The sequence below is a fragment of the Nocardia sp. MH4 genome (assembly GCF_019266065.1).
Lineage (GTDB): Bacteria > Actinomycetota > Actinomycetes > Mycobacteriales > Mycobacteriaceae > Nocardia > Nocardia canadensis.
Genome location: NZ_LPNR01000127.1, coordinates 1 through 45,125 on the forward strand (window position 1 = coordinate 1; position 45,125 = coordinate 45,125).

Annotated in this window: 47 protein-coding genes and 2 pseudogenes; 34 read left to right on the forward strand and 15 right to left on the reverse strand. The window is 70.7% G+C overall.

Features of this window, described 5'->3' with window-relative positions:
* A partial coding sequence (locus ATM97_RS30170) for an A24 family peptidase (RefSeq protein WP_218721634.1) occupies nt 1-410 on the reverse strand: 410 nt, incomplete at its 3' end.
* Nucleotides 411-585: 175 nt separating this feature from the next.
* Between ATM97_RS30170 and ATM97_RS30175 the strand changes: the two genes are divergently transcribed.
* The 5 genes from ATM97_RS30175 (at nt 586) to ATM97_RS30195 (ending at nt 4,176) form a co-directional block, all read left to right on the forward strand.
* The gene (locus tag ATM97_RS30175; protein ID WP_218721636.1) at nt 586-1,707 is read left to right on the forward strand and encodes a Xaa-Pro peptidase family protein; all 1,122 of its coding nucleotides are present in this window, start codon (nt 586-588) and stop codon (nt 1,705-1,707) included.
* Nucleotides 1,708-1,754: 47 nt separating this feature from the next.
* A complete protein-coding gene (gene efp, locus ATM97_RS30180; protein ID WP_218721637.1) occupies nt 1,755-2,318 on the forward strand; it encodes an elongation factor P in 564 nt (187 codons plus the stop codon).
* Between the two features lie 2 nt (nt 2,319-2,320).
* Nucleotides 2,321-2,836, forward strand: a complete 516-nt coding sequence (gene nusB / locus ATM97_RS30185) for a transcription antitermination factor NusB (protein WP_218721639.1) — start codon at nt 2,321-2,323, stop codon at nt 2,834-2,836.
* Nucleotides 2,833-3,099, forward strand: a complete 267-nt coding sequence (locus ATM97_RS30190) for a YciI family protein (RefSeq protein WP_308248675.1) — start codon at nt 2,833-2,835, stop codon at nt 3,097-3,099. Before nusB ends, ATM97_RS30190 begins: the two co-directional genes overlap by 4 nt.
* A gap of 81 nt (nt 3,100-3,180) precedes the next feature.
* Entirely contained in the window at nt 3,181-4,176 is a 996-nt protein-coding gene (locus ATM97_RS30195; protein ID WP_218721641.1) for a hypothetical protein, read from the forward strand.
* A gap of 139 nt (nt 4,177-4,315) precedes the next feature.
* Here ATM97_RS30195 and ATM97_RS30200 read toward each other — a convergent pair whose 3' ends face one another.
* The 3 genes from ATM97_RS30200 to ATM97_RS30210 form a co-directional block, all read right to left on the reverse strand.
* Nucleotides 4,316-6,832, reverse strand: a complete 2,517-nt coding sequence (locus ATM97_RS30200; RefSeq protein ID WP_218721643.1) for an NERD domain-containing protein — start codon at nt 6,830-6,832, stop codon at nt 4,316-4,318.
* 114 nt (nt 6,833-6,946) lie between these two features.
* Nucleotides 6,947-8,098 carry a serpin family protein gene (locus tag ATM97_RS30205; protein ID WP_374104920.1) on the reverse strand — a complete coding sequence of 384 codons (1,152 nt, stop codon included), beginning with the start codon at nt 8,096-8,098 and terminating at the stop codon, nt 6,947-6,949.
* A gap of 152 nt (nt 8,099-8,250) precedes the next feature.
* Nucleotides 8,251-9,216, reverse strand: a complete 966-nt coding sequence (locus tag ATM97_RS30210; RefSeq protein WP_255588657.1) for a zinc-binding dehydrogenase — start codon at nt 9,214-9,216, stop codon at nt 8,251-8,253.
* Nucleotides 9,217-9,313: 97 nt separating this feature from the next.
* On the opposite strand from ATM97_RS30210, the gene ATM97_RS30215 reads away from it, so the two are divergent.
* On the forward strand, nt 9,314-9,889 hold the full coding sequence (locus tag ATM97_RS30215; protein ID WP_218721647.1) for a TetR/AcrR family transcriptional regulator: 576 nt from the start codon (nt 9,314-9,316) through the stop codon (nt 9,887-9,889).
* A 37-nt stretch (nt 9,890-9,926) separates the two neighbouring features.
* Here ATM97_RS30215 and ATM97_RS30220 read toward each other — a convergent pair whose 3' ends face one another.
* Together ATM97_RS30220 and ATM97_RS30225 are read right to left on the reverse strand one after the other, a co-directional pair.
* Nucleotides 9,927-10,550 carry an alpha-ketoglutarate-dependent dioxygenase AlkB gene (locus tag ATM97_RS30220; RefSeq protein WP_218721649.1) on the reverse strand — a complete coding sequence of 208 codons (624 nt, stop codon included), beginning with the start codon at nt 10,548-10,550 and terminating at the stop codon, nt 9,927-9,929.
* Between the two features lie 36 nt (nt 10,551-10,586).
* Nucleotides 10,587-11,810, reverse strand: a complete 1,224-nt coding sequence (locus tag ATM97_RS30225) for an erythromycin esterase family protein (protein WP_218721651.1) — start codon at nt 11,808-11,810, stop codon at nt 10,587-10,589.
* 112 nt (nt 11,811-11,922) lie between these two features.
* On the opposite strand from ATM97_RS30225, the gene ATM97_RS30230 reads away from it, so the two are divergent.
* Together ATM97_RS30230 and ATM97_RS30235 are read left to right on the forward strand one after the other, a co-directional pair.
* A complete protein-coding gene (locus ATM97_RS30230) occupies nt 11,923-12,621 on the forward strand; it encodes a MerR family transcriptional regulator (RefSeq protein WP_218721653.1) in 699 nt (232 codons plus the stop codon).
* 162 nt (nt 12,622-12,783) lie between these two features.
* Entirely contained in the window at nt 12,784-14,310 is a 1,527-nt protein-coding gene (locus ATM97_RS30235; RefSeq protein WP_218721702.1) for an FAD-dependent monooxygenase, read from the forward strand.
* 15 nt (nt 14,311-14,325) lie between these two features.
* Here ATM97_RS30235 and ATM97_RS30240 read toward each other — a convergent pair whose 3' ends face one another.
* Nucleotides 14,326-15,216 carry an RNA polymerase sigma-70 factor gene (locus tag ATM97_RS30240; protein ID WP_218721655.1) on the reverse strand — a complete coding sequence of 297 codons (891 nt, stop codon included), beginning with the start codon at nt 15,214-15,216 and terminating at the stop codon, nt 14,326-14,328.
* Nucleotides 15,217-15,343: 127 nt separating this feature from the next.
* Here ATM97_RS30240 and ATM97_RS30245 point away from each other — a divergent pair, with 127 nt between their 5' ends.
* A complete protein-coding gene (locus ATM97_RS30245) occupies nt 15,344-16,255 on the forward strand; it encodes a DMT family transporter (RefSeq protein WP_218721657.1) in 912 nt (303 codons plus the stop codon).
* Nucleotides 16,256-16,262: 7 nt separating this feature from the next.
* Here the strand turns inward: ATM97_RS30245 and ATM97_RS30250 are convergent, their stop codons facing one another.
* Nucleotides 16,263-16,616 (reverse strand): hypothetical protein, encoded by a 354-nt coding sequence (locus ATM97_RS30250; protein ID WP_218721658.1) that lies wholly within the window; start codon nt 16,614-16,616, stop codon nt 16,263-16,265.
* A 108-nt stretch (nt 16,617-16,724) separates the two neighbouring features.
* Here ATM97_RS30250 and ATM97_RS30255 point away from each other — a divergent pair, with 108 nt between their 5' ends.
* Entirely contained in the window at nt 16,725-17,231 is a 507-nt protein-coding gene (locus tag ATM97_RS30255; protein ID WP_218721660.1) for a VOC family protein, read from the forward strand.
* Nucleotides 17,232-17,260: 29 nt separating this feature from the next.
* On the forward strand, nt 17,261-18,049 hold the full coding sequence (locus ATM97_RS30260; protein ID WP_308248676.1) for a MerR family transcriptional regulator: 789 nt from the start codon (nt 17,261-17,263) through the stop codon (nt 18,047-18,049).
* A gap of 80 nt (nt 18,050-18,129) precedes the next feature.
* Here ATM97_RS30260 and ATM97_RS30265 read toward each other — a convergent pair whose 3' ends face one another.
* Nucleotides 18,130-18,513 carry a hypothetical protein gene (locus tag ATM97_RS30265; RefSeq protein WP_218721664.1) on the reverse strand — a complete coding sequence of 128 codons (384 nt, stop codon included), beginning with the start codon at nt 18,511-18,513 and terminating at the stop codon, nt 18,130-18,132.
* A gap of 44 nt (nt 18,514-18,557) precedes the next feature.
* Between ATM97_RS30265 and ATM97_RS30270 the strand changes: the two genes are divergently transcribed.
* Nucleotides 18,558-19,352 (forward strand): AraC family transcriptional regulator, encoded by a 795-nt coding sequence (locus ATM97_RS30270; protein WP_255588658.1) that lies wholly within the window; start codon nt 18,558-18,560, stop codon nt 19,350-19,352.
* 34 nt (nt 19,353-19,386) lie between these two features.
* Nucleotides 19,387-20,256, forward strand: a complete 870-nt coding sequence (locus ATM97_RS30275; RefSeq protein WP_308248681.1) for a MerR family transcriptional regulator — start codon at nt 19,387-19,389, stop codon at nt 20,254-20,256.
* A gap of 46 nt (nt 20,257-20,302) precedes the next feature.
* Here ATM97_RS30275 and ATM97_RS30280 read toward each other — a convergent pair whose 3' ends face one another.
* On the reverse strand, nt 20,303-20,590 hold the full coding sequence (locus ATM97_RS30280; RefSeq protein WP_218721666.1) for a hypothetical protein: 288 nt from the start codon (nt 20,588-20,590) through the stop codon (nt 20,303-20,305).
* Nucleotides 20,591-20,837: 247 nt separating this feature from the next.
* Between ATM97_RS30280 and ATM97_RS30285 the strand changes: the two genes are divergently transcribed.
* From ATM97_RS30285 to pyrF, 8 genes are all read left to right on the forward strand, one after another.
* Nucleotides 20,838-20,999, forward strand: coding sequence for a hypothetical protein (locus ATM97_RS30285; RefSeq protein ID WP_218721667.1), 162 nt, complete (start codon nt 20,838-20,840; stop codon nt 20,997-20,999).
* Nucleotides 21,000-21,235: 236 nt separating this feature from the next.
* Complete coding sequence (gene pyrR, locus ATM97_RS30290; RefSeq protein ID WP_255588659.1) at nt 21,236-21,868, forward strand: bifunctional pyr operon transcriptional regulator/uracil phosphoribosyltransferase PyrR; 633 nt, start codon at nt 21,236-21,238, stop codon at nt 21,866-21,868.
* Complete coding sequence (locus ATM97_RS30295) at nt 21,865-22,821, forward strand: aspartate carbamoyltransferase catalytic subunit (RefSeq protein WP_218721669.1); 957 nt, start codon at nt 21,865-21,867, stop codon at nt 22,819-22,821. Before pyrR ends, ATM97_RS30295 begins: the two co-directional genes overlap by 4 nt.
* Complete coding sequence (locus ATM97_RS30300) at nt 22,818-24,116, forward strand: dihydroorotase (RefSeq protein WP_218721670.1); 1,299 nt, start codon at nt 22,818-22,820, stop codon at nt 24,114-24,116. The genes ATM97_RS30295 and ATM97_RS30300 overlap by 4 nt, the downstream gene beginning before the upstream one ends.
* A gap of 13 nt (nt 24,117-24,129) precedes the next feature.
* Nucleotides 24,130-24,636, forward strand: a complete 507-nt coding sequence (locus ATM97_RS30305) for a transporter (protein WP_218721672.1) — start codon at nt 24,130-24,132, stop codon at nt 24,634-24,636.
* Complete coding sequence (carA, locus tag ATM97_RS30310; RefSeq protein WP_218721673.1) at nt 24,633-25,748, forward strand: glutamine-hydrolyzing carbamoyl-phosphate synthase small subunit; 1,116 nt, start codon at nt 24,633-24,635, stop codon at nt 25,746-25,748. Before ATM97_RS30305 ends, carA begins: the two co-directional genes overlap by 4 nt.
* On the forward strand, nt 25,748-29,110 hold the full coding sequence (gene carB / locus ATM97_RS30315) for a carbamoyl-phosphate synthase large subunit (RefSeq protein ID WP_218721675.1): 3,363 nt from the start codon (nt 25,748-25,750) through the stop codon (nt 29,108-29,110). Before carA ends, carB begins: the two co-directional genes overlap by 1 nt.
* Nucleotide 29,111: 1 nt before the next feature.
* Entirely contained in the window at nt 29,112-29,936 is an 825-nt protein-coding gene (gene pyrF / locus ATM97_RS30320) for an orotidine-5'-phosphate decarboxylase (RefSeq protein ID WP_218721677.1), read from the forward strand.
* Between the two features lie 65 nt (nt 29,937-30,001).
* On the opposite strand, the gene ATM97_RS30325 is transcribed toward pyrF, so the two are convergent.
* Nucleotides 30,002-31,096: a serine hydrolase gene (locus tag ATM97_RS30325; RefSeq protein WP_218721679.1), complete on the reverse strand. Its 1,095-nt coding sequence runs from the start codon at nt 31,094-31,096 to the stop codon at nt 30,002-30,004.
* A 155-nt stretch (nt 31,097-31,251) separates the two neighbouring features.
* Between ATM97_RS30325 and ATM97_RS30330 the strand changes: the two genes are divergently transcribed.
* The 3 genes from ATM97_RS30330 (at nt 31,252) to ATM97_RS30340 (ending at nt 33,798) form a co-directional block, all read left to right on the forward strand.
* Nucleotides 31,252-31,899, forward strand: coding sequence for a DedA family protein (locus tag ATM97_RS30330; protein WP_218721680.1), 648 nt, complete (start codon nt 31,252-31,254; stop codon nt 31,897-31,899).
* Nucleotides 31,900-32,026: 127 nt separating this feature from the next.
* Nucleotides 32,027-33,151, forward strand: a complete 1,125-nt coding sequence (locus tag ATM97_RS34820; RefSeq protein WP_218721682.1) for a sensor histidine kinase — start codon at nt 32,027-32,029, stop codon at nt 33,149-33,151.
* Nucleotides 33,142-33,798, forward strand: a complete 657-nt coding sequence (locus ATM97_RS30340) for a response regulator transcription factor (protein ID WP_218721683.1) — start codon at nt 33,142-33,144, stop codon at nt 33,796-33,798. Before ATM97_RS34820 ends, ATM97_RS30340 begins: the two co-directional genes overlap by 10 nt.
* Before the next feature lie 16 nt (nt 33,799-33,814).
* On the opposite strand, the gene ATM97_RS30345 is transcribed toward ATM97_RS30340, so the two are convergent.
* A complete protein-coding gene (locus ATM97_RS30345; RefSeq protein ID WP_255588660.1) occupies nt 33,815-34,162 on the reverse strand; it encodes a DUF6463 family protein in 348 nt (115 codons plus the stop codon).
* Between the two features lie 30 nt (nt 34,163-34,192).
* Between ATM97_RS30345 and ATM97_RS30350 the strand changes: the two genes are divergently transcribed.
* The 9 genes from ATM97_RS30350 to ATM97_RS30390 all read left to right on the forward strand — a co-directional run bounded on the left by ATM97_RS30350 (nt 34,193) and on the right by ATM97_RS30390 (nt 42,875).
* A complete protein-coding gene (locus ATM97_RS30350; protein WP_308248677.1) occupies nt 34,193-34,783 on the forward strand; it encodes a TetR family transcriptional regulator in 591 nt (196 codons plus the stop codon).
* Between the two features lie 347 nt (nt 34,784-35,130).
* Nucleotides 35,131-35,451, forward strand: a complete 321-nt coding sequence (gene mihF / locus ATM97_RS30355; protein ID WP_043653536.1) for an integration host factor, actinobacterial type — start codon at nt 35,131-35,133, stop codon at nt 35,449-35,451.
* A gap of 5 nt (nt 35,452-35,456) precedes the next feature.
* Nucleotides 35,457-36,041, forward strand: coding sequence for a guanylate kinase (gmk, locus tag ATM97_RS30360; RefSeq protein ID WP_218721686.1), 585 nt, complete (start codon nt 35,457-35,459; stop codon nt 36,039-36,041).
* The gene (rpoZ, locus tag ATM97_RS30365) at nt 35,989-36,348 is read left to right on the forward strand and encodes a DNA-directed RNA polymerase subunit omega (protein ID WP_374104921.1); all 360 of its coding nucleotides are present in this window, start codon (nt 35,989-35,991) and stop codon (nt 36,346-36,348) included. Before gmk ends, rpoZ begins: the two co-directional genes overlap by 53 nt.
* A 28-nt stretch (nt 36,349-36,376) precedes the next feature.
* On the forward strand, nt 36,377-37,594 hold the full coding sequence (gene coaBC, locus ATM97_RS30370; protein WP_218721690.1) for a bifunctional phosphopantothenoylcysteine decarboxylase/phosphopantothenate--cysteine ligase CoaBC: 1,218 nt from the start codon (nt 36,377-36,379) through the stop codon (nt 37,592-37,594).
* Nucleotides 37,595-37,840: 246 nt separating this feature from the next.
* Complete coding sequence (gene metK, locus ATM97_RS30375) at nt 37,841-39,052, forward strand: methionine adenosyltransferase (RefSeq protein ID WP_218721692.1); 1,212 nt, start codon at nt 37,841-37,843, stop codon at nt 39,050-39,052.
* A 14-nt stretch (nt 39,053-39,066) separates the two neighbouring features.
* Nucleotides 39,067-41,205, forward strand: coding sequence for a primosomal protein N' (locus tag ATM97_RS30380; RefSeq protein ID WP_308248678.1), 2,139 nt, complete (start codon nt 39,067-39,069; stop codon nt 41,203-41,205).
* Nucleotides 41,206-41,352: 147 nt separating this feature from the next.
* A complete protein-coding gene (locus ATM97_RS30385) occupies nt 41,353-42,135 on the forward strand; it encodes an acyl-CoA thioesterase domain-containing protein (RefSeq protein WP_308248679.1) in 783 nt (260 codons plus the stop codon).
* Between the two features lie 89 nt (nt 42,136-42,224).
* Nucleotides 42,225-42,875 carry a maleylpyruvate isomerase family mycothiol-dependent enzyme gene (locus ATM97_RS30390; RefSeq protein WP_308248680.1) on the forward strand — a complete coding sequence of 217 codons (651 nt, stop codon included), beginning with the start codon at nt 42,225-42,227 and terminating at the stop codon, nt 42,873-42,875.
* 17 nt (nt 42,876-42,892) lie between these two features.
* On the opposite strand, the gene ATM97_RS30395 is transcribed toward ATM97_RS30390, so the two are convergent.
* Complete coding sequence (locus ATM97_RS30395; protein ID WP_218721695.1) at nt 42,893-43,738, reverse strand: SDR family oxidoreductase; 846 nt, start codon at nt 43,736-43,738, stop codon at nt 42,893-42,895.
* A gap of 73 nt (nt 43,739-43,811) precedes the next feature.
* Here ATM97_RS30395 and ATM97_RS30400 point away from each other — a divergent pair, with 73 nt between their 5' ends.
* Nucleotides 43,812-44,402, forward strand: coding sequence for a TetR/AcrR family transcriptional regulator (locus ATM97_RS30400; protein ID WP_218721697.1), 591 nt, complete (start codon nt 43,812-43,814; stop codon nt 44,400-44,402).
* A gap of 2 nt (nt 44,403-44,404) precedes the next feature.
* On the opposite strand, the pseudogene ATM97_RS30405 reads toward ATM97_RS30400, so the two are convergent.
* Nucleotides 44,405-44,746, reverse strand: a pseudogene (locus ATM97_RS30405) (nuclear transport factor 2 family protein); the annotation flags it as partial.
* Nucleotides 44,747-44,849: 103 nt separating this feature from the next.
* Nucleotides 44,850-45,125: pseudogene (locus tag ATM97_RS30410) on the reverse strand (LuxR family transcriptional regulator); the annotation flags it as partial.

A 45,125-nucleotide genomic window follows, 5' to 3' on the forward strand; every position in this document is an offset into this window, starting at 1 on the left:
CACGACGGTATCGACGGCACGCTGTCGCCCCCGCGACCCAGAGCCGCCCGCAGCCGCTGCCCACCGAGCACGCCCACCGCGATCGCCGCCGTGAGCGCGGGCGCGGCGATGGCCGCCCACACCCACGCCGGCGGTCCCGCGAGCGCGGCGGCGGCCCCGAGACCTACCGCCAGTTTCACGTCACCGGCGCCGAGCGCGGTGGGCGAGAGCAGGTGGGTCACCAGGTACGGCATCGTCAGCAACGCGGCCCCGATGACCGCGGTCGTCAGATTGCCCGTGTGCCAGGCGTAGAGGAATACCGCCGCCGCGCCGACGCCGGTGAGGGCGTTGGGCAGTCGGCGGGCATGGATATCGATGACACCCAGCAGCAAGCACCAGGCGATGAGCAGGCAGAACGCGGCAGTGGTCATGCGTTCGATCGTGCGCGGCGGCGGCCGCCCGATCGAGGTCCGATCGGCGAATGTGGACAACTCGGCGCGATGTGGACAACGCGGTGTCCAGTCCCGCCGGGAGCGGACGCGCCGATGGCGGGAAAGTGCGGCGTTCGGTGCCGACGTGTCGGTCGTCGAGCGGTAGCGTTGACACATGTGTGCTGATACCCCGCGTCCTGATCACGCGGCACGGCGTGGTGCTCTGCGGAGCCTGCTGGTGGAGAACGGCGTCGACGCGCTGCTGGTCACCGATCTGGTCAATATCCGCTACCTGACCGGGTTCACCGGATCCAATGCCGTGCTCCTGGTGCACTCCTGGGACATGCGCGGCGCCGAGGACCGCACCGTCATCGGCACCGACGGCCGCTACTCCGCGCAGGTGGCCGCGCAGGTCCCCGATCTGGGCGCCGAGATCTCCCGGGCCACCGCGCGGCGGATCATCGAGCTGGCCGGTGAATGGCAGCTGGGCCGGATCGGCTTCGAGAGCCATGTGGTGACCGTCGCCGAGCACACGTCGTTCCAGCAACTGCGCACCGGACTGCAATTGGTGCCGACCAACGGCCTGGTCGAGCAGCTGCGCATGGTCAAGGACGAGTACGAGATCGCCCAGCTGCGCGCGGCCTGCGCGGCCGCCGACGCGGGCCTCGCGAGCCTGCTCGAGCGTGGATCGATCCGGCCGGGGCGCACCGAACGGCAGGTCGCGCGCGACCTCGAGTGGGCGATGTTCGAACACGGCGCCGACGCCGTCTCGTTCGAGACGATCGTCGCCGCCGGGGTGAACTCGGCGGTTCCGCATCACCGCCCGACCGGTGCGGTGCTGGCCACCGGCGACTTCGTCAAACTCGATTTCGGCGCGGTCGTCGACGGCTACCACTCCGACATGACCCGCACCCTCGTGCTCGGCACCCCCGAGGACTGGCAGCGCGAGATCTACGAGCTGGTCGCCCGCTCCCAGCGGGCCGGGCGTGAGGCGCTGAAACCGGGCGCCGGGACCGCCGAGGTCGACGCCGCCGCTCGGGTCGTCATCGAGGAGGCTGGCTACGGCGCGCAGTTCGTGCACGGCCTCGGACACGGGGTCGGGCTGCAGATCCACGAAGCGCCCGGAGTGGCGAAAACGAGTACCGGTACACTACTTGCTGGCGTGGCGGTGACCGTCGAACCTGGTGTGTACCTTCCCGGCCGCGGCGGGGTCCGGATCGAGGACACGCTCGTGGTACGCGAGGCGGGCCCGGACCTGCTCACCCTCACCAGCAAGGACCTGACCGTCGTCGAGTGACGCCGGTCCCCAGAGACCGCAGTAACGAACGAGGAGATCCGAGGACAGTGGCGGACACCAGCGACTTCAAGAACGGCCTTGTGCTGAAAATCGACGGTCAGCTCCAGCAGATCGTCGAATTCCAGCACGTCAAGCCGGGTAAGGGCCCCGCGTTCGTGCGGACCAAGCTGAAGAACGTCGTGTCCGGCAAGGTCGTCGACAAGACCTTCAACGCCGGCGTCAAGGTCGAGACCGCGACCGTCGACCGGCGCGACATGACCTACCTGTACCACGACGGCACCGACTACATCTTCATGGACGGTGACACCTACGACCAGATCTCCATCCCGGAGTCCACCATCGGCGACGGTGCGCGCTTCCTGCTGGAGAACATGGGCGTGCAGGTGGCCGTGCACGAGGACGCGCCGCTGTTCGTGGAGCTCCCCGTCACCATCGAGCTGGTCGTGCAGCACACCGACATCGGCCTGCAGGGTGACCGCTCCACCGGCGGCACCAAGCCCGCCACCCTGGAGACCGGCGCCGAGGTTCAGGTCCCGCTGTTCATCAACACCGGTGACAAGCTGAAGATCGACTCGCGCGACGGCAACTACCTCGGCCGCGTCAACGCCTGATCGTGACGGACTCCCCGGCAGACAAAAAGGGCTCGTTCAAGAAGCTCGGCGCACGCCACAAGGCGCGCCGCCGGGCCGTGGACCTGCTGTTCGAGGCGGAGGCGCGTGACGTCGACGTCTCCGACCTGCTCACGGAACGCGCCGAGCTGGCGACCCGTGACCAGAGCGTGGCTCCCGTGCACGCCTACACCTCGGTCCTGGTCGAAGGCGTCGCCGACGACCTGGACCGTGTCGACGGCACCATCGAGGGCTACCTGCAGGACTGGACGCTGTCGCGCCTGCCCGCCGTCGACCGGGCGATCCTGCGGATCGCGGTGTGGGAGCTGTTCCACGCCACCGATGTCCCCCCGGTGGTCGCGGTCGACGAGGCCGTCGAGCTGGCCAAGGAACTGTCCACCGACGACTCGCCGTCGTTCGTGAACGGTGTGCTGGGCCAGGTCGTGCAGGTCGCGCCGCAGGTGCGTGCCGCCGCGGCGGCCACCAGGGCCGCGCGTCCCGCGCCGGAGGATCGGTCGTGACGAACAAGTACCTCGTGATGGTCATGCGCACGCCGGCGTTCGATCAGTCCGTGGTCGAACCGCACCGCGCGTTCCTGCAGGAGTTGCTCGCCGAGGGACGGCTGCAGGAGAGCGGCCGGTTCACCGACGGCACCGGTGGCGCATACGTCGTCCTGGCCGAAAGCCTGGACGCCGCAACGGCTATCGCGCACGCCGATCCGGTTCACACCACCGGGGCGTCGGAGCTGACGATCTACGAATGGGAGATCGCCGTCTCGGCGTGAGACCTTCCGGCGACAGCCGCGTATCCCACCGGATGCGCGGCTGTCGCCGTTCCGGCCACTTCCGATGCGAATCATCGGGACATGCCGGAGAATGCAACCAGCATCGAACGCCGTCGGATCGGCGGGCTGGGGGAGACCGTGAGTGAACGACCATCACTGAGCAGCTGGCACCTGACCCGGGCGCAGTTGCTCTGGGCCGCACTCGGTTTGGCGGTCGTTTTCGCCATCCTGATCATGGCGCGCGGCAGCGTGCGCGAGATCTTCAAGGTGCAGCCGGATTTCGTGCTCGGCCTGTCGCTGTCGATCAGCACGATCTTCTTCACCAAGGCGTTCTCCCGGTCGGGCATCGCCTCCGCGGTGCATCACATCCACGAACCGCGCGATCCGAATGTGCTGGCCGCCTTGGATTCCGCAGTCGACCAGCGGCTGCACGCGATGGGATTGCACGAGAATGTCGCCCTGCTCAGCCGGGATATCGCGGTGGCGAGCAAGCGGATCAACGAGTTCTACGACCTGCAGGCGATGGAGCCCCGCTTCCACACGACGGCGCCGCTGTTGCGAGTGGCGCTCACCGATCTCGACGACGCGCTGGCCATCGTCAGCCGGGTCGCCGACCGGATCGGCACCACCGAAACCACGCGGGTGTACCGGATTCCGGAGGCGACCAGGTCGCACCTCAACGACGCGCTGCGCGATGTCATGGAGGCCTCGGCCCGGCGCAACGAGACCTACGAGGCATTGCGCGCGCAGGTCGCCGGTGAACCGGTCGATGACCTGTGGGGCCTGTTCGCGGTGCTCACCTCCGACACCCTCAAGGCGCAACGCGATCTGGAATCGCTGGTGAGCAAGACGATCCAGTCGGTGCCCGCCGACCGCATCGCCGTCCTACAGGGGTATGTCGCGGCGTCGCTGAGCCGGCTGGAATCGGTCGGCGACCTGATTCGCGCGCGTGGCCTCACCACACCGCCCGCCCTGCAGATCATCGCCGAGGATCTGCGGCGCGCGCAGGCCAAACTCACTCGCGCGCAGGAGGCGGAGGGCGACCAGCACGCCACGCCCGCGCCGCCGGTGGCTTGAGCCCGATCCCGACGGCCTCCGCCGGTGGGTGTACGGGAAACCGGCGGAGGCACGACCGACGCTGGGTGGCGTGGTGTCGGGTGTGCGCTGGGCACGCGAATGATCTTGCAACCTCGAGTGCGCTCGAGGTCAAGCCGGTTCAACGATCGGCGTGGACCAGCGGCGCGAGGAACCCGGTGACCTGCGCTGTCGAGGGCAGGCCCAGCCTGCGGCCGAGGACATCGGGAGCGTCGGCGACGGCGCGGCATCGATCGGGGTCGGTGTTGGCGGGATCGGCGGAGTAGCGCTCGCCGACCATGATCGCGCGCCCTGCCTCCCGTCCGGTGCGCAGCTCGTAGACGGTGATCTCGTAGGTCGCCCGGAACAGATTGACGGTGCGTCCGATGGGAGCGCCCGGCGCGGCCGGGAGCTGACAGGTCTGGACGAGATCGCCCAGGCTGGTCTGCCGCAGGCAGGCGATGAGCTGGACCGAGGACGTGTCGCTGGGATTCCACGCCGGCGAATCGCTGGCCCCGACGATGGTGGCGAGCTCACCCGAGAGATAGATCGGGCGCGCACCGTCGCGCTGGTACTCCGCGGCGTTCGGGAACGGCTTGCGGTCACCGCACATCCGGTCGTAGTCCGCCATCTCGAACCGGCTCGCCTGCACCGCGGTGATGGCGAAGAACCCCGCCCCGAACAGGGCGATGAACAGCAGCAAGCCGATTCCGGGACCGATCCGCAGTCGCCGTCGCTCGCGGGGGCGGCGCTCGCGCACCGGAGTATTGCGCCAGCGTTCGAGCAGGGACGGCCCGCCGGACCGGTTCGATGCCCGTGCCCGCGTGCGATTCGACGCGACCGGACGAGCTGGTGTCCGCCCCTGGTCGACCCAGTCGCTCCAGTGTTCGGAATCGTCGAACCGGTCGGGGTGCTGGAGGGAATCGGGCTCGTGCGGTGCCGACGACGACCATGCCGCGGCCGCGGCGGTACCGGCCGCGGCGGTACCGGCCGCGACGGTGCCTGCCGCGACGGCGTAGCCGGGTGCCGCGACTTCCGGATCGTCGGGATCCTCGTCCTCGGACCAGGGTTCGTCGTCGTAGGCCTCCTCGTCGTCGGTCGACGACAGCTCGGCTTCGTGCGGGATCCCGGTATTCGCGGCGCTGCTCGAGGAGGGGGAGCTGCTCGGAGATTCGATGACCTGCGCTACTTCCGGTTCGGCGAACCGATCGTCGGTCGACTTGACCAGCGACACAGCATTTCCCGCACCTTCGCTGGTCGGCATCGCTGCGACGGAGTCCGTCCGGGGGACGGATTCGTTCCGCTCCGCCACGCCGGTAGCCGTTTCGTCGGGTGACGGATCATCCTCGGCTGCGCCGCCACTGCCGGAAACCGCGACGCTCGCTTCCTCCGTGGCCGATCCTTCGCTCACCGCCCCGACCGATCCGTCGCCTGTGCTCTCGGGCAGATCGACATCCTGTCCGTCGGGGTCCGCGCTGTCGGGCCCGGTGCGGGCGACCAGCGCAGCCCCTGGCGCAGGGGCGGTTTCCGTGCTGGGGGCACTGTCCGGCGCGGAAACGGGAGTTCCGGTTTCGTCGGAAGAGTCCGCCGCGGGCAACTCCACCGCCCGCTCCTGCTCATCCGCTGTGTCCTCGGAAAGCTCGGCCGAGTCCGCTGTGCTCGGCGACGACGCATCCCGCGAGTCGTCCGCTGTGGCAGTCATACTCACCAACCCCGCCAACGGCGCGGCGGCGCCGATCGAGTTCTCGCCGGGCGTCGGGTCATCCTCGGTGGTCGTGGTGACCGCGCGCGGCGCCTGCTCGGCGGATTCCTGCTGGGATGCCACCGCATCCGCGTCCGGCGCCCCGTTCGACGGCCACGGCCGATGCGTGAGCCGATCGATCGCCGCGAGGAATCCGGGAGTGCTCGCCTGCGCCACCCGGGTACCCGCCCGCGACGTGCCGCCTGCCCCCGCGCCTGCGCCGCCGTCGTCGGCCTGCCCGAGCCCGACCGAGGTGGGCGCCGGCTTGCTCGTGGTCGACGGGGCGAGCCGCGCCGGAAATCCCTGGTCGGCCAGGGCGACCCGGGAGGGCAGCAGGCGGCTGAGGTTCAGCGCCGCGAAGACCCGGCGCACATCGTTGACGCTGAGCCGGACCGTCCGCCCTGTCTCGGCGTGGAAATAGTCGCGCAGGGACGAGGCATCCTCGCGTTCGATCAGCACCGCCCGGTACCCATCGGCGATGCGAGCCTCCTCGAGGGTGATCTGGGCGCCGGGCTGGGGGACCAGCGCGACCACCGCGTTCACCCACCCGAAGATCCCGGACTGCTGCAGCAGATTCTTGGCGGCGAACACCTGCCTGCGCACCTGGACGAACGGATTGGGCACCCGCACCGCGTGATAGAGCGCGGCTTCCTCGCCGTCGACCGTCCACGGACCGTTGGGCGGGGTGGCGAGCACGCCGTCCTGGCGTGCGGTGAACCCCTTCACCTCCACCACGGTGGCGCCCTGGGGCGTGCACACCAGGGCGTCGACCTCGACCGATCCGCCCCGGCTTTCCGGCACATGGCAGCGGAAGATCGCCACGCCCCCTACCTCGGGCGCGGCCCATTCCCGGATCGCCGCCGCGACGATCTCTTCTGCGCCTTCGAGTTCGGTTTCGTCCGCGACAACGACGATCACCACGACCCCCTGAGCAACCGATTGCGGACCCCTACCAGGATACGACCTCCGTCGGCGACATCGAAACCGAATCTTGTTGCCGAGCAACAGGATCGGCAATATCGATTACCGCTCTCACCGAGCACCGCCGGAGGCGGGCCGGGCGGTGGCGTCGGCGGGGGACGGCGAATCCCATTCCCGCGGTGGGCGGGTCACCTGACCTGCGACAACGGCCGTTCCCGTCGGCCGGTGCACGGCGAGAAAGCCGAACGGCCGATCGATGTGCACGGCGGTGACGGTCGCCCACCGTTCGACAGGTGCGCTGCCGGTGCGCATCGCGACGGCGGTGATCGCGGCGGCCTCGAACCCGGCCGCGTCGAACCGGGCCATCACGTGATGCCCGGCCGTGCTCACGGCCAGCGGGTAGTCGGAGATCCCGGGCAGGCGCGCGGACTCCACGCTGCTCGCTGCGGCCAACCCGAACAGCTGGGGATGGTCGGTGAGGTCGTGTGCGCGGCGGACCTCGAACGGCGGGAGCTGGAGGTCGACACTGTCTCCGCCGAAGGTCTTGCACCGCGTCACCGTCAGGCACGGGGCCGTCGTATCAGGAGTGGGCGTACCCGGTGCGGAGTTCTCGTCGTCGAGCGCGGCCAGGCCGACGGCCAGTGCCTGCCGCGGCCCCTGCGCACCGATCAGCAGGTGGACGTCGAGATCGCCGGTGTCGGCGACGATCACCCGGGTGACGTCGCCGCCGAGGACGGTGACGCTGCCGTCGGCGCGGCTGCGCCGGGACAACCCCGGGCCCTGATGTCCCTGCCACGGCCCGGATTCCGGGGACCACCGGATCAGCTGGAACGGCCGCACCCAGCGGGTCCGGGCGACCAGGGCCGTGGCCAGTGCGAAGGTCGTCGAGGCGTCCACGGTGACCGGGAACTTCTCGATCAGGCCGCCCGTGCGTTCGCTCGCCCAGGCGTCGAGGGCGGCTTGATCCAGCAGCGTGCCCGCGGTACCGGCGGGCATGCTGCGGACCCATTCGTCGCGCAGGGTGATCCCGGGTCGTACCCACGCGCCGGTCGCCACCGCGATCTCGGCCGAGGAATCGAGCGACCGCAGCAGCGCCAGCCCGGCCGCGTGTGCCGACTCGGCCGAAACCCCTACCGCCGCCGCCAGTTCCCCTCGAGCTGCCCCTTGTGCCGCCCCCGCCAGCACCGCGAGCAACGGCCACGCACCCGCCCCCGACACCACGGCATCATCGTCGGCGAAGGTCGTAGTCCATCGTGCGGTCAGCGCATTCGACGAACGAACAGGCAACGCCAATCGACTCCCCATGCCCGGAATCCTACGACCCCGACCGGCTCACCGACCTCCGCCGTCTGCCTATCGGCCACCCCGGAGGCCGATTCGCGCGGGGTTGTCCGTCGACGACGCCGGCGTGCTTCCTACGGCCGCAGCAGGATCGTGCCGAGGGCGCTTCGCTGCTCGAGCATGCGGTGAGCCGTCGCGGCCTCGGTGAGCGGCACGACGGAATCGATCGCGACGGTCAGTTGTCCTCGCGCGGCGGCGTCGAGGGCGGCCGCGCGCTGACGTGCCACCTCGGCGAGCCAGGCCGCGCCCGCGCAGCCGGTGAGGGTGAGGCCGCGCAGGATGAGGTCGACGGCGGTGAGCTGGGTGGGCAGGCCGGCGAGCCAGCCGTAGCTGAGGATGCGGCCGGTGCGCGGGGTGATCAGGTCGAGCAGGGGTGTCACGGAGTCGCCGCCGATCGAGTCGAAGACGACATCCACGGTGTCGGTGGCCAGGGTGGCGCGGAGCTGATCGGCCCAGTCGGGGGCGGTGTGATCGATCACCTCGGCGGCGTCGTGGGTGCGGGCGAGGCGGGCCTTCTCGGTGCCGCCCGCGGTGGCGACGACACGGACCCCGGCCGCCGCGCACAGCTGGGTGAGGACGCTGCCGACGCCGGTCGCGGCCGCCTCGACCAGGACGGTGTCGCCGGGGGTGAGCGCCGCGGTGGCGACCAGGGCCAAGGCGACCGAACCCGGCATCTGGGTGGCGGCGGCGCGATCGGTGCTCAGGCCGTCGGGGATGACGGTCAGCGCATCCGCCTCGGCCACCACGAGTTCGGCGTACGCGCCGAAACCGCTGGTGGCGGCGACGACCCTGGCGCCGAGCAGTGCCGCATCCACGCCGACGCCGACTTCGGTGACCGTGCCCGCCGCCTGGAAACCGAAGACCTCGGGCAGCGGGGCGGGGAAGGGGAACGTCCCTGCTCGCACCAGGGTCTCCGGGTAGAGCACCGGGATCGCCTCGGCGCGGACGAGGACCTGCCCGGCGCCCGGTCGCGGTGCGTCGACCGCGCGGGGCACCAGCACCTCGGGTGCGCCGGTCTCGGTCATTACGATTGCCTGCATCAGAACTCCATAAGTTGACTGCCGGTCCAGATATCCGAACGATATGGACCGGCGGTCAACTTGTCAACGGATCGGCGGCCGCCGAGGAAGCGATGTCATGACAGGCCCACGCCCCACCGAGCGCGCCGACGCCGCGCGCAACCGTCGAGCGATCCTCGACGCCACCGCCGCGCTGCTGGCCGAACACGGCGCGGCGGGGGTGACCATGGATCGGGTCGCCGCCGCCGCGGGCGTCGGCAAGGGGACCATCTTCCACCGCTTCGGCAGCCGTGCCGGCCTGCTGTACGAGCTAGTGGCCGAGGGGGCGATCGCGTTGATGGCGGCTGTGACGAGCGGGCCGCCGCCGCTGGGTCCCGGCGCCCCGGCGACCGACCGGCTACTGGCCTTCTTCGACGCGATGACGAGCATGGTCACCGACGACGTCGAACTGATCGCGGCCTACCGGGCCATGCCCCCGCACCCTCGCAGCGCGGAATTCCACGCGTTCTGGGCCGAGCACATCACCACCCTGCTGCACGAGGTACGCCCGGAGATCGACGCCGAGACGGTCGGCGCGCTCCTGCTGTCGACCCTCGGTGGGGAACTCGCGCAGCAACTGGCCAGGGCGGGCGAGGTCGACCGGTTGCGCGCGGGGGTGCGAGAACTGGTGCGTTCGGTGCTGATCGCAGCGTAAGCCCGGCGGCGCGGTCCATGCCGCCGAGGAGGCGTCGTCAGCGCACGTTGCGCGGGCGGAACTGGATGCTGATGCGCGGTCCGACCGGTCGCGTGGTCTTGGGAACAGCGTGCTCCCAGGTGCGCTGGCAGGCGCCGCCCATCACCAGCAGATCGCCGTGTCCGGCGGTGAATCGCACGCTGGCTCCGCCGCCGCGCGGGCGCAACAGCAGGGCGCGAGGCGCGCCCACGGAGACGATCGCGACCATGGTGTCGTGGGTGGCGCCGCGACCGATCGTGTCGCCGTGCCAGGCCACGCTGTCGCGGCCGTCGCGGTAGAAGCACAATCCGGCGGTGCGGAAGGGTTCGCCGAGTTCGGCCGCGTAATGGCTGCTCAGCGCGTCGCGCGCGGCGACGAGAATTCGGTCGGGGAGCGGATCGTGCTCGCCGAAGAACGAGACGAGCCGTGGCACGTCGACGACCCGGTCGTACATGGGTCTGCGTTCGGCGTGCCACGGCACCCGCTCCGCCAACCGGTCGAACACCACACTCGCGCCGCTCAGCCAGCCGGGGAGGACATCCACCCAGGCCGTGGCGTCGAGGCGGGTGCGCCGGATCGTCTCGATCGAACCCAGCGCAACCGCATCACCGTCGAACAGTGAACCTTGCAGGGGCAGCGACATGTCGACAGTCTAGCGCGCGTTCGAACGTATGTTCGGTCAGTGCCAGTATTCGTGCCGTGTGCCATCGGTGTCGGCGACGAAGACGATCGCGTCGGCGCCCGCGAGCCCGGCGGGCTCGAACGGCAGGTGACCGGGCACGATCGGCTCGCCCACGCCGATCGAGGCCGGGAGCGCGGCGCGCAGCGCGGACGCGGGGAACAGCGCGCGGCGGTACGTGGCCGCGGCCAGCTCGCCCTGGAGGGTGCCCGGGAGGCTCTTCGGGTTCGCGTCGGTGGCTACGAACGCGTAGCTCTCGCCGAGGCTCATCGCGACGAGCGCGCCCGCGCCACACCAGTGCGCGTCGTCGCCGCCCATGGTCAGCGTGGATCCGGCGCGCTGCAGGTGCACGTTGTGCGCGAAGACCAGGGCCGGTCCCCGGTGCTGCTCCGCGGCGACGATCGCGAGCAGGTTGTCGGCCATCATCTCGGCGCGCACGCTGAGCAGGGTCGCGATGCGATCGGCGCCGGGTGCGGCCACGGCCGCGTGGTAGCGCAGCAGGCCGAGGGCCGTGCGCGCGTTGGCGAGGGCGAGGTCGTAGCCGGCCGGGTCGGCGGGCCGCAGCGCCGGTGCCGCGCGGCGCAGCGCGCTCACGATGTCGTCGGCCACCACGCGCAGCGCGCGGGCGCGGTCGGAACCGCCGATCGAGGCGGCGGGGTCGTACACGGCCGCCGGGTTCGTCCAGTCGGCGTCCTCGCCCAGCAGGGTCTCGAGGTCGCGCAGGGCGGCCGGTCGCAGTGGTTCGGGCAGATACCCGCCGGCCGCGGTCAGGGTAGCGCGCGGGCTGGGGACGTCGGTCTGCTCGAGCGGCGCGTCGAAGCCGTAGAAGCGCAGACGGTCCGCGGGGGAGCGTCTCGCGTTGTAGCCGCGCAGCCATTCGACGAGTTCGCGATTGCCGGGCACGGCGCCGAAGCGGTGGCTGAATCCGGTGGCGAGCACCGTCTCGAGGTCGGTGGTGGTGGTCCCGCTGATGTAGTCGTCGACGATCGCGGCGGCGAACAGATCGGACTCCAGCGCGATCGACCGGAATCCGCGCTCGGCCAGCTGCGCCAGGAGTTCGTTGCGCAGCAACGGAAATGCCGCGATCCCGTGGGTGGGCTCGCCGAGTGCGAGCAGGACCGGCGGTTCGGCACGGCACGCGAGCAGATCGTCGACGGCACGACCCAGGCTCGCCGCGTCGTCGAGTTCGCGTGCGAGTTCGCGGGGCGTGGTGGCGGTAGGCATGAACACTCCTTGATCGGCGGGCATGCCTTCGACAGTATCGTTGAAGGTTCGAGTGAAGCTTTCGCGGATTTTTACTGGTGAAAGCCGAAAAAAGCCTCAAAGGAGGGGTGTCTTGCGGCCGATCGATCTGGCCAGGGAACACGGCTTGTCCGCCCAGGCGATCCGCAACTACGACGAGGCGGGAATCCTCGGACCCGCCGACCGCGGCGCGTCCGGCTACCGCCGCTACACGCCCCGGAACGCACAGGCGCTGCGAGCCTTTCTCGCTTTGCGTGGGGGACACGGGCATCAGCAGGCGGCCGCGATCCTGCGGGCCGTCCACCGGGGCGATCGTGAATCCGCGTACCGGCTCATCGACGGCGCGCATGTCGCGTTGCTCGACGAGCGCGCCACCCGCACCGAGGTCGCCACCGCGCTGGGGAGTCTGTCGACCACCGCGCCCGCCCCGATCGCCGGTCGAGCGCTGAGCGTGGGCGAGCTCGCGCGCCGGATCGGAGTGCATCCGGCGACCTTGCGCACCTGGGAAACCGCGGGCATCCTGCGCCCCGACCGCGACCCCGCAACGGGCTATCGCCACTACGAGGCGGCGGGAGTGCGCGACGCCGAGATCGCGCGCCAGCTGCGGCGCGGCGGCTATCGGCTGACCCAGGTCGCGCAATTCGTCGCGTCGCTGCGCGCGGCGGGTGGGGCCGCCGCGCTGAGCACGTTTCTGCAGGACTGGCAGGACCGGCTGACCGCGCGCAGTCGGCACCTGCTCGCCGGTGCGGCCCAGCTCGACGGCTACCTCCGCATGCTCGACGAGCCGCAATAGCGCGTGGTGGTCGGCGAAAGCCGGAGTGGGCGAACCGAAGACGTTCCTCGCCCCTTCCAAGGTATAGCCGACCGGGGGGCTTGCGGCAAGACCCCGGTCGTCCTGCAGAATCGCTCCTCGACGTTCGGACCGGCGAAAATGGGAGTGACGCACGTGCGTGAAATGAAGACCGACGTGATCGTTGTCGGCGCCGGACCTGCCGGACTGATGCTCGCCGGGGAGCTGTCCCTGGCCGGGGTGCGCCCCATGGTGCTCGAGCGGCGCGCGGAGCCGGGCACCGCCCACAAGGCCAGTGGCCTCGGCGGCCGGATCCTGGACCTGCTGCGCTACCGCGGTCTGCTCGACCGCTTCGTCGCCGTCGGCAGCCCGATCCCGGCGCCGATCTTCCCGTTCGGCGGTATGCACGTCGACTTCACCCCGCTGGCGGACGGGCCGATGGACGCGATGGGCATTCCGCAGGCGCGGGTCGAACAACTGCTCGCCGAGCGGGCCGTCGAACTCGGCGCCGAGATCCGCCGCGGACACGAGGTGACCGCGCTCGATCAGGACGACGACGCCGTGACCGTCGAGGTCACCGGACCGGACGGGCCGTACCGGGTCCGTGCGCAGTATGTGGTCGGGTGCGACGGCGGGCGCAGCCGGATCCGGGAACTGGCCGCGATCCCGTTCCCCGGCAACACCTTTCCCGAGGTCAACCGACTCGGTGTGGTGGCGCTGCCGGACTCGGTCGCCGTCCTCGACGACGGCGGGATCGACGTGCCCGGCCTCGGTCCGATTCGGCCCGGCTTCACCAGGACCGAGCGCGGGGTCTTCGCGATCGGTCCGGTGCGGGCCGACGAGCGGGTGATGTTCTTCCAGACCACCGAGGACGACCTCACCGAATACGACAACGACGATCCGCTGACGCTCGCCGAACTCGGTGCCAGCGCCCAGCGGGTCCTGGGCGCCGAGCTGCCGCTGGGCGCACCGGTCCGGTTGTCGCGCTACCAGTTCCAGGCCCGGCGGGCCGAGCGCTACCGGGCAGGCCGGGTCCTGCTCGCCGGTGACGCCGCGCACCTGCTGCCCGCCACCGGCACGGCGCTCAACGTCGGCATGCTCGACTCGGTCAACTTGGCGTGGAAGCTGGCCGCCACGGTGCGGGGCACCGCCCCGGCCGGACTGCTCGACACCTACCACGACGAACGCCACGCCGCGGCGGGCCGGGCCCTGCAGCAGACTCGTGCTCAGGCCGCACTGCGCCGCGGTCAGGACGAGGCCGCCGATGCCCTGCGCGCGGTGTTCCAGGAGCTGTTCGCCGACGAGCCCGCGCTGCGCAGGCTGGCCGGCATGATCTCGGCCGGCGACGTCCGCTACTCGGTTCCCGGCACCGATCCGCACCCGTTGGCCGGCGCTTTCGCGCCCGATCTCCCGCTGCGCACCGAGCAGGGCACGACCAGCGTGGCCGAACTCCTGCACACCGCGCGTCCGGTCTTCCTCGACCTCGCCGACCGCGCGGATCTGCGCAAACTCGCCCTCGACCGGGAACCGCGGATCGTGATCGTCACGGCCGAGACCGAGGACCGGCCCGCCGACGCGCTGTTGCTGCGGCCCGACGCCTACGTCGCCTGGGCCGCGGGCATCGACGAATCCGCCGATGTCGCGACACCCGCGCTGCGCGCCGCGCTCGACACCTGGGTCGGTCTGCCCTGACGTGGCCGTCGCGGATCAGCGGACGACGGTGGTCGCCTGCTGGATCCGCGACAGCTTCTCGGGATTGCGCACCACGTAGAGGCCGGTGATCGCACCCTCGTCGAGCCGGAGGGTGACGATGCTGTCGAGCTTGCCGTCGAGCCGCAGGAGCAGGGCGGGCGCGCCGTTGATCTGGGTCGGCTCGGTCGACACCACCCCGGGGAACCGGGGCAGGCCGCCCGCCATCAGCCGCGCGACCTTGTCGGCCCCCACGATCGGCCGCACGACCGCCTTGACCACGCCGCCGCCGTCGGCGAGCAGCACCACCTCGGGCGCGAGCAGGTCGAGCAGTCCCTGCAGGTCGCCGGTCTCGACCGCCCGCGCGAACGCCGCGAGCGCGTCGCGGCTCTGCGTCGAGGACACCGGGCCGCGTGGCCTGCGCGCGGCCACGTGGGCCCTGGCCCGGTGCGCGATCTGGCGCACCGCGGCCGGGCTCTTGTCCACGGCCGCGGCGATCTCGTCGTAGGCCAGGTCGAACACCTCACGCAGGACGAACACGGCCCGTTCGATCGGCGCGAGCGTCTCGAGCACCAGCATCATCGCCATCGAGACGCTGTCGGCCAGCTCGACGTCCTCGGCGACATCCGGCGCGGTGAGCAGTGGTTCGGGCAGCCACGGCCCGACGTAGGTCTCCTTGCGCCTGCCGAGGGTGCGCAGCCGGGTCAGTGCCTGCCGGGTGGCGATGCGGACGAGATAGGCGCGCGGATCACGGATCTCGGCCTGCTCGACGTCGGCCCAGCGCAACCAGGTCTCCTGTAGCACGTCCTCGGCGTCGGCGGCCGAGCCGAGGATCTCGTAGGCGACCGTGAAGAGCAGGTTGCGGTGCGTCACGAAAGCCGCGGTGGCGGCATCGGTTCCGTCGCTCATGGATGGTCCTGTCTGTCGGTGCCGGTCATGCCCATGAGACGCCGCGGCCCGCCGGGGTGTGACAGTGGGGTCGGTCACGCTCCGGTTCCGCGTTGAAATCCGTCCCCGGCTGTGGATTACTCCGGGAATGGATGCGATCTCGACGACCGAGCGGCCCGCCCGTACCGTCCTGCCGGGCTGGTCGGTGCCGCTGGTGTTCGTCGTCGGCGCGACCTCGCAGTATCTCGGTGCCGCCCTGGGCGTGTTCCTGTTCGACACCACCGAACCGGCGACCGTCGCGTGGCTGCGCGCCGCCGCGGCCGGGCTGGCGTTGCTGGCCTGGCGGCGACCGTGGCGCAGCCGGTGGACCCGGCGGGGGATCGCGGTGGCGGCCGGCTTCGGCGTCGTGACGGTGTCGATGAACATCGTGTTCTACGAGGCGATCGCGCGGATTCCGCTCGGTACCGCCGTCGCCATCGAGTTCCTCGGCCCGGTGGCCGTGGCCACACTCGGCTCGCGGCGGGCCAGGGACGTGCTCGCGGTCGCGCTGGTCACCGTCGGGGTGCTGCTGCTGGCCGGGGTGCAGTTCGATGTCGAGCCGGTCGGGGTGGGGTTCGCGGTCGCGTCGGCGGTGCTGTGGGCCGGCTACATCCTCGTCGGCAAGCGGGTGGCCGACGCCGGTGACGGCCTGGACTCCCTCGCCGTCGGCATGGCGGTCGCCGCGGCCCTGCTCGCGCCGTTCGTCCTGATCCCGCAATCGGCGATCGACCCGTCGGTCTTCGCCGATCCCCGCACCTGGCTGTTCGGGCTCGGCGTCGGCGTGCTGTCGAGCGCGGTCCCGTACGCGCTGGACCAGGTGGTCCTGACCGCGGTCGGCCGGGCCCGCTTCGCTCTGCTGCTCGCGCTGCTCCCGGCCACCGCCGCCGTGGTCGGCGCGGTCGCGCTGGCCCAGCGCCCGACCGTCCCCGAGCTGACGGGTATCGCCCTGGTCATGCTGGCGCTGACGGTCAGCGCGCTGCCCACCCGGCAGACCGCCCCGGAACCGCCCGCCCCGCTGTAGCGCTCCGTCAGGAGATCTTCGCGAGAATGTCGACCGCGACAGCCGTCGCGGCGGTGCGCATGTCGTCGTCGGACAGGTCGAGGTCGCCCATCATCGACACGCTCCAGCTGATCGCCAGCAGCGCCTGGCGGGCGTGATAGACGTCCAGTGGCGCGTGATCGGGGGCCGTCATGAGATCGGCCAGCACCCGGAACTGGTACCGCAATCCCGCGCCGAATCCGAGATCGCGGAAGGCGGGCTGGTTCTCGTGCCAGAACCGCACCATGTCGCGGCCCAGGCTGTGCAGCAGGTCGCTGTAGCGGCGCAGGATCTGTTCGGCGCGTTCGGGTCCGGGGGCCTGCTCGGGACGACCTGGTCGCACCGCTCGGACGCCCGGTGGCGGTCGGTGATCCGCAGGTCGGCGTGGTGCTCGCGGTGCGCGACTGATCGTGGTTGACCCTGACGTAGCGTCAGGGTCGACGATGCGGGTATGAACACATCGTTTCCCGCTTTCGAGATCAGCCCCGTCCCCGTTCCCGGCCCGGATGCTGTGGTGCCCGAACCGTTCCGCGGGATCTACGGCATGCCGATGTTCGTCACCGTCCCGACCGGGGACCTCGCCGCGTCGGTCGATTTCTGGGTCCGTGGGCTCGGCTTCTTCGACCTGTTCACGGTGCCGGGTCAGCTGACCCACCTGCGCCGCTGGGCATTTCAGGACGTGCTGCTGGTCCCGGGGGACCGTCCGGCCGACGCGCCGACCACGACCGTGAGTTTCTCCTGTGTGCTCGCCGAGATCGACGGCATCGTCGCCGCCTGCGAGGCGGTGACGCCCGGCTGCACGGCCGGGCCCCGGGTCATGCCGTGGAATTCCGTCGAAGTGGAGGTCCGTACCCCGGAGAACCTCCGCGTCATCATGACGGCGGCCCAGCAGTGGGACCCGGACAGCCCGGCGGCCTCGCATCTGCGCTCGATCGGCATCGAGGCGCCTGAGCGATGACGAGCGCCGGGCACGGCACACTGGAGGCCGTGTCCGAACCGCTCACCGTCGGCGTCGCGGCGGAACTGCTCGGCGTCACCACGCGCACGCTCCACCACTGGGACGCGGTCGGGCTGGTGCACCCGTCCGACCGCACGTCCGCCGGCTATCGCCTGTACACGGCGGCCGACCTGGTCCGCGCCCAGCGTGTGGTCGTCTACCGCGAGCTCGGGGTGCCCCTGGACGAGATCGGCGCGCTCCTGGACGCGCCAGCCGCCGACGCCCTGGCCACCCTGCGCAGGCAGCGCGACGCCCTGCACGCCAGGATGCGGCGGCTGCGGCGCACGACCGAGGCGATGGACCGAATGATCGAGGCCAGGGAGTCGGGCATCCGGCTCAGCCCCCAGGATCAGGTCGCGATCTTCGGCGGCGACTGGCAACCTTCCTGGGTCGCGCAGGCCCGCGAGAAATGGGGCGACACCCCGCAGTGGACCCAGTACGCCGAACGCGCGGCCGACCGATCGGCGCAGGACTGGCAGCGCATCGCCGAAGACACCGCCGCCCTGCACGCCGACTTGGCCGATGCCCTCCGCGCGGGCGTCGCGCCGGGCAGTGCCCGCGCCGACTCGCTGGCCGAACGGCATCGCGCGTCGATCGCCGTGTACTTCGACTGCACGCACCCGATGCACGTGTGTCTCGGTCGCCGCTACGTCGGCGACCCGGAGTACACGGCCTTCTACGACGCCATCGAGCCCGGCCTGACCAGCTGGCTGAGCGCGGTCATCGATGCCAACGCCAGGGCGCACGGCGTCGATCCGGAGACGGCTACCTGGGACTAGTTCGTCGCCGAACGAGCTGTCACAGTGATGATCCGGCGGCGAGCCGAACGATGCGGCGGGCAGGATCCGCTCGACGCACCTCATTCGGCGAACCCGAACAGCGGCACCGCGAGCACCAGCGCGGCGAGCGCACCCACGTCGATCCGTGCCACCCGCAGCGTCCGCGCATCGAGGGCACGGGGACCGATCGCCATCGTGAGCACAAGAAACGAACCGGTGCTGAGGATTCCGGCCGCGATGGTCACCGGCCGCGCCGACGGCACGAACGCGCCGACGATCAGCCCGATCCCGACCAGCGCGAGCAGCACGGCCCGATGCCGCAGCAACAACTCGAGATCCCGGTTCGGCACGTCTGTGCCGTAGGCCGTCGCCGCTCGCCCCGGCGCGATCGCGACCACACCCGGCAGCACATGCACCAGCCCCACGACCACCAGCAACACCGCGCCGACGACCTCCGCGACCATATATCCACCCTCTCCTCCGACACCGTTCGTGCAAGCATGGCGTTATGGGCGCAGCACCACTTCCGGAAACGTGCCGTCCTGCGCCGACGGTGTGGCTGTGGGCCGGGCACGCGATCTACCGGGGGCCGTCGCTGCGGCTGGACCGCCACTGCGGGTCGGTGGGCTGCCTGGCGGTCGGGCTCGACGGGCCGTTCACGATCGACGCCGACGCGATCGGCACCCGAACGTTGCGCAGCGTTCTGGTGCCGCCACGCACACCGCACCGGATCGTCGCCGACGGGCGAATGCTGTTCTGCTACCTCGATCCCGGCTCACCGCGCGCCGCGGGCTGCCGGAGCCGGATGCGCGCGGACACCGGTGGTTTCGACATCGCCCACGTCGACGAGTCGACACTGATCCGGCTCGCCGAGGGTGACACCGCCCCTGACGATCTCCTGGACCTGGTGTCCGGAACGGCAGGCCCTGACCTCGATCCCCGGATCGCCGCCGCGACCGCCCTCCTGTGCGCGCACCCAGCTGCGGATCTCTCCGCCGATCAGCTCGCCGCCGCGGTGCATCTGTCGAAATCGCGGCTGCTGCACCTGTTCTCCGCTCAGGCGGGTACCAGCTTCCGGCGGTACCGGGTGTGGGTGCGCATGCTCGCCGTCGGCCGGGCGGTAGCCGAGGGCGCCGACCTCACCACCGCCGCGGCCGCCGCCGGATTCGCCAGCCCGTCGCATTTCAGCGACACCTTCCACGCCCTGTTCGGGCTCACCGCCGCCGACCTGCTGGGTTCCGGCGTCCGGATCGTCGTCGAGGATCCGGGCTTGCTCCTCCCCCGAGGGGAGACGGCACGCTGAGCGTCATGGACGACGACACCCTGTTCACNAGGCGATCCGTTTCTACGCCGACCGCGGCATCGTGGCGCCGACCACCCTCAATCCGGCGGGCCACCGCCGCTACGACACCGCCGCCCTCGCCCGCCTGGAACTGGTGCGCACGCTGCGCGCTCTCGGCATCGACCTCGCCACAGTGCGCCGGGTGCTCGCCCGCGAGGCCTCGATGACCGAGGTCGCCGCGACCCACGCCGACGCGCTCGACGTCGAGATCCGGGCGTTGCGGGTCCGTCGAGCGGTGTTGCGCGCGGTGGCCGCCCGGGAACCGACCCCACCGGAGATGGATCTCATGCACCGACTCGCCACCCTGTCCGCCGCCGAACGACACCGCCTCATCGAGGACTTCGTCGACGACACCTTCGGCCGCTACGCCGCCAACCCCGCCATGGTCGAGCTGGTCCGCGCCGCGGTGCCCGAACTACCCGACGATCCGTCGCCCGATCAGCTCGCGGCCTGGATGGAACTGGCGGAACTGGTGCGCGACACCGACTTCCGTGACGCGGTGCGGCGCATGGCGGCCTACCAGGCCAGGGAACGTGCCGCGGGCGACACGACCGGCCTGCACCACGAACTCACCGAAGCGGTCCGTACCGAGGTCGCAGCAGCCGTCGACGCGGGTGTGGCTGCCGACAGTCCGGCCGCGCGACCGGTGCTCGACGCGCTCACCGCCCGCTACGCGAGCACGTTCGAGCGCCCCGACGACCCGGCGCTGCGCCGATGGATCCTCGAACGCCTCGCGGTCGCGAACGATCCACGTGTGCACCGCTATTGGCGGTTGCTGGCCGTGGTCAACGGCTGGCCGGAACAGCCGGACCTGACGCCGGTGTTCACCTGGTTCGCCCAGGCTCTGCAGGCGGCCACCGCCTGATTGCCGCTCGCCGACTGTGACCCCGCGCCACGGTCGGCGAGCAGGCTCAGCCCTGCGTCAGATAGTTGTAGACCTCGTGGATCGTGATGGTGGGTTCCGCGCTCATCCCGACCTCCCGACTCAGCGGCCGGAGGGTGGTCTCGGCGAACTCCTGGAACTGGCCCGCCGACTCCCACACATCGGTGACATGGAATCCGTCGTCGGTCTCGCGCGCCACGTGGAAGACCATCCCTGGCCCGCCCGCCCCGCCGTGCACGAAGCCCATCTTGTCGAGCACCTGGTCGTACTGATCGAGCGTCGCGCCGGTGAAATCGAGTTCGACGACTACAGCCATGACGTCATCTCCTTGCCGAAGGGTCGTGCGGAAGTGCGCACGGGATCGCTCGCCGCCACGGCGGCCGAGCTGGAGTGGAGCGACTGTCGGGCCCGGCTCGTCGACGAACGGGGTCGGAGAGGATCGCCGCGACCCGGCGCTCCGATCGGGCCACGCTGTGCGCTGAGCGTCAGCACCACCCCGCGCGAACGGCTGTGGCGCGCGTCATAGTGTAGTCGGCACCCCGGGGGCCGACAAGCACCCACACGTGTTCGCGCGGCCCCGGGCGATGCCCGCGCACTTCGACTGGCACGACGTGGACTCGTGGCCCGATCGTGAACGTCTCGACGACGCCGGACTCGCGGCCTTGTGCGCACGACTGTCGGTGTGGTTCGGCCCCGCCACCGACCAAGGCGCGGACGGCTCGTGAATACCGTCACGTGCTGTCTCGGCCGGTCGGCGCTGCCGAGACGTGAAACCCCAGCGCTCACTGGGCTTTCTGTCGGTGTGTGATCGGCGACGCACCGCCCCGGGCCGCGTGGGGCTTCGTGGCCGCGCTCACAGGCGGGCCTACCTGGTCAAAGGCCGGTCAGGACGCTGATAGGGTGGAGCGCGAGTTAGACATCCTTTAACGGACCGTCCGGTGAGGCGGGGAAGGAGGTCGGCATGGCTGTGCCCGAACGGGCGGCCAAAACCGGCGCGGGCGAAACATCGCAACGGCACACTCCGGAGTGGGTGGCAGCCGGGCGCGAGCTGTTGTCGCCCTCGGACGTGAATCGGACCGTCGCGCGCATCGCCCATCAGATCATCGAGAAGACCGCCCTGGATTCCGGCGACGCCGACGCACCGCGGGTGGTTCTCATGGGTATCCCGACGCGCGGCACCACCCTGGCCAACCGGCTCGCCGCCAAGATCGAGGAATTCTCCGGCGTGCGGCCCGCGCTGGGCTCGCTCGACATCACCCTCTACCGCGACGACCTGCGCAGCCGTCCGCACCGCCCGCTCGAGCGCACCTCCGTGCCCGACGGTGGCATCGAGAACGCCCTGGTGGTCCTCGTCGACGACGTGCTGTTCTCCGGTCGCACCGTCCGCTCGGCCCTCGACGGCCTGCGTGACCTCGGCCGCCCCCGCGCCGTCCAGCTCGCCGTGCTCATCGACCGCGGCCATCGCGAACTGCCGATCCGCGCCGACTACGTGGGCAAGAACGTGCCGACCTCGCGCGCCGAGGACATCTCGGTCCTGCTGACCGAACACGACGGACACGACGGTGTGTATCTGCACCAGGAGGCGCAAGCGTGAAGCACCTGCTGACGGTCGCCGATCTCGATCGGGGCACCGCCACCGAACTCCTCGACGAAGCCGAGCGCTTCGAACAGGCCCTGCTCGGCCGCGAGGTGAAGAAGCTCCCGACGCTGCGCGGCCGCACGGTGATGACGGTGTTCTACGAGAACTCGACCCGCACCCGGGTGTCGTTCGAGGTCGCGGGCAAGTGGATGAGCGCCGATGTGATCAACGTGAGCGCGTCGAGTTCCTCGGTCTCCAAGGGCGAATCGCTGCGCGACACCGCGCTGACCCTGCACGCGGCCGGCGCCGACGCGCTGATCGTGCGCCACCCGGCCTCCGGTGCCGCGCACCAGATCGCGCGCTGGATGGAGCAGTGGGCGCGCGAGGAGAACCGCGCCGCGCCCTCGATCATCAACGCCGGCGACGGCACCCACCAGCACCCCACCCAGGCGCTGCTCGACGCGCTGACCCTGCGCCAGCGCCTCGGCGACATCGAGGGCAAGCGGATCGTGCTGGTCGGTGACATCCTGCACAGCCGGGTGGCCCGCTCCAACGTGATCCTGCTGAACACCCTCGGTGCCGAGGTCGTGCTGGTCGCCCCGCGCACCCTGCTGCCGGTCGGGGTCGAGGCCTGGCCGTGCCGGGTCGCGACCTCGCTCGACGCCGAACTGCCCGGCGCCGACGCGGTCATGATGCTGCGGGTGCAGGCCGAGCGGATGAACGGCGGCTTCTTCCCGTCGGCCCGCGAGTACTCGATCAACTACGGACTGTCCGAGCGCAGGCTCGGCCTGCTCGGCGACGACGCGGTGGTGCTGCACCCCGGTCCGATGCTGCGCGGCATGGAGATCGCCTCGGCGGTCGCCGACTCGCCGAAAGCGGCGGTCCTGCAACAGGTGACGAACGGAGTGCACATGCGAATGGCCGTGTTGTTCCGGCTGCTCGTCGGCACCCAGGAGGTGGCGGCGTGAGTGAACTGCTGATCAAGAATGTCCGGCCCTACGGTGAGGGCGAGCCGGTCGACGTGCTGGTGCGCGGCACCGTCATCGCCGAGATCGGCGGCGGCATCGCGGCGTCGGCCGAGGCCGAGGTGATCGACGGCGGCGGCCAGATCCTGCTGCCCGGCTTCGTCGACCTGCACACCCACCTGCGCGAGCCCGGCCGCGAAGACACCGAGACCATCGAAACCGGTTCGGCCGCAGCCGCACTCGGCGGCTACACGGCGGTGTTCGCGATGGCCAACACCAATCCGGTCGCCGATTCGCACGTCATCACCGATCACGTGTGGCGACGCGGCCAGGAGGTCGGCCTGGTCGACGTGTTCCCGGTCGGCGCGGTCACCGTCGGGCTCGAGGGCAAGCAGCTCGCCGAGATGGGCACCATGGCCGCGGGTGTCGGCCAGGTGCGGATGTTCTCCGACGACGGTCACTGCGTCTACGACCCGCTGATCATGCGCCGCGCGCTGGAGTACGCGAACTCCCTCGGCGTGCTCATCGCCCAGCACGCCGAGGAGCCGCGGCTGACCAAGGGCGCCGTCGCGCACGAGGGCCCCAACGCCGCCCGCCTGGGTCTGGCCGGCTGGCCGCGCGCCGCCGAGGAGTCGATCGTCGCGCGCGACGCGCTGCTGGCCCGCGACGCCGGCGCCCGCGTGCACATCTGCCACGCCTCCACGGCGGGCACCGTCGAACTGGTGAAATGGGCCAAGTCCCAGGGCATCTCGATCACCGCCGAGGTCACCCCGCACCACCTGCTGCTCGACGACTCGCGCCTGGAGACCTACGACGCGGTCAACAAGGTCAACCCGCCGCTGCGCGAGTCCGCCGACGTGACCGCCCTGCGCCAGGCGCTGGCCGAGGGCGTCATCGACTGCGTCGCCACCGACCACGCCCCGCACGCCGAGCAGGACAAGTGCTGCGAGTTCGCGGCGGCCCGCCCCGGCATGCTCGGGCTGGAAACCGCGCTGTCCATCATCGTGCAGACGATGGTGCGACCGGGCCTGCTCGACTGGCGCGGTGTCGCCCGGGTGATGAGCGAGAAGCCCGCCGCGATCGTCGGCCTCGACGACCACGGCCGCCCGATCGCCGTCGGTGAACCGGCCAACCTCACGCTGATCGATCCCGACGCCGAGTGGACGGTGCACGGCGCCGAGCTGGCGAGCATCTCGAACAACACCCCGTTCGAGGACATGACGTTCCCGGCCCAGGTGTCAGCCACCGTGCTGCGCGGCCGGGTAACTGCCCGTGAGGGCAAGGCGGTCGGGATCTAGGGAGGCCAGGAACGTGGAAAGAACTCTGTGGGTACTGGGGTGTCTGGCCCTGTTCCTCCTGTGCCTGTGGCTGATGTACCGAGCCTGGCAGAAGAAGGCCGCGCGGCAGCAGGCACGCATCGGCGAGCTGCCGACGGTGCCCGCCGAGCTGGGCGCGCAACTACTGGAACCGACCACCGGCCTCTACCTGGGCAGCACCATCGCGCCCAGCTGGCAGGACCGGATCGCGGTCGGTGACCTGGGATTCCGGGCGACCGCCGAACTGACGCGGTTCGAACGCGGAATCCTGCTCGAACGCGACGGGGCGACGGTGATCTGGATTCCGCAGGAATCCGTGGTCGCCGTGCGGACCGAACGCGGACACGCGGGCAAAGTGATGACAGAGAATGGTGTGCTGGTAATTCGCTGGACACTGCCGACCGGAACCGAGATCGATACCGGATTCCGGGGCGACGACAAGACGGTGTACCCGGCATGGACCGCGGATGCGACCAGGGCGACGACGGGAGACGACGAATGACGAAGACAAAGGCAGCCCTCGTGCTGGAGGACGGCCGCGTGTTCCGCGGTACCGCCTTCGGCGCCGAGGGCCAGACCCTGGGCGAGGCGGTGTTCTGCACCGCGATGACCGGGTACCAGGAGACCCTGACCGATCCCAGCTACGACCGCCAGATCGTGGTGGCCACCGCCCCGCAGATCGGCAACACCGGCTGGAACGACGAGGACGACGAGTCGGGCAAGATCTGGGTCGCCGGCTACGCCGTGCGCGACCCCTCGACGATCTCCTCGAACTGGCGCGCCACCGGCACCCTGCAGGACCAGCTCGACAAGCAGAACGTGGTCGGCATCGCCGGCATCGACACCCGCGCGGTCGTGCGTCACCTGCGCACCCGCGGCTCGATGAAGGCGGGCATCTTCTCCGGCGCCGCCCTCGCCGACGACGCGGAACTGCTGGCTCGCGTGAACGGTCAGCCCTCGATGCTCGGCGCCGACCTGGCCGAAGAGGTCAGCACCGACGGCATGTACACGATCGAGCCGGTGGGCGACCACCGCTTCACCGTGGTCGCGGTCGACCTGGGCATCAAGACCAACACCCCGCGCATGTTCGCCGAGCGCGGCGTGCGCACCCACGTGGTGCCGTCGAACACCTCCCTCGACGACATCCTGGCGCTGAACCCCAACGGCGTGTTCCTCTCGAACGGCCCCGGCGACCCGGCCACCCAGACCGGCGCGATCGCGCTGACCCAGGGTGTGCTCGAGCGCGGGATCCCGCTGTTCGGCATCTGCTTCGGCAACCAGATCCTGGGTCGGGCCCTGGGCCGCCAGACCTACAAGATGAAGTTCGGCCACCGCGGCATCAACATCCCGGTGGTCGAAGCGGGCACCGGCCGCATCTCCATCACCGCGCAGAACCACGGCTTCGCCCTCGAGGGTGAGAAGGGCGAGGTGTTCGACACCCCCTTCGGCAAGGCCGAGGTCTCCCACATCTGCGCCAACGACGGCACCGTCGAGGGTGTGCGACTGATCGACGGTCGCGCCTTCTCGGTGCAGTACCACCCCGAGGCCGCCGCAGGCCCGCACGACGCCGCATACCTGTTCGACCGTTTCGCCGGTCTCATGGAAGGAGCCTGATGCCTCGCCGCGAGGATCTGAAGCACATCCTGGTGATCGGCTCTGGCCCGATCGTGATCGGCCAGGCGTGCGAATTCGACTACTCCGGTACCCAGGCGTGCCGGGTGCTGCGGTCCGAGGGACTGCGCGTATCGCTGGTGAACTCCAACCCGGCGACCATCATGACCGACCCCGAGTTCGCCGACTCCACCTACGTGGAGCCGATCACCCCCGAATTCGTCGAGAAGGTCATCGAGAAGGAGCGTCCCGACGCCATTCTCGCCACCCTGGGCGGCCAGACCGCCCTCAACACCGCGGTCGCGCTGCACGAGCGCGGGGTGCTGGAGAAGTACAACGTCGAGCTGATCGGCGCCGACTTCGACGCCATCCAGCGCGGTGAGGACCGGCAGAAGTTCAAGGACATCGTCGCCAAGGTCGGCGGCGAGAGTGCCCGCAGCCGGGTCTGTTACACCATGGACGAGGTCCGCGAGACCGTCGCCGACCTGGGTTTCCCGGTCGTCGTGCGCCCCTCGTTCACCATGGGCGGCCTCGGGTCGGGCATGGCCTACAACGACGAGGACCTCGACCGTATCGCCGGTGGCGGCCTCGCCGCCTCGCCGACCGCGAACGTCCTGATCGAGGAGTCCATCCTCGGCTGGAAGGAATTCGAGCTCGAGCTCATGCGCGACGGCCGCGACAACGTGGTCATCGTCTGCTCGATCGAGAACGTCGACCCGATGGGCGTGCACACCGGTGACTCGGTCACCGTCGCCCCGGCCATGACGCTCACCGACCGCGAGTACCAGAAGATGCGCGATCTGGGCATCGCGATCCTGCGCGAGGTCGGCGTCGACACCGGCGGCTGCAACATCCAGTTCGCGGTCGACCCGAAGGACGGTCGCCTGATCGTCATCGAGATGAACCCCCGCGTCTCGCGCTCCTCGGCGCTGGCGTCGAAGGCCACCGGCTTCCCGATCGCCAAGATCGCCGCCAAGCTGGCCATCGGCTACACCCTCGACGAGATCGTCAACGACATCACCGGTGAGACCCCGGCCTGTTTCGAGCCGACCCTGGACTACGTCGTCGTCAAGGCGCCGCGGTTCGCGTTCGAGAAGTTCCCCGGCGCCGACGCCACCCTGACCACCACCATGAAGTCGGTGGGCGAGGCGATGTCGATGGGCCGCAACTTCTCCGAAGCGCTGGGCAAGGTGTTGCGTTCGCTCGAGACCAAGGCCGCCAGCTTCTGGACCCTCGACGACGGACAGTGGGCCCCGCAGGATCCCAGCGATCCGGCGTCGGTGCGCGACGCCATCGAGGCTATCCTCGCCGACCTGCGCGTGCCCACCGAAGGTCGCATCTACCAGGTCGAGCGGGCGTTGCGCTTCGGCGCGAGCATCGAGGAAGTCGCGCTGGCCTCCGGTGTCGACCCGTGGTTCGTCGCCGAGGTCGCCGGCCTGGTCGCGCTGCGCCAGGAAGTGCTCGACGCGCCGGTCCTGGACGAGGACCTGCTGCGCCGCGCCAAGCACTACGGCCTGTCGGACCGTCAGCTCGCCGCCCTGCGGCCCGAGCTCGCGGGCGAGTCGGGCGTGCGCTCGCTGCGCCACCGCCTGGGTGTGCGGCCGGTCTACAAGACCGTCGACACCTGCGCCGCCGAGTTCGAGGCCAAGACCCCGTACCACTACAGCTCCTACGAGCTGGATCCCGGCGCGGAGTCCGAGGTCGCGCCGCAGCGTGAGCGCGACAAGGTGATCATCCTGGGCTCGGGCCCCAACCGCATCGGCCAGGGCATCGAGTTCGACTACTCGTGTGTCCACGCGGCGCAGACCCTCTCGGCCGCGGGCTACGAGACCGTCATGGTCAACTGCAACCCCGAGACCGTCTCCACCGACTACGACACCGCCGATCGCCTCTACTTCGAGCCGCTCACCTTCGAGGACGTCCTCGAGGTCTACCACGCCGAAACCGAGTCGGGCACCGTCGCCGGTGTGATCGTGCAGCTCGGCGGACAGACCCCGCTGGGCCTGGCGCAGCGGCTGACCGACGCGGGCGTGCCGGTCGTCGGCACCTCCGCGGCCGCGATCGACCTGGCCGAGGACCGCGGCGAGTTCGGTGACGTGCTCGTCGCCGCCGGGCTGCCCGCGCCCAAGTACGGCACCGCCACCACGGTCGAGCAGGCCAAGAAGATCGCCGCCGAGATCGGCTACCCGGTGCTGGTGCGCCCCTCCTACGTGCTGGGCGGTCGCGGTATGGAGATCGTCTACGACGAGACCTCCCTCGAGGGCTACATCTCCCGCGCGACCGAGCTCAACCCCGAGCACCCGGTGCTGGTCGACCGCTTCCTGGAAGACGCCATCGAGATCGACGTCGACGCCCTGTGCGACGGCGAGGAGGTCTACCTCGGCGGCGTCATGGAGCACATCGAGGAAGCCGGTATCCACTCCGGTGACTCCGCCTGCGCGCTGCCCCCGATCACCCTGGGCCGCAGCGACATCGAGGCCGTGCGCCGCTCGACCATCGCGCTGGCCAAGGGCATCGGCGTGAAGGGCCTGCTCAACGTGCAGTACGCCCTCAAGGACGACATCCTCTACGTGCTCGAGGCCAACCCGCGCGCGAGCCGCACGGTGCCGTTCGTCTCCAAGGCGACCGCGGTGCCGCTGGCGAAGGCCTGCGCGCGTGTCATGCTCGGCGCCACCATCGCCGAGCTGCGCAAGGAAGGCATGCTGCCGCCCGAGGGCGACGGCGGCCACGTGCCGCTGGACGCGCCGGTCGCGGTGAAGGAAGCCGTGCTGCCCTTCCATCGGTTCCGTCGCGCCGACGGCTCCGGCGTCGACTCGCTGCTGTCGCCGGAGATGAAGTCCACCGGCGAGGTCATGGGCATCGACGCCGACTTCGGCACCGCCTTCGCCAAGAGCCAGGCCGCCGCCTACGGCTCGCTGCCGACCGAGGGCACCGTGTTCGTCTCCGTCGCCAACCGCGACAAGCGCGCCATGGTGTTCCCGATCAAGCGCCTGCACGATCTGGGCTTCCGCATCCTCGCCACCGAGGGCACCGCGGAAACCCTGCGCCGCAACGGCATTCCGTGCGAGCAGGTGCGCAAGCACTCCGACCCGGAAGCCACCGACCCGGCGACCGGCATGCCGGAGGCCTCGATCGTCGAGCAGATCCGCGACGGCGAGATCGACATCGTGTTCAACACCCCCTACGGCAACTCGGGCCCCCGCGTGGACGGCTACGAGATCCGCACTGCCGCGGTGGGCGCGAACATCCCGTGCATCACCACCGTGCAGGGCGCGGCCGCGGCGGTGCAGGGCATCGAGGCGAGCATCAACGGCGGCATCGGCGTGCGCTCGCTGCAGCAGCTGCACTCGGTGCTGCGGGGCTGACATGCACAGCTTCGGTCACCGGTTGCAGCACGCCATGCGGGAATTCGGCCCGCTGTGCGTCGGCATCGACCCCCACCCCGGCCTGCTTCGGGCGTGGGGGCTCACCGAGGACGTCGACGGGCTCGAGGCGTTCGCCGAGATCTGCGTCGAGGCCTTCGACGGCCGCGTCGCCCTGGTCAAGCCGCAGGTCGCGTTCTTCGAGACCTACGGCTCGGGCGGTCTCGCGGTGCTCGAGCGGACCATCGAGGTGCTGCGGGCCTCGGGCACCCTGGTGCTGGCCGACGCCAAACGCGGCGACATCGGTTCCACCATGGACGCCTACGCGCACGCCTGGCTCGGTGACGGCCCGCTGGGCTCCGACGCCGTGACGGTCTCGCCGTATCTCGGGTTCGGGTCCCTGGACCCGGCGCTGAGTCTGGCGCAGGCCAACCATCGCGGCGTGTTCGTCCTCGCGGCGACGTCGAATCCCGAAGGCGCGCAACTGCAGCGGATCACCGCCGCGGACGGCCGCACGATCGCCCAGACCATGGTCGACGAGGCGGCGGCCCGCAACACTGGCCACGGCTTCGGCTCGGTCGGCGTGGTCGTCGGCGCGACGCTCACCGAGGCGCCGGACCTGTCGGCACTCAACGGCCCCATCCTGATGCCCGGGGTCGGCGCGCAGGGCGGGGGAGCGGACTCCATCCGCGCCCTGGTCCCCGCGGCGAACCTGACGGCCGTGGTGCCCAATGTGTCGCGCGAAGTTCTCAACGCGGGCCCGTCGGTGACGGCGCTGTGCGACAAGATGACTCAGCTGCAGGAGGAGTTCGCCTTCCTTCAGGCCTGACGACAACGAGGGGCCGGGGTGGCGAAATGCTGCCCCGGCCTCGTCGTTTCCATCGCGTTCCGCGGTCAGGCGAGGCAGTAGGTCGCGGTGACCGTCGCGAACAGCGACAACGCGTCCGACGACGCCGCCGAGCCGAGGACCATCGTCAGCGAGCGGCCATCGGTCGACCGGAACGCATACGAGACGTATCCGAGCAGCTCACCGCCGTGCCCCCACAGCTCGTCACCGCACGGTGGGGCGAAACGCTGCAGGCCCAGACCGTAGTGGAAACCCATGCCCATCGGGACGGTCTCGCGCATCCGGTCCAGCGAGGCGGGGCTGATCAGCCGCCCGCCCAGCAACGCGGCGTAGAACGCATCGAGATCGGCTGTGGTGGAGAGCATTTCGCCTGCGGCCCAGTCCAGCGACGGGTTCATCTCGGTCACGTCCACGCGGCCCGCGCCGTCGATGTCGCGATGTGCGGTGAGGGCGGGTGCGGGGAGGCGGGGGTCGTCGCCGGGCACGGTGGTGGCGGTCAACCGCAGGGGAGTGAGAACGCGGTTGCGGATCTCGTCGCCGTAGCGGTGGCCTGTCACGTGCTCGATGAGCAGGCCGAGCGCGATGTAGTTGGTGTTCGAGTACCGGAAGCGGGCGCCCGGCGCGAAATACGGGTCGTGGCGCACCGCGGTGGCGAGCAGATCGCGGGGCGCGTGACTGCGAAATCGATCGTCGCCGCGCCACCGGTTCGTCGACAGGCCGGGTTCCTTCATGTAGTCGTAGAGCCCGCTGGTGTGATTCATCAACTGCCGCACCGTGATCCGGTTTCCGTCGGGAATCGGGTCGGGTAGCTGTGCCGCGATCGAACCATCCAGGTCGACCTTGCCTTCGTCGACCAGTTGCAGCACCACGGTGGCGACGAAGGTCTTGGTGATGCTGCCGATCCGGAACCTGCTGTGTGGGTCGGGCGTGGACTGCCCGGTGCCGCCGTACTGCCACTCCCGTTGCCGTTCCCCCTCGGAGATCCGAAGCACGATGTCGGTATCGGTCCACCGCGCCGCGGCCTCGACCGTGTCCCCGACCACCCGCCAACGCGCCGTCACGAGGACGGTGGCGGCCACCAGCACGGCCGTCAGCACGGTGCCCAGAACGACCGCAGAGGCACGAAACAGTTTCTGTCGCATAGGGTTCGACGCTAGGGGCGCTCCGTGCCGCCAACGAGGGTGCAGGCCCCGGGACCGGGGTGCGGAAAACCCCACCCCTCGACTGCGGTCGCACCCCGCCGACCGGATGGTTGGCGCTACTGATCGCCGAGCGCCGCGTTCCTAGCGTCGAAAGCATGGAAACGACAGGCACTTCGACCGAACTGACCGGCATCGCGGGATGGGCGGTCCAGTTGATGGAACAGCTCGGCGGACTCGGCGCCGGCATCGCCATCGCACTCGAGAACCTCTTCCCCCCGCTGCCCAGCGAGGTGATCCTGCCGCTGGCGGGGTTCACGGCCGGCCGCGGCCGGTTCGGCCTCGCCGAGGTGCTGCTGTGGACGACGCTCGGTTCGGTCCTCGGCGCGCTGGCCCTCTACGGCCTCGGTGCCGCCCTGGGCCGCGACCGGCTGCGCCGCATCGTCGACCGGCTGCCCCTGCTGCGCCTGTCCGACCTGGACCGCACCGAGGACTGGTTCGCCCGCCACGGCGACAAGGCGGTGTTCTTCGGCCGCATGATCCCGATTTTCCGCAGCCTGATCTCGATCCCGGCCGGTGTCGAACGGATGCCGGTGGGGCGCTTCACCGTGCTGACCACCGCGGGCAGTCTGCTGTGGAACGCGGTCTTCGTGTTCGCGGGGTACTTTCTCGGGGAGAACTGGCACGTCGTGCAGACCTACGCCGGTGTGCTGCAGAAACTGGTCATCGCCGCGGTGCTCGTGGCCACGACGTGGTTGCTGGTCGGCCGTCTTCGTGACCGACGCGCCCGGATCGACGTCCGATGACGACGGCTACCGCACCGCCGATGTCGGGGCGGCGGGCCGAGACCGTCGTGTCGCCGCCGTTCGCCCCGTACGGTGCTGTGACCGTGCGGCGGTCATCGATGTGGCCGGGGCACGGGAGGATCGGGTGATGGGTTCTTCTCCGGCGCGATCATCGCGCGGCGCCGCGGTGATCGCGGGGTATCTGCTCGGCGTCGTCACCGCGCCGCTCGACCTGCTCGGTGTGCTGGCCGCGCCGGTCGCGATGCCGGTCACCGATCGGATCGTGGCGGTCGAGCGGTGGCGGGTGACGCGGCTGCTCGGTGGTCGCGCGACCGCTGCCCCCGGGGGCGCGCGGGCGGCCGGATATCTGGCGGTTCGCGCGGTGATCGGGTCGGTCGGGGCGGTGGTGCTCGCGCTGTGCGGTGCGGGCGTCGTGGTCGCGGCGGCCCTGGTGTACGGGGCGAGCACCGGCGCCGCGGTGGCGATCGTCGATGCCACCGCACCGGGGCAGATCACCTGGACGACGGTGGCGGTGGTCGTGCTGCCCGGCGCGGTGCTGTGTTTTCTCGGGGTGCAGGGGCTGGTCGGAGTGGTGCGGGCCGAGGCGTGGGCGCTGCGGCGCAGCGTGCGGCCGGGCTCGGGCGAGCTGGCCCAGCGAGTGGCGCAGCTGACCACGACCCGGGCCGAGGTGGTCGACATCATCGACGACGAACGCCGCCGCATCGAACGCGACCTGCACGACGGCGTGCAGCAGCGCGTGGTCGCCCTGTCCATCCTGCTCGGGCGGGTGGAGCGCGAATCCGACGGCGCCGCCAGGGCCGAGCTGCAGCGGCGCGCGATCACCGAGACCGGGTACATCCTCGACGAATTGCGTGAGGTGTCGTGGCGCATCTACCCGGCGATGCTCGCCCGCGACGGACTCCACGCCGCGCTCGAGGCCCTGGTCGATCGGACCCCGCTGCCGACCCGGCTCGACTACGCGCTCACCGAGCGTGCCCCGCACCGGGTCGAATCGGCCTGCTACTTCGCCGCCAGCGAGGCGATCACCAACGCGATCAAACACTCCGGGGCCGCGGCCGTCGCGGTCGGCGTCGAGCGCGACGGGCCGGTCGTGCGCCTGCGGGTGCGCGACGACGGCATCGGTGGCGCCGACCCCACCGGCCACGGGCTCGCGGGGATGGCCACCCGGGTCACCGCGATGGACGGCACGATGAGGGTGGACAGCCCGCCGGGCGGCCCGACGACCGTCACCGTGGAGGTTCCGTGCGAATAACCCTGGCCGAGGATTCCGCGCTGCTGCGCGAGAGCCTGGCCCAGCTGCTGACCGCCGAGGGCCACGAGATCGTGGACTCCGTCGGCACCGCGACCGAGCTGCTCGCCGCCGTGCGGGTCCGGCCGCCCGATCTGGTCATCGCCGATGTCCGGATGCCTCCCGATCACGTCGACGAGGGCATCAGAGCGGCACTGGAGATCCGCCGGGACCAGCCGGGTATCGCGGTCCTGGTGCTCTCGCAGTACGTCGAGCGCAGGCACGCCGCGGAATTCCTGACCGGCACGGGCGGCATCGGTTACCTGCTCAAGGACCGGGTCGCCGCGATCGGCGCGTTCCTGGACGCCGTCGAGCGGGTCGGCGCGGGCGGCACCGCCTTCGATCCGGAGGTGGTGCGTCAGCTGCTGCTGCGCAATCGCGCCGATGCGCCGCTGCACCGGCTGACCGAGCGTGAGCGCGCGGTGCTCGAGCTCATGGCGCAGGGCCTGAGCAATGCCGCGATCTGTCAGCAGCTGTTCGTCACTCGTAGCGCCGTCGAGAAGCACATCAACGCGATCTTCACCAAGCTGGACCTCCCCGCGGGCGAAGCGCACAACCGGCGCGTTCTCGCGATCCTGCAGCACCTGCGCGCGGGTGCGGTCGACGCCTAGCCGGTGCTCGTCGCGGTCAGGCGTGCGCCGCGGCGGGAATCCGGCCGTGCCACCAGCCCAGCGCGCCGACACCGAGCGGCACCAGCAGGGTGAGGAACCCCGACAGCGGCATGTACGCCAGCCCGGCGACGGTCGTGACGGCGAGGGCGGCGAGGACCGGCACCGGGACGAAACCGCGAGCGCGCTCCAGCTCGATCATGGCCAGGCCGAGTCCGATGCCGACCACACCGAACAGGGTGAACCAGAACGACAGTTCGGTGCCCTGATCGCCGGCCGCGAGCAACGCCACCCCCATGATCGTGTGCACGGTCGCGATGAACACCAGGGCGGCCCCAGCCAGCGGAAATCTAGTTCTTGAATTCATGTTCATAAACTGTGCCACTAGGCTGAGCCGGTGGCAAGACCCCGTCTCTTCACCGACGACCAGGTGCTCGACGCGGCCCGTGACCTGCTGGTCGATTCGGCGATCATCCGGCCCGCCATCGCCGCGATCGGCAAGGCTGCCGGCGTGCACACCGGGTCGATCTATGTGCGATTCGCCTCACGTGACGAACTGCTCGCCCGGCTCTGGCTGCGCTCGATCCGGCGTTTCCACGAGGGCCTGCTCGACGCGCTCGCCGGGCCGTCGCCGCTGCTGGCCGCGGCGACCTACCTGCCCCGGTACTGCCGCGAGCACCCGACCGAGGCCAGGGCGATGAAGATGTTCCATCGCGACGAACTGCTCGCGGTCGGTCCCGACGAATTGCGGCACGAGATCGCCACGGTCAACGACGCCATGAATGCCGCCCTGCTGGCCGCGGTGGTCACCGAATTCGGCACCGCCGACGCCGAGACCACCGCCGTCGCGGAGGCCGCGGTGAAGGCGATTCCGTACGGCTTGGTGCGTGACTACATCGCCCGCGCGGCGCCGATTCCGGCGTGGATCGACGAGGTCACCGCGACCGCCACCGGCGCGGTTCTGGATCGTTTCCATTCCCGATCTTGACGACACACTGTGCGAAATCCTGCGACACGCGGGGATTTTCCGGAAACCCGCTGGTCGCGCGCCACCGGGTTTGCGGGGCCTGTGACCGCCACGGGCGCAACCGAATGGCTAACATCGCCCATATCGGCATAACCGCAGGTGGGGATGCATTTTGTGAATTCGGCGGTACGATCGGGGCGGAAGAATCGCCGGTCACCGCATCGGGCCCGCGCGCCCCATACGGCATGCGTAATCCGGCCCTGACCTGGGGGTCGGGTTCGCAATCGGCGGGCGTCGTGGGTACGGTCGCACAGACCGTCCGGGTAACCGGCGGTAGATCTAGCAATGAACGATGAGACGGAGGAACCGTGGCCCTTCCCCAGCTGACTGACGAGCAGCGCGCCGCTGCTTTGGAGAAGGCGGCTGCCGCTCGCCGTGCTCGGGCGGAGCTCAAGGAGCGCCTGAAGCGTGGCGGTACCAACCTGAAGCAGGTCCTCACCGACGCCGAATCCGATGAGATTCTCGGCAAGATGAAGGTCTCTGCGCTGCTCGAGGCTCTGCCGAAGGTGGGCAAGGTCAAGGCTGCCGAGATCATGACCGAGCTGGAGATCGCCCCCACCCGGCGGCTCCGTGGCCTGGGCGACCGTCAGCGCAAGGCGCTGCTGGCTCGCTTCGACTTCGACGCCTGATTCAGGTGGTCGAACACACGCGGAAGGGTCGGCTGGTTGTACTGGTCGGCCCCTCGGCCGTGGGTAAGTCCACGGTCGTGCGGTGCGTGCGGGAACGCCTGCCCGAACTGGTTTTCAGCGTGTCGGCGACGACCCGGGCCCCCCGGCCCGGGGAAGTCGACGGCCGGGACTACCGTTTCGTTTCCCGAGCCGAGTTCGACGCCATGATCGAGGCGGACGAACTGCTCGAATGGGCAGACATCCACGGGGGGTTGCAGCGCTCGGGCACCCCCGCGGCCCCGGTGCGCGAAGCGCTGGAGGCCGGACATCACGTCCTGCTCGAGGTCGATCTGGCCGGTGCGCGATCGGTTCGGCAGGCGATGCCCGAAGCACTGCTGGTGTTTCTCGCACCGCCGAGCTGGGAAGAACTGGTCTCGCGCCTGCGGTCACGCGGCACCGAGACGCCCGAGGTGATCGAGCGCAGACTCGAGACCGCCCGGGTCGAATTGGCGGCCTGTGACGAGTTCGACACGGTCATCGTGAACAGCGAGGTGACGACTGCCTGCGAGCAGTTGGTATCGTTATTCGTTAGCACAAATTCGAGTTCTTGACCCACTAACCCCGCAGGAGCCTCCCCTAGTGAGTACGGACACCGCAGCCGCGCCCGCGTACGACACCCCGATCGGCCTCACCAACCCGCCGATCGACGAGCTGCTCGAGCGCACGTCGTCCAAGTACGCCCTGGTGATCTACGCGGCCAAGCGCGCGCGTCAGATCAACGACTACTACAACCAGCTCGGTGACGGCATCCTCGAGTACGTCGGCCCGCTCGTCGAGCCCGGCCTGCAGGAGAAGCCGCTGTCGGTCGCCATGCGTGAAATCCACTCCGACCTGCTCGAGCACACCGAGGGCGAGTGACAATCTCTTTTCCGGAGGCGTAGAGACCATGCGGATCGTCGTCGGGGTCGGCGGGGGCATCGCCGCCTACAAGGCGTGTGCCCTCGTTCGCCGGTTCACCGAGACCGGCCATCAGGTGCGGGTCATCCCCACCGAGTCGGCCCTGCAGTTCGTCGGTAAGGCGACCTTCGAGGCACTGTCCGGCCAACCGGTGCACACCGGTGTGTTCGCCGATGTGCCCGAGGTGCCGCATGTCCGGATCGGCCAGGAGGCCGATCTCGTCGTCATCGCCCCCGCCACCGCGGATCTGATGGCGCGCGCCGCACAGGGGCGCGCCGACGATCTGCTCACCGCCACCTTGCTGACGGCTCGATGTCCGGTGCTGTTCGCGCCCGCGATGCACACCGAGATGTGGGAGCATCCGGCGACGGTGGCCAATGTCGCGACGCTGCGAGCGCACGGCGCCAATGTCATGGAACCCGCGTCGGGCCGGCTCACCGGCACCGACACCGGTCCGGGCAGGCTGCCCGAGCCGGAGGAGATCTTCGGCCTGGCCTCGCTGCTGCTCGAACGCCCCGACGCGCTGCCCCGCGACCTGACCGGTCGCCGCGTGGTGATCACCGCCGGTGGCACCAGGGAACCGCTCGATCCCGTGCGTTTCCTCGGCAATCGCAGCTCGGGCAAGCAGGGCTACGCCCTGGCCCGGGTCGCCGCCCAGCGTGGCGCCCAGGTGACGCTGATCGCGGGCAACACCATCGAGCTCGCGCCGCCCGCCGCCGTGGACCTGGTCCACATCACCACCGCCGACCAGCTCAAGACCGCGGTCGACAAGCACGCGCTGGGCGCGGACGCGGTGATCATGGCGGCCGCGGTCGCCGATTTCCGTCCGACCCATGTGGCCGCTGCGAAGATCAAGAAGGGCGCAGACGAGCCCGACGTGATCCCGCTGACCAAGAACGAGGACATCCTCGCCGGCTTGGTCGACGCCCGCACCGACGGCAGGCTCGCCGGCACCGCGATCGTCGGCTTCGCCGCCGAGACCGGGGACGACAACGGTGACGTGCTCACCCACGCGCGCGCCAAACTGGCCCGTAAAGGCTGCGATCTGCTCGTGGTCAACGCGGTCGGGGAGGGCAAGGCGTTCGAGGTGGACACCAACGACGGCTGGTTGCTCGGCGCCGACGGCACCGAACAGGCCCTCGATCACGGGTCCAAGGCGCTGCTGGCCAGCCGGGTGCTCGACGCGCTCGTCCCGCTCCTGCGCTGACCGGGTACGGTCGCCGATAGCTTCGCGAGATCTGTTGCGCTGCAAGGATCGTCGCGCAGTGTACGGCGTGTGGACGCCGTCCGTGGGCGCCTTCGCCGGTTCGGTGAACAGTCCGGGACAGTCTGTGTGCACTGCGCCACCTCGTCGGTGGTTTGGAATAGTCTGAGAAGAAGGGTTGTGCGGTAGCACCGAGAAGTTACCGTCACAAGCCGACACGAGTAACCCGTTGAGGGAGAGGGAATAACTGTGCGTACGACAGGTAGTCGGCTATTCACCAGTGAGTCCGTGACCGAGGGGCATCCGGACAAGATCTGTGACGCGATCAGCGATTCCATCCTCGACGCGCTGCTCGCGGCGGACCCGCGCAGCCGGGTCGCGGTGGAGACCCTGGTGACCACGGGTCAGGTGCATGTCGCGGGCGAGGTCACCACCTCCGCCTACGCCGACATCCCGCGGATCGTCCGCGAGAAGGTCCTCGAGATCGGATACGACTCCTCCGCAAAGGGTTTCGACGGAAACTCCTGTGGTGTGAACATCGCGATCGGTGCCCAGTCGCCCGACATCGCGCAGGGTGTCGACACCTCGCACGAGGCGCGTGTCGGCGGTTCCGACGACGAGATCGAACGGCAGGGCGCCGGTGACCAGGGCCTGATGTTCGGCTACGCCACCACCGACACCCCCGAGCTGATGCCGCTGCCGATCGCGCTCGCGCACCGGCTCTCGCGCAAGCTCACCGAGGTCCGCAAGTCCGGCGTGCTGCCGTACCTGCGTCCCGACGGCAAGACCCAGGTCACCATCGAATACGACGGTGACAAGCCGGTCCGGCTGGACACCGTGGTCATCTCGACCCAGCACGCGGCCGACATCGACCTGGACAACCTGCTGGCCCCCGACATCCGGTCGAAGGTCGTCGACGCCGTCATCGGCGATCTGAACCTGCCGACCCTGGACACCTCCGACATCCGCCTGCTGGTCAACCCGACCGGCAAGTTCGTGCTCGGTGGCCCGATGGGTGACGCGGGCCTGACCGGCCGCAAGATCATCGTCGACACCTACGGCGGCATGGCACGCCACGGTGGTGGCGCGTTCTCCGGCAAGGACCCGTCGAAGGTCGACCGCTCGGCCGCCTACGCCATGCGCTGGGTCGCCAAGAACGTCGTGGCCGCCGAGCTGGCGGAGCGCGTCGAGGTGCAGGTCGCGTACGCGATCGGCAAGTCGGCGCCGGTCGGCCTGTTCGTCGAGACCTTCGGCACCGAGAAGGTCGATCCGGCCCGCATCTCCGCCGCCATCTCGGAGGTCTTCGACCTGCGTCCGGGCGCGATCATCCGCGACCTGGACCTGCTGCGCCCGATCTACGCGCCGACCGCGGCCTACGGTCACTTCGGCCGCACCGACGTCGATCTGCCCTGGGAGCACACGGACCGCGCCGACAAGCTGCGCGCGGCCGTCGGCCTGTAAGACCCACCGCCCGCGTGGCAGCGGACGACACGACGACAGCAGCGGGACACCCGATCGCTCGGGTGCTCCCGCTGCTGTCGCCTGCGCACCTGGACCGCGACTTCGACTATCTGGTACCCCCGGAACTGGACGAGATCGCGCAGCCGGGGGTTCGGGTCCGAGTCCGGTTCGCCGGCCGCCTCGTCGACGGGTACCTGCTCGAACGTCTCCCGCACAGCGAGCACACCGGCAAGATGGTGAAGCTCGAACGCGTCGTCTCCCCGGAGCGCGTCCTCACCCCGGAGATCCTGCGGCTGGCCACCGCCGTCGCCGCCCGGTACGCGGGCACCCGCGCCGATGTCCTGCGCCTGGCCATCCCGCCCCGCCACGCCCGTACCGAGACCGGCGGAACCAAGAAGTCCACTGCTGCAACAGAATCCGCGCTCGACGAAGCGGAACCGGCTGCTGCTGAAGCCGATTCGCCGGCGGACGGCCCGTCGTCACCAGCGGTGGGTCCGGGCGATTGCGTCGAAAAGGATTCGCCCGCAGCGGTTCCGGACGCGGTGGCGAGCGATCCTGTCGATACCACCGCGTGGAACAGGTACCAGCACGGCGGCGCCTTCGTGGCCGCGCTGAGCGCCGGACGCGCACCCCGGGCGGCCTGGCAGGCGCTGCCCGGGGAGGACTGGGCGGCGCGGCTGGCCGAGCTCGCCGCGACCGTGGTCGCGAGCGGTCGCAGTGCCGTGCTGATGGTGCCGGATCAGCGCGACCTGGATCGGCTGCTCGCCGAATGCGTTCGGCTGGTGGGGGATTCGGCCGTCGGGCTGTCGGCCGGGTTGGGGCCCGCCGCGCGGTATCGGCGGTGGCTGGCGGTGCTGCGCGGACAGGCGCGCGTCGTCGTCGGTACCCGCGCGGCCGTCTTCGCGCCCGCGCGTGATCTCGGACTGATCGCCCTCTGGGACGACGGTGACGACACCTACGCCGAGCCGCGGGCACCGTATCCGCATGCCAGGGAAGTGGCGATGCTGCGTGCCCACGAGACCGGCGCCGCCTTCGTCGCGGCCGGTTTCGCCAGGACCGCGGAGATCCAGGCCGTCGTCGAGTCCGGCTGGGCGCGGGACCTGCTCGCCGAACGCCAGGTGCTGCGCGAGGTGATGCCCCGGATCAGCGCGCCCGGCGACACCGACTTCGCGCTGGAACGCGACGCGCTGGCGCGGGCGGTCCGTATGCCCGGTGTCGCGTTCGCCGCCGCCCGCGCGGCGATCAAGGAGAACGCCGCGGTCCTGGTCCAGGTGCCCCGGCGCGGCTATGTCCCCTCGCTGGCCTGCGCGAAGTGCCGGACCCCCGCGCGCTGCAGACACTGCAACGGGCCGTTGGCGTTGCCACAGTCGAGCACGGGCGAAGCCGCGAGCCCGCAGTGCCGCTGGTGCGGCATCACCGAGGCCGCCTACCGCTGCCAGGCGTGCGGTGCGCGCGCACTGCGCGCGATGGTCATCGGCGCCGCCCGCACCGCCGAAGAACTCGGCCGCGCCTTCCCCGGTGTCCCGATCCGTGGCTCGGGTGGCGGGGAAGTGCTCGACAGTGTCGAACCGGGTGCGCAGGTCGTGGTCGCGACCGTCGGCGCGGAACCGCTGGTGCGGGGCGGCTACGGGGTCGCGCTGCTGCTGGACGGCTGGGCCCTGCTGGGACGGGCCGACCTGCGCGCGACCGAGGACACCTTGCGTCGGTGGATGGGCGCCGCCGCGCTGGTCCGCCCGCGCGGGCAGGTGATCGTGATGGCCGAGCCGTCGCTGCCCACCGTGCAGGCGCTCGTGCGCTGGGACCCGGTCCATCACGCCGCCGCCGAGCTGGCGGCGCGCGCCGAGGTCGGCTTCCCGCCCGCGGTGCGGCTAGCGGCGATCGACGGCACCACCGCCGCCATCGCCGAATTGCTCGAGGCCACCCAGCTGCCGGACCGGGTCGACATCCTCGGACCGGTGCCGCTGCCGCCGACGGCCCGCAAACCCTTCTCCGGCTCCGACCAACCGGCCGAGGTCGAGCGCATGCTGCTGCGGGTGGGCCGGACCGAGGGCGGTCCCCTCGCCCGGGCGCTCACGGCGGCTCAGGCGGTGCGCAGCTCGCATCGGTCCGACGCGCCGTTGCGGGTGCAGATCGACCCGGTCGACATCGGCTGACGGTCGGGTCGGAGGCGCCCGGCGACAGCGGTCGGCCTGGTCGTCGCGCGCCTGCCGCAGTGGTGGTCCCGAACCCTGTCCTACCATGACCTCGGGTGAGCAGAGAGGATCGTGGTGGAGTTCTTCACGACACGCGACGGGACGTACGTGGCGAACGATCTGGCGGTGAGCCGCTGGTCGCCGAATCAGCTGCACGGCGTCGCGGTGTGCGGCCTGCTCGCGCTGGAGGCCGAGAAGCACAGTCCGGGAACGGGATTCGTCCCGGCGCGGCTCTCGGTCGACCTGTTCCAGCAGGTCACCCGGGACCCGATCACGCTGCACAGCGCGGTGGTGCGGGCGGGCAATCGCATCAAGGTCGTCGATTCCTGGCTCGTCCAGCAGGACCAGACGCGGGCCAGGGCGACAGTGACCTTCCTGGCCGCCGCCGACGACCCGCCGGGAACGGTCTGGCAACCGCTGCGGACGCTGCCGGTCCCGACGGAACGACGCGACGATCCGCGGGGTGCCCTTCCACTGTTCAAGTCCGGTGACGGCGACTGGATCACCGACTTCGGCGCGGCGCGTGACGCCGAGCGCAAGGTCACCTGGCAGAACCTGCCGCCGCTGGTGGCCGGGGAACCGTTCACCCCGTTCCAGCGGGCCGCCGCCACCGGCGACCTCACCAACCTCGTCTGCCACTGGGGTTCGCGCGGTGTCGGCTACATCAACGCCGACATGACGCTCACCCTGTCCCGCCTGCCGGTGGGCCCGGAACTCGGCATGCAGGCCCTCGACCACGTCGGCAACGCCGGTGTCGCGGTGAGTACCGCGACGATGTACGACCGCGAAGGCCCGCTCGGCACCTGCGTGATCACCGCCGTGGCCAACGACCGGCGCCGGTCGGCCCCCGCGCACCGTGGCGAACCGGTGCCCGCGACCGCCGAGGGCTGAGACCGGCACCGATGAATTCGGGGTGCCCGCGTCGTCTGCACTGACGACGGCGCACGCCCGCGCGTCCCCGAACCGTGCCTGGAGGCCCCGTGGCGACACCTCTCTCCCGCGACGAGCTGTGGGCGATGACCCACGCCGAACGGGCGGCCCTCGCCGACGATCTCGCCGGTCTGGACGACGCGCAGTGGGCCCGGCCGTCGCTGTGCGGGACCTGGGTGGTCGAGGAGGTCGTCGCCCACCTGACCGCCGCGGCGAGCATCGGGCGACTGCGCTGGCTGGCCAGTGTGCTCGGCGCCCGCTTCGACTTCGATCTGCACAATGCCCGGCGGCTGGCCGAGCACCGCGGGTCCACACCCGCCGAGACGCTCGCCCGGTTCCGATCGATCGCCACCAGCACGACCGCGGCGTCCGGGCACACCGCGGCCTGGCTCGGCGAGGTCGTCGTGCACGGTCAGGACATCCGGCGTCCGCTCGGGCTGCCCACCACCCCGACGACGGCCGCCGCCACCGCGGTCGCCGACTTCTACGCGAGCCGCGATTTCACCGTGCCCAGCCGGACCACCATCGCCGGCCTGCGCCTGGACGCCACCGACGGGCCCTTCGCCACGGGCGCCGGTCCGCTGGTCACCGGTCCGACGATCGCGCTGGTGATGGTCATGGCGGGCCGCAGCACCTACGCCGACGACCTCACCGGGCCCGGCCTGCCGACGCTGCGAGCCCGCCTGGCCGAGAAGCCCTGAGCGGGCCTGGACCCTGCTCAGAGATACAGCGCGCGCTGCCGCAGCACCCACTGCGCGTACGAGGTCGCCGGGCGACCGAGCACCCGCTCGATATCGCCGCTGACCTCCTGCTCGGCCGTGGTCGGCGTGCCCAGGATGGTCAGCGTGTGGTCGGCGACCGCCTCCGGCATGAAGCGCAGCATGTTCGCCTTCGCCTGCGCGGCGTCGAGTTCGACGAAGCTGATCGGCTCGTCGACGGCCGCGGCGATCGCGGCCGCTTGCTCTCGCGGGGTCACGAGCGCCGGACCGGTCAGCGTGTAGGCGCGTCCGGCATGCCCATCGGCGCGCAGGGCGACGGCGGCGACCGCGGCGATGTCGCCCGGGTCGACCGCGGGCAGGCCGACGTCGCCGAACGGCGCGGCGACAGTGCGCGCGGTGCGCACCGGCTCGATCCAGGCATAGGTGTTGGAGAAGAACGCGCCCGGCCGCAGCACGGTCCAGGCGAGGTCGGACTCCGCCAGCGCCCGCTCGAACGCGATGGTGCGCGCGTAGCCGGCGGAGTCGGGCCGGGTCACCGCGCCTTGCGAGGACACGAACACCACCCGGCCGATACCGGCCGCGGACGCGGCCTTCAGCAGCTGAGCGGGCTCGGGCCCGGTCATCAGCTGCTCGCCGGTGATCAGCAGGAACAGTGCGTCCGCGCCCTGGAGCGCGGGGGAGAGGCTGTCGAGGTCGCCCAGGTCGGCCACGACGTGCTCCACCCCCGCGGGCAGGTCGACGGGCGCGGCGCCACGCGACACGGCCCTGACCCGCTCACCCGCCTCGGCGAGCAGGCCGACGAGCGTGCGGCCGATATTGCCGGTGGCACCGGTGACGACGATCATGAGAGCTCCTTGAGTTAGTTGGCTGACTAACTCACCGTAGCAACGATCGACGGGGCTGTCTATAGTTAGTTGCATGACTGACTCAGTGGCGCAGGGGCGGCCGAAGATCGGGAAGCGGGAGCGGCTCGTGGCGGCGGCCGCGCGGGTCTTCTACGAGCAGGGCGTCGAGAAGACGACCATCGCCGACATCGCCGCCGCGGCCGACGTGCCGGTCGGCAACGTCTACTACTACTTCAAGACCAAGGATCAGTTCGTCCAGGCCGTCATCGACACGCACGCGGGGGTGCTGGCGGAGATCGTCGCCGGGATCGAGCCGCTGCCCGGCCCGGCCGAGCGTTTGAAGGCGATGGTCGCGAGCTGGGTGGAGCAGCGCGATCTCGCCGCGCGCTACGGCTGCCCGACCGGCTCGCTGGCCGCCGAACTCGACAAGCGTCCCGATGCCTTCGGCGGCGAACCGGCACGGCTGATGAGCCTGCTCATCGACTGGGCCCGGGGGCAGTTCGCCGAACTCGGCAGGCCCGACGCCGCCGAACTCGCCGTCGCCTTCGTCGCGGCATATCAGGGAATCTCCTTGCTCGCCAACACCTTCCGCGACCCCGGCCTGATGGTGACCGAGGGTGCGCGGTTGGCGCGCTGGATCGACGAGCTGGCCGGGCGGGGCTGAGCTCACCCGGCGGGCTGCCAACCCGAGCACAGCAGATCGATCGTGGTGATCCGGTCCTGAGCGGTCGTCAGGAACGCCCGCTGCTCGGCGATCCTGGCCGCGCCGGGATCGTGAGTCGGCCGCATCCGGACCAGCCAGTGCAGGGCGAGCTTGTCGCCGCGGCGTTCGTGACCGGCGTCGACGACGGCGAAGTCGTCCGGTCCGCCGAACCAGCCGCGGAACCGGTCGATAGTCGCGGCCGGGCCCAGCGCGTCGAACGGGCCGGGCGGGATGAGGCCGCGCAGGCGCACTTCGGGAGCGAGGCAGGCGGTCATGGCGGTGAAGTCGCGCCGGATCAGTGCGGCGAGAAACGCGTCGGCGACCGGGGATTCGGTCGACTTCGGGGGGGAGGGTGGACGTGGTCATATCGGAAGTGTCGGCTCCGCGGGGCGGCCGGACATCGGGCGATCACCCGATCTTCGCGCGCTGATCCTCGTCCGGCAGCAGACCGTGGCGCATCGCGAACACCGCGGCCGAGCCACGGCTGTGCACCCCGATCTTGGTGTAGATGTGCTCGATGTGGCTGCCCGCGGTGAGCCCCGCGACCTGGGCCCGCTTGCGTGGCCTGCGGCCCTCGGCGGCGGCCGGCACCGCCGCGACGGCGTCACCGTCGAGCCGCCCGCTGTCACCTCGGCGCGCAGGATCCGCGCCCGCTCGTCGGGATCGGCGGCCCGGCGGTGCGGG

What these genes read in the sequence shown, in the direction of transcription:
- ATM97_RS30175 (WP_218721636.1), top strand. Translation starts at nt 586, where the DNA reads ATGTGTGCTGATACCCCGCGTCCTGATCACGCGGCACGGCGTGGTGCT.
- ATM97_RS30195 (WP_218721641.1), top strand. Translation starts at nt 3,181, where the DNA reads ATGCCGGAGAATGCAACCAGCATCGAACGCCGTCGGATCGGCGGGCTG.
- ATM97_RS30210 (WP_255588657.1), bottom strand. Translation starts at nt 9,216, where the DNA reads ATGCAGGCAATCGTAATGACCGAGACCGGCGCACCCGAGGTGCTGGTG.
- ATM97_RS30215 (WP_218721647.1), top strand. Translation starts at nt 9,314, where the DNA reads ATGACAGGCCCACGCCCCACCGAGCGCGCCGACGCCGCGCGCAACCGT.
- ATM97_RS30220 (WP_218721649.1), bottom strand. Translation starts at nt 10,550, where the DNA reads ATGTCGCTGCCCCTGCAAGGTTCACTGTTCGACGGTGATGCGGTTGCG.
- ATM97_RS30225 (WP_218721651.1), bottom strand. Translation starts at nt 11,810, where the DNA reads ATGCCTACCGCCACCACGCCCCGCGAACTCGCACGCGAACTCGACGAC.
- ATM97_RS30235 (WP_218721702.1), top strand. Translation starts at nt 12,784, where the DNA reads ATGAAGACCGACGTGATCGTTGTCGGCGCCGGACCTGCCGGACTGATG.
- ATM97_RS30240 (WP_218721655.1), bottom strand. Translation starts at nt 15,216, where the DNA reads ATGAGCGACGGAACCGATGCCGCCACCGCGGCTTTCGTGACGCACCGC.
- ATM97_RS30245 (WP_218721657.1), top strand. Translation starts at nt 15,344, where the DNA reads ATGGATGCGATCTCGACGACCGAGCGGCCCGCCCGTACCGTCCTGCCG.
- ATM97_RS30255 (WP_218721660.1), top strand. Translation starts at nt 16,725, where the DNA reads ATGAACACATCGTTTCCCGCTTTCGAGATCAGCCCCGTCCCCGTTCCC.
- ATM97_RS30265 (WP_218721664.1), bottom strand. Translation starts at nt 18,513, where the DNA reads ATGGTCGCGGAGGTCGTCGGCGCGGTGTTGCTGGTGGTCGTGGGGCTG.
- ATM97_RS30270 (WP_255588658.1), top strand. Translation starts at nt 18,558, where the DNA reads ATGGGCGCAGCACCACTTCCGGAAACGTGCCGTCCTGCGCCGACGGTG.
- ATM97_RS30280 (WP_218721666.1), bottom strand. Translation starts at nt 20,590, where the DNA reads ATGGCTGTAGTCGTCGAACTCGATTTCACCGGCGCGACGCTCGATCAG.
- pyrR (WP_255588659.1), top strand. Translation starts at nt 21,236, where the DNA reads ATGGCTGTGCCCGAACGGGCGGCCAAAACCGGCGCGGGCGAAACATCG.
- carA (WP_218721673.1), top strand. Translation starts at nt 24,633, where the DNA reads ATGACGAAGACAAAGGCAGCCCTCGTGCTGGAGGACGGCCGCGTGTTC.
- carB (WP_218721675.1), top strand. Translation starts at nt 25,748, where the DNA reads ATGCCTCGCCGCGAGGATCTGAAGCACATCCTGGTGATCGGCTCTGGC.
- pyrF (WP_218721677.1), top strand. Translation starts at nt 29,112, where the DNA reads ATGCACAGCTTCGGTCACCGGTTGCAGCACGCCATGCGGGAATTCGGC.
- ATM97_RS30325 (WP_218721679.1), bottom strand. Translation starts at nt 31,096, where the DNA reads ATGCGACAGAAACTGTTTCGTGCCTCTGCGGTCGTTCTGGGCACCGTG.
- ATM97_RS30330 (WP_218721680.1), top strand. Translation starts at nt 31,252, where the DNA reads ATGGAAACGACAGGCACTTCGACCGAACTGACCGGCATCGCGGGATGG.
- ATM97_RS34820 (WP_218721682.1), top strand. Translation starts at nt 32,027, where the DNA reads ATGGGTTCTTCTCCGGCGCGATCATCGCGCGGCGCCGCGGTGATCGCG.
- ATM97_RS30345 (WP_255588660.1), bottom strand. Translation starts at nt 34,162, where the DNA reads ATGAATTCAAGAACTAGATTTCCGCTGGCTGGGGCCGCCCTGGTGTTC.
- coaBC (WP_218721690.1), top strand. Translation starts at nt 36,377, where the DNA reads ATGCGGATCGTCGTCGGGGTCGGCGGGGGCATCGCCGCCTACAAGGCG.
- ATM97_RS30395 (WP_218721695.1), bottom strand. Translation starts at nt 43,738, where the DNA reads ATGATCGTCGTCACCGGTGCCACCGGCAATATCGGCCGCACGCTCGTC.
- ATM97_RS30400 (WP_218721697.1), top strand. Translation starts at nt 43,812, where the DNA reads ATGACTGACTCAGTGGCGCAGGGGCGGCCGAAGATCGGGAAGCGGGAG.